Annotated in this window: 47 protein-coding genes, 2 tRNA genes, 1 other RNA gene and 3 pseudogenes (2 of these 53 cut by a window edge); 20 read left to right on the forward strand and 33 right to left on the reverse strand. The window is 40.1% G+C overall.

The features are described 5' to 3' along the window. On the forward strand, positions 1-149 hold the 3' portion of the coding sequence (locus PU02_RS01170) for an antitoxin VbhA family protein (protein WP_053943721.1). It extends 49 nt beyond the left edge of the window; the window shows 149 of its 198 coding nt (coding positions 50-198); its start codon lies beyond the left edge, outside the window; its stop codon occupies positions 147-149. Positions 150-173: 24 nt separating this feature from the next. Further along, positions 174-1,694 carry a BID domain-containing T4SS effector gene (locus PU02_RS01175; protein WP_053943722.1) on the forward strand — a complete coding sequence of 507 codons (1,521 nt, stop codon included), beginning with the start codon at positions 174-176 and terminating at the stop codon, positions 1,692-1,694. A 980-nt stretch (positions 1,695-2,674) separates the two neighbouring features. Here the strand turns inward: PU02_RS01175 and PU02_RS01180 are convergent. Then, positions 2,675-4,075 carry a histidine kinase dimerization/phosphoacceptor domain -containing protein gene (locus PU02_RS01180; RefSeq protein WP_071628376.1) on the reverse strand — a complete coding sequence of 467 codons (1,401 nt, stop codon included), beginning with the start codon at positions 4,073-4,075 and terminating at the stop codon, positions 2,675-2,677. Positions 4,076-5,734: 1,659 nt separating this feature from the next. On the opposite strand from PU02_RS01180, the gene PU02_RS01195 reads away from it, so the two are divergent. Then, entirely contained in the window at positions 5,735-6,241 is a 507-nt protein-coding gene (locus PU02_RS01195) for a hypothetical protein (RefSeq protein WP_053943726.1), read from the forward strand. Between the two features lie 340 nt (positions 6,242-6,581). Here the strand turns inward: PU02_RS01195 and PU02_RS01200 are convergent, their stop codons facing one another. From PU02_RS01200 to infA, 20 genes and pseudogenes are all read right to left on the reverse strand, one after another. Then, positions 6,582-7,346 (reverse strand): DUF4167 domain-containing protein, encoded by a 765-nt coding sequence (locus tag PU02_RS01200; RefSeq protein WP_053943727.1) that lies wholly within the window; start codon positions 7,344-7,346, stop codon positions 6,582-6,584. 960 nt (positions 7,347-8,306) lie between these two features. Beyond that, complete coding sequence (locus tag PU02_RS01205; protein ID WP_053943728.1) at positions 8,307-8,768, reverse strand: hypothetical protein; 462 nt, start codon at positions 8,766-8,768, stop codon at positions 8,307-8,309. A gap of 389 nt (positions 8,769-9,157) precedes the next feature. Further along, positions 9,158-9,412, reverse strand: coding sequence for a hypothetical protein (locus PU02_RS01210; protein WP_053943729.1), 255 nt, complete (start codon positions 9,410-9,412; stop codon positions 9,158-9,160). Continuing rightward, positions 9,412-10,071 carry a lysozyme gene (locus tag PU02_RS01215; RefSeq protein ID WP_053944599.1) on the reverse strand — a complete coding sequence of 220 codons (660 nt, stop codon included), beginning with the start codon at positions 10,069-10,071 and terminating at the stop codon, positions 9,412-9,414. Before PU02_RS01215 ends, PU02_RS01210 begins: the two co-directional genes overlap by 1 nt. A gap of 59 nt (positions 10,072-10,130) precedes the next feature. Then, positions 10,131-10,403 carry a hypothetical protein gene (locus PU02_RS01220; protein ID WP_053943730.1) on the reverse strand — a complete coding sequence of 91 codons (273 nt, stop codon included), beginning with the start codon at positions 10,401-10,403 and terminating at the stop codon, positions 10,131-10,133. Between the two features lie 413 nt (positions 10,404-10,816). Continuing rightward, a pseudogene (locus PU02_RS06495) lies at positions 10,817-10,968 on the reverse strand (phosphatidylcholine synthase); the annotation flags it as partial. 124 nt (positions 10,969-11,092) lie between these two features. Beyond that, positions 11,093-12,067: a phage tail protein gene (locus tag PU02_RS01225; protein WP_053943731.1), complete on the reverse strand. Its 975-nt coding sequence runs from the start codon at positions 12,065-12,067 to the stop codon at positions 11,093-11,095. After that, positions 12,064-13,215, reverse strand: a complete 1,152-nt coding sequence (locus PU02_RS01230) for a tail fiber domain-containing protein (protein ID WP_053943732.1) — start codon at positions 13,213-13,215, stop codon at positions 12,064-12,066. The genes PU02_RS01225 and PU02_RS01230 overlap by 4 nt, the downstream gene beginning before the upstream one ends. Beyond that, positions 13,216-13,668, reverse strand: a complete 453-nt coding sequence (locus tag PU02_RS01235; protein WP_082311421.1) for a hypothetical protein — start codon at positions 13,666-13,668, stop codon at positions 13,216-13,218. A 244-nt stretch (positions 13,669-13,912) separates the two neighbouring features. Beyond that, positions 13,913-15,376 carry a hypothetical protein gene (locus tag PU02_RS01240; protein WP_053943733.1) on the reverse strand — a complete coding sequence of 488 codons (1,464 nt, stop codon included), beginning with the start codon at positions 15,374-15,376 and terminating at the stop codon, positions 13,913-13,915. Then, positions 15,377-16,141 (reverse strand): hypothetical protein, encoded by a 765-nt coding sequence (locus PU02_RS01245; RefSeq protein WP_414947424.1) that lies wholly within the window; start codon positions 16,139-16,141, stop codon positions 15,377-15,379. A 759-nt stretch (positions 16,142-16,900) separates the two neighbouring features. Further along, positions 16,901-18,089 (reverse strand): annotated as a pseudogene (locus tag PU02_RS01250) (N4-gp56 family major capsid protein). A gap of 769 nt (positions 18,090-18,858) precedes the next feature. Continuing rightward, a complete protein-coding gene (locus PU02_RS01255; RefSeq protein WP_053943734.1) occupies positions 18,859-19,650 on the reverse strand; it encodes a hypothetical protein in 792 nt (263 codons plus the stop codon). Between the two features lie 386 nt (positions 19,651-20,036). Continuing rightward, positions 20,037-21,806: a portal protein gene (locus PU02_RS01260; protein WP_053943735.1), complete on the reverse strand. Its 1,770-nt coding sequence runs from the start codon at positions 21,804-21,806 to the stop codon at positions 20,037-20,039. 180 nt (positions 21,807-21,986) lie between these two features. Continuing rightward, positions 21,987-23,312: a PBSX family phage terminase large subunit gene (locus PU02_RS01265; RefSeq protein ID WP_053944602.1), complete on the reverse strand. Its 1,326-nt coding sequence runs from the start codon at positions 23,310-23,312 to the stop codon at positions 21,987-21,989. Positions 23,313-23,413: 101 nt separating this feature from the next. Beyond that, positions 23,414-23,800 carry a hypothetical protein gene (locus PU02_RS01270; protein WP_414947431.1) on the reverse strand — a complete coding sequence of 129 codons (387 nt, stop codon included), beginning with the start codon at positions 23,798-23,800 and terminating at the stop codon, positions 23,414-23,416. A 2,423-nt stretch (positions 23,801-26,223) separates the two neighbouring features. Continuing rightward, positions 26,224-28,833 carry an ATP-dependent chaperone ClpB gene (clpB, locus tag PU02_RS01280; RefSeq protein ID WP_053943737.1) on the reverse strand — a complete coding sequence of 870 codons (2,610 nt, stop codon included), beginning with the start codon at positions 28,831-28,833 and terminating at the stop codon, positions 26,224-26,226. A 513-nt stretch (positions 28,834-29,346) separates the two neighbouring features. Next, positions 29,347-29,529 (reverse strand): DNA gyrase inhibitor YacG, encoded by a 183-nt coding sequence (gene yacG, locus PU02_RS01285; RefSeq protein ID WP_053943738.1) that lies wholly within the window; start codon positions 29,527-29,529, stop codon positions 29,347-29,349. A gap of 71 nt (positions 29,530-29,600) precedes the next feature. After that, complete coding sequence (locus tag PU02_RS01290) at positions 29,601-30,269, reverse strand: Maf family protein (protein ID WP_053943739.1); 669 nt, start codon at positions 30,267-30,269, stop codon at positions 29,601-29,603. Between the two features lie 425 nt (positions 30,270-30,694). After that, the gene (infA, locus tag PU02_RS01295) at positions 30,695-30,913 is read right to left on the reverse strand and encodes a translation initiation factor IF-1 (RefSeq protein WP_004856585.1); all 219 of its coding nucleotides are present in this window, start codon (positions 30,911-30,913) and stop codon (positions 30,695-30,697) included. Positions 30,914-31,359: 446 nt separating this feature from the next. Here infA and purE point away from each other — a divergent pair, with 446 nt between their 5' ends. From purE to PU02_RS01330, 7 genes are all read left to right on the forward strand, one after another. Next, entirely contained in the window at positions 31,360-31,863 is a 504-nt protein-coding gene (purE, locus tag PU02_RS01300; protein ID WP_053944604.1) for a 5-(carboxyamino)imidazole ribonucleotide mutase, read from the forward strand. Between the two features lie 2 nt (positions 31,864-31,865). Next, positions 31,866-32,969 carry a 5-(carboxyamino)imidazole ribonucleotide synthase gene (locus PU02_RS01305; protein WP_082311391.1) on the forward strand — a complete coding sequence of 368 codons (1,104 nt, stop codon included), beginning with the start codon at positions 31,866-31,868 and terminating at the stop codon, positions 32,967-32,969. A gap of 979 nt (positions 32,970-33,948) precedes the next feature. Continuing rightward, complete coding sequence (ykgO, locus tag PU02_RS01310; RefSeq protein ID WP_053943740.1) at positions 33,949-34,074, forward strand: type B 50S ribosomal protein L36; 126 nt, start codon at positions 33,949-33,951, stop codon at positions 34,072-34,074. 70 nt (positions 34,075-34,144) lie between these two features. Then, positions 34,145-35,032, forward strand: coding sequence for a tetratricopeptide repeat protein (locus tag PU02_RS01315; protein ID WP_053943741.1), 888 nt, complete (start codon positions 34,145-34,147; stop codon positions 35,030-35,032). A gap of 70 nt (positions 35,033-35,102) precedes the next feature. Continuing rightward, positions 35,103-35,263, forward strand: a non-coding RNA gene (gene ssrS / locus PU02_RS06500) — 6S RNA. A 718-nt stretch (positions 35,264-35,981) separates the two neighbouring features. Continuing rightward, on the forward strand, positions 35,982-36,590 hold the full coding sequence (locus tag PU02_RS01325) for a 5-formyltetrahydrofolate cyclo-ligase (protein ID WP_053944606.1): 609 nt from the start codon (positions 35,982-35,984) through the stop codon (positions 36,588-36,590). A 20-nt stretch (positions 36,591-36,610) separates the two neighbouring features. Then, a complete protein-coding gene (locus PU02_RS01330; protein ID WP_053943743.1) occupies positions 36,611-37,459 on the forward strand; it encodes a TIGR00282 family metallophosphoesterase in 849 nt (282 codons plus the stop codon). 400 nt (positions 37,460-37,859) lie between these two features. Here the strand turns inward: PU02_RS01330 and murA are convergent, their stop codons facing one another. Beyond that, positions 37,860-39,152 (reverse strand): UDP-N-acetylglucosamine 1-carboxyvinyltransferase, encoded by a 1,293-nt coding sequence (gene murA / locus PU02_RS01335; RefSeq protein WP_053943744.1) that lies wholly within the window; start codon positions 39,150-39,152, stop codon positions 37,860-37,862. A gap of 98 nt (positions 39,153-39,250) precedes the next feature. Continuing rightward, positions 39,251-39,451, reverse strand: a complete 201-nt coding sequence (locus PU02_RS01340) for a hypothetical protein (RefSeq protein ID WP_414947430.1) — start codon at positions 39,449-39,451, stop codon at positions 39,251-39,253. A 255-nt stretch (positions 39,452-39,706) separates the two neighbouring features. Here PU02_RS01340 and PU02_RS01345 point away from each other — a divergent pair. Together PU02_RS01345 and PU02_RS07000 are read left to right on the forward strand one after the other, a co-directional pair. Further along, positions 39,707-39,781: transfer RNA gene (locus PU02_RS01345), tRNA-Thr, on the forward strand. A 139-nt stretch (positions 39,782-39,920) separates the two neighbouring features. After that, complete coding sequence (locus PU02_RS07000; protein WP_414947429.1) at positions 39,921-40,139, forward strand: pentapeptide repeat-containing protein; 219 nt, start codon at positions 39,921-39,923, stop codon at positions 40,137-40,139. Here PU02_RS07000 and PU02_RS01355 read toward each other — a convergent pair. The 3 genes from PU02_RS01355 to PU02_RS01365 form a co-directional block, all read right to left on the reverse strand. Beyond that, entirely contained in the window at positions 40,037-40,654 is a 618-nt protein-coding gene (locus PU02_RS01355; RefSeq protein ID WP_053943747.1) for a lambda exonuclease family protein, read from the reverse strand. The two genes, PU02_RS07000 and PU02_RS01355, sit on opposite strands and share 103 nt — an antisense overlap. 280 nt (positions 40,655-40,934) lie before the next feature. Next, positions 40,935-41,354, reverse strand: coding sequence for a hypothetical protein (locus PU02_RS01360; protein WP_082311392.1), 420 nt, complete (start codon positions 41,352-41,354; stop codon positions 40,935-40,937). A 312-nt stretch (positions 41,355-41,666) separates the two neighbouring features. Further along, entirely contained in the window at positions 41,667-41,981 is a 315-nt protein-coding gene (locus PU02_RS01365) for an XRE family transcriptional regulator (RefSeq protein ID WP_053944608.1), read from the reverse strand. A 441-nt stretch (positions 41,982-42,422) separates the two neighbouring features. Here PU02_RS01365 and PU02_RS01370 point away from each other — a divergent pair, with 441 nt between their 5' ends. From PU02_RS01370 to PU02_RS01380, 4 genes and pseudogenes are all read left to right on the forward strand, one after another. Continuing rightward, entirely contained in the window at positions 42,423-43,565 is a 1,143-nt protein-coding gene (locus PU02_RS01370; RefSeq protein WP_082311393.1) for a YdaU family protein, read from the forward strand. 459 nt (positions 43,566-44,024) lie between these two features. Next, the gene (locus PU02_RS01375; protein ID WP_236824016.1) at positions 44,025-45,857 is read left to right on the forward strand and encodes a bifunctional DNA primase/helicase; all 1,833 of its coding nucleotides are present in this window, start codon (positions 44,025-44,027) and stop codon (positions 45,855-45,857) included. 155 nt (positions 45,858-46,012) lie between these two features. Further along, a pseudogene (locus PU02_RS07005) lies at positions 46,013-46,207 on the forward strand (hypothetical protein); the annotation flags it as partial. After that, positions 46,204-46,824 (forward strand): hypothetical protein, encoded by a 621-nt coding sequence (locus tag PU02_RS01380; RefSeq protein WP_236824018.1) that lies wholly within the window; start codon positions 46,204-46,206, stop codon positions 46,822-46,824. The pseudogene PU02_RS07005 and the gene PU02_RS01380, both read left to right, overlap by 4 nt. Positions 46,825-47,091: 267 nt before the next feature. Here the strand turns inward: PU02_RS01380 and PU02_RS01385 are convergent. Beyond that, positions 47,092-47,176, reverse strand: a tRNA-Leu gene (locus PU02_RS01385). Positions 47,177-47,397: 221 nt separating this feature from the next. Between PU02_RS01385 and PU02_RS01390 the strand changes: the two genes are divergently transcribed. The 4 genes from PU02_RS01390 (at position 47,398) to dut (ending at position 50,530) form a co-directional block, all read left to right on the forward strand. Beyond that, positions 47,398-48,012, forward strand: coding sequence for a YqaA family protein (locus tag PU02_RS01390; protein ID WP_053943749.1), 615 nt, complete (start codon positions 47,398-47,400; stop codon positions 48,010-48,012). Between the two features lie 11 nt (positions 48,013-48,023). Further along, the gene (locus PU02_RS01395) at positions 48,024-48,587 is read left to right on the forward strand and encodes a disulfide bond formation protein B (protein ID WP_053943750.1); all 564 of its coding nucleotides are present in this window, start codon (positions 48,024-48,026) and stop codon (positions 48,585-48,587) included. Positions 48,588-48,780: 193 nt separating this feature from the next. Beyond that, positions 48,781-49,578 (forward strand): VIT1/CCC1 transporter family protein, encoded by a 798-nt coding sequence (locus tag PU02_RS01400; RefSeq protein WP_053943751.1) that lies wholly within the window; start codon positions 48,781-48,783, stop codon positions 49,576-49,578. A 400-nt stretch (positions 49,579-49,978) separates the two neighbouring features. Beyond that, on the forward strand, positions 49,979-50,530 hold the full coding sequence (dut, locus tag PU02_RS01405; protein WP_082311394.1) for a dUTP diphosphatase: 552 nt from the start codon (positions 49,979-49,981) through the stop codon (positions 50,528-50,530). Positions 50,531-51,177: 647 nt separating this feature from the next. Here dut and PU02_RS01410 read toward each other — a convergent pair. The 6 genes from PU02_RS01410 to tilS all read right to left on the reverse strand — a co-directional run. Then, positions 51,178-51,636, reverse strand: coding sequence for a biopolymer transporter ExbD (locus PU02_RS01410; protein ID WP_053943752.1), 459 nt, complete (start codon positions 51,634-51,636; stop codon positions 51,178-51,180). Then, positions 51,633-52,424, reverse strand: coding sequence for a tonB-system energizer ExbB (exbB, locus tag PU02_RS01415; protein WP_053943753.1), 792 nt, complete (start codon positions 52,422-52,424; stop codon positions 51,633-51,635). The genes PU02_RS01410 and exbB overlap by 4 nt, the downstream gene beginning before the upstream one ends. Before the next feature lie 437 nt (positions 52,425-52,861). Next, a complete protein-coding gene (locus PU02_RS01420) occupies positions 52,862-53,128 on the reverse strand; it encodes a hypothetical protein (RefSeq protein WP_053943754.1) in 267 nt (88 codons plus the stop codon). A gap of 149 nt (positions 53,129-53,277) precedes the next feature. Continuing rightward, positions 53,278-54,627 (reverse strand): phosphoglucosamine mutase, encoded by a 1,350-nt coding sequence (glmM, locus tag PU02_RS01425; protein WP_053943755.1) that lies wholly within the window; start codon positions 54,625-54,627, stop codon positions 53,278-53,280. 614 nt (positions 54,628-55,241) lie between these two features. After that, a complete protein-coding gene (ftsH, locus tag PU02_RS01430) occupies positions 55,242-57,371 on the reverse strand; it encodes an ATP-dependent zinc metalloprotease FtsH (RefSeq protein WP_053943756.1) in 2,130 nt (709 codons plus the stop codon). Between the two features lie 101 nt (positions 57,372-57,472). Beyond that, positions 57,473-57,671, reverse strand: the end of a protein-coding gene (tilS, locus tag PU02_RS01435) for a tRNA lysidine(34) synthetase TilS (protein ID WP_053943757.1). 1,385 nt of this gene lie beyond the right edge of the window; the window shows 199 of its 1,584 coding nt (coding positions 1,386-1,584); its start codon lies beyond the right edge, outside the window; it ends in the stop codon at positions 57,473-57,475.

Genomic DNA, 57,671 nt, shown 5'->3' on the forward strand with positions numbered 1-57,671 from the left:
GCCGTGAAGCTGTTGATTTTGCTATCAGCACTCACGAACTCGAGGGAATAAAACTCCATCCCAAAACGCTTGAAATCCTAGAAGGATATGCGAAGGGGGACTATTCGCTCGAAGAATTTAACACTCTCATGGATCAAGCTCAATTATGACAAAATAACCTGTGAGAAACTGACATGTCAGCACAAAATTACACCTATCCAGACAGCCGAACACTCAAAAATAAATATGGTATTAAAAATTTAAAGAAATTTGAGAAAAAATGTGCTCACGATTCAGCAAGGGCAGCCGTCAATTTGCTTCGTGAGTCCGCACCTGAACGCTTTGACGTTAATTATTTGCAACATATCCATAAATCCCTATTTAATAGTACATTTGAATGGGCTGGACAGACGCGCGAAAAGTCTTTCCAATTTTCAGATGGAAGCGTCGCTTCTATGCCAGGGATGCAAAAAGTTAACGTAAGAATTCCTTTTGCTATTGATGGTGAGATAAGAAAAACACTGGATGAGGTAGATAAGAACATTCTTGCGAATAATTATTTCAAGGGCTCATCACGGGAAGAGTTCGTTGACCAGATGGCTAATGTGCTGACTAAGTTGAATCATGCACATCCTTTTAGAGAAGGAAATGGTCGTACACAACGTATATTTTGTACAAAGCTCGCTGAAGCCTCAGGACACACATTAGATTTTTCTCTTGTAACAAAATTCCGAATGGATTATGCCAGTATCATGGCTGCTAAAGGCGAGCCAGGAGTTATGAAATATATGCTGGATGATATTTCTAACCCAGAAAAAATGGCCATGTTGAAGGACTTTTTTAATGACGCATCTGGTATAAAAGAGCTTAAGCGTCGTCTTGTCATGACCGCTTACCCAGAAAAAACCTATCATGGTACCTATCTAGGTGGAAGCAATGGAAGTTTCGCGATCGAAACTCAGGGTATATACATCGTGGCACATAAGAGCAATCTTCCACCAGAGCAACTGCGCAATTTAAAAGTAGGTGACTTCATCTCTTACACAGAGCCTGCAGCTAAAAGCCTTGAGGAAAAAAGACGCTTAGAAAAGGAATTATCTCCTCATGAACGCAATGAATTCGCAGCAAAAATTGAAACTGATCCGTTAGCTAAAGAAATCATTAAAGAAATTCAAAAATTATCAAAGGCTGTTTATGGTAAACTTGATATTTTAGGAGATAAACTGGAGGAAATTAAAGAAAATCCATCCCTGGGAGAAGAGCTTTCATGGAAAGTTGCGGAAAAACCTCAATTTATCAATAAGCTTGCCGGTAGAAAAATCCTTGGCGTCATCAAAAGTGATCTGCGCAAACAGGCTGAAGACAATATTATCCCTCTATGTCATGCTCTTGAAAAATATTCAGGTTACATGGGGAAGGTGAAAGTGGGTATTATTCAAAATCGTCAAATGAAGCGAAGTCACCGCGGCATTGGCGTAGATCTTTCTACAAAACAAACACAGAGTCCCCCTGCTAAAGTAAGAAGATATGATAAAGAATTTCTCTCGTCAGAGATGCGCTTGAAAGAGCAGATCAATAAAGAATTACAATCTCAAAAAATGCGTGCAATGGGTAGAAATCATTCAGAGGGAGTATCAAGAGATGTTAAAAAAATACATCACCATGCTCGGCAGAATAAAGCTCAATCTCCAAAAGCGGTAGCAATGTTTCGATAGTAACAATATAAAATTTTAGCTCTTCCTTAGGCGAGATCTCACATATAACCGATCTCGCCTATTATATTTTTCTCCCCTCCATATTTACAAAATTGATATAAGAAAATTTTTAAAAACATGCATTATCAATTAACTGATTGAAAAATTTATATTTATTATGCTCCATTAAAAACATCAAAAAACATTATCTGCTCTTATTCCCTTTATGAAATTATGTTTTCAATAGATATGAATTGCTCATGCAATATTAGGCTTTTCCGGCTACTACCAGACTACTACATGTGAACAAATATCATCATATTTCTTTCCCTATTTACCAGCGTCATTATTATCATTCTTGTTATGATTTTTCACAATTATAGTCACATCACTTTGTATTTTTACAAAACAGAGCTTTTCAACAACATAAAAGAATGTAAAATTCCTTAAAAATAGGTACTAACCTGCTTTTAAAATCCTAAAAGCTAACCTTATAAGTACTTGGAAAACTGCTGTGATCATAATAACCATATTTTTTGAAAAAAAATTGCAGATCTTAAATGCCCCATACATCAAATAAAGAAATTACATCTGTCTTCACAAAAATTTACAAAACCCTTTGTTAAACTCTTAATCTATGATCTTATCGCGATTAAAATATTTTGCTCAAAACCCGCTCATAACCGAAACTACGTGGATTATATTTTCTCATAAATAAATATTTTGATGATGCTGCAGCTATTTTCTTCAGTTAAGAAAAAGAAGCTTTTCTCCTTTGCAATCTTTCAATCCAAATATAGTTGCGCAATTGTGCTAAACTATCCCCTTATCTTATTTTAAAATAATATCCACGAAAAACGAACTTATAAAGCATTAAAACACTCTTTGCTGAATGAGAAAATCTCATGAAAGAACCTCATGAACTTCATAAAAACAAGATAAAGTCCCACATGTAATTGGTAATTGGGATTATTTCAATATTGGTTATGATCTCATCAAGATCACGGAATAGTTTGCAAAGGAATAATCACTTTTATATTTCTGGATGCAGAATCTTCAAAAAGAGGCTTTTTATCAAATCTTGCACAGAGACTCTCAATAAATAAGCGACTCCTGTTTTCCCTTTGCTCATAATTTTGACCAGACATCCCCGCCCAATTATCGGCAAAAATCAAAGCCACACGACTATCATGCTGAGCCTCTAATGCAACATGAATATGTGTAGAATGCTGATCCAAATAAACATTTTTAAAAGAATGCTTTAACAACGCCACAACAATAATTCCAACTACTGTGGCATCCTTTTCAGGCAATGAACATTCTGCAAAAACCGTTTTTATAGCAACCTTATCGTACAATTCAACAGGCATTGACAATTTGATGTCATGCACAACTGAACCCAAAAAATCAGCCAATGGTATCATCCCTGTATCATAGGTTAATGGCAAATAATGATACACTGTTGAAATAGTCTGAATAAAATCATGTGCTGTATCAATGACAGAACATTCATCATCTTCATGGTGATTGTTACATTGAAGAGGAAACAAAGACGCAACTATATTGAGAAAATTATCTATGTGACATTTTATATTTTGTAGCAATTTTTCAACATATTGGTGATCCTCTTTTCTACGCTTCCGTATATTTAGCAATTTCTTAGTTTGTTTTTTTACACGCGCTTTAAGAGAGCTATTTACACTTTGAAGCGTTTGCTGATGCATCTTTGAAAGATGTATATCACGGCTTAAACAACGTATCACCCAACAAAAAAACGTAACAGAACCCACCACAGCTATCAATGAAACCAGAGTCAAAATGATATCTTGTTTTACAATAGCTTCACGTTTTTCCTCCCTAAAAGGATCATCTCCATCAAGAAATTGTATAATCAGCTGAGACAAGTGCCCTACATGAAATTGAGTCATTTCAATTGGTAAGGGAGGATGAACAGAAGGATCTGGAAAAGAGTCTAAAGCAACCATATGAGCATTTATAATGCTTTTACGTACTTCTATTTCTTTTTTAAAATCTATAAACCATTCTAACCAACGCGGATGAGAATGTACAATAATGCCCGCATATTCAAGGAGATCATCAAGCTCCCCTACAGACTTTGTAAAATGCAACTTATCATTGATATCGCGACTGTTTTCATAACGGCGATCCGCCACAGCCATATTCGTTAAATTGAGCAATATCAAATCGACTTGTTCATGCAATTTTGAGCGCGCATCGAGCTGTGCAAGTTCTCTATCAACATTATAGGATGAAAGAATAATACAACATAGTGCTAAAAAAGCCATCAAAAGGGAAATAACAATCCCTCCTCGAAGCCAACATATTTGCACCAATTTCAAAAAAGAAGATATCACTGAAAACGAATTTGTCTTTTTTACCATCTTATTGTCATCGATCAACTGAATAGAAATTCCTGTTTAATGCCTAAAAAAGCAGCATCGTTAATCTTCATGTAAAATACCCCCCCAAATTTACTCACAAACCTTTCCCTTTTTTTCCTGAAACCTCTTCTTCAATTTCTTAATAGAAATCTCTGTGTTACCCCGACATGGCTGCAAGCCCTTCAAACAAGATAATTCCTCATCCTCATGACCCACGGTTCTCTCAAATAGATATGGGAGAACCCAACTAGTATCGAAATGAGAATTTGAGCTTGTCTCAGCGCTATCCACTTTTTCTGAAGAGTTTTTGCAAACAACAAAGCTATTTGACAAAACTCTTCATAACAGCAAAATCACAATTACAAATCACAGAAGTATTTTCATGAAAAAATCTAGAAACATTCACAAAAACAATAACTTCCCTTTTATGCGCAAACAAACAATTGATAGAAGAATCTTTTTGAACCTTGTAACTTAATTAATCTACGCAAAATAAAATGAGAAGAAACCACTTGTTATATCGTTATCACCTTCATAAACCTCTCACCCCGTTTGTATTTTTAATCACGAAATTCACTCTGCAAAACAGCAGAAATCCAAATTCTTGATTCAGTATTTTTAAAAATTACTTTACCCCGCATCACGTTTTTACAATCATTTTTTGAAGAAGATCTTCAGCTCCCCGCCGCATTTGATCGTTCCATAAAGGAACAAAAAAGCGCAAAGATCATGCAATCAAAAGAAATTTTTGTTTCAAACATTTTCTTGTCTGTCATAAAGATCAGATTTTTTTATGGCTGAAACTTTACTTTTTTGCTCTAATATTTCCAAAAATTCGATAAAAAAGCAAAAATATTCTCTTTTTAAGAATACACACCATGAAATTCGTGCATTCATAGCTCTATTTATTCATCTCATAAAATTTTACAAACTTCTCATTCATCGAAATGATATGTTTATTTTCTATCTACCTCATATCTATTTAAAATATCCCTCTTTTCGGAAATAGAGCTCAGTCCTAAAATATCCAGATAACAAAAATAAATTTCTATAAAATAGCAAAATTTGTACGGTAAAGAATGACTTATAGAACGAATGCGCAACCATGCCACCATCAATGAGAAGATCTCATTAATTCATCTTGATTGATCTGGCATTCTATTTACGTTTGTAAAAAGAGGCTCAACCAGAATTTACTATACCAAAAATGTTGAATATTCATGATTTCATCTTTTTGCAAAATAAGCCACACTAAAATTTATCAGCTTTTTGTCATTCTTTAAATAAAATTCCCCATAATGATGGTTTGATCTTTTGACAACGGGAAACAAATAAAACAATCTATAATCAAATGGTCTTTTCCTGAAAACCCTCTCCATGGAACTTCAGCATTTTTACTAGAAATATAGATGATAACACAGGTAAAATCACCACGTCATAAAATTTATATGCCTTCATAGACAATCAGAATACATGAAAATTGCTTTTTTAGCGCATCTACCATAAACTGCAATTGTAACCTTAACAGCTCGAATAAAACAATACTCTTTACTATCAGCTTTATTACAAAGTGTTATTCATGAATAAATTGTTATGGCATGATGTTTAAACCATAGATTTACTCTATCCCCCATCACAAAAAGAAATAGAAAAGAAACTATGATCAACAACAAATCACCTCATTCCTCAAACTCTTCTCACAAAGAAATTGATGCGTTGCGGCAAAAAATCCATCCGAAAGATCCAGAACAAGAAGCAGCTCTTGACCCTGCCGTAGAGCGTGTAAGAAAAAAGCTCATGTATTTGATGATTTCCTTTGTTTCAATTACACTTATTCTCATTCTTGCTGTATTAGCTGCCATCATTTACAAAATTCTTGTTCCACAATCAGAAAAAATATTGAAAACCCCTGCCCATACAGATCCGCACTCTATACATAAAAAAATTCCACAAATCGCCCAATATACAATTCCTTTGCCTAAAGGGGCAAAAATCATATCACAAAGCCTTTCGGAAACAGCTCTTGTATTGAGAATTATTATGCCCGATGGACAAACAAAGCTGATTGTCTACAACTACTATACAGGTGAAATCTTAGCCACCTTCTCTACCACAACATCAAAATATTCGGAAGATTCTTCTTCAAAAATGCTCATATCCCCATAAGCATCTTTTTATTTTTTGCGGAATTATCACGCAGTATATCCACGCAGTATATCCACGCAGTATATCCACGCAGTATATCCACGCAGTATATCCACGCAGTATATCCACGCAGTATATCCACGCAGTATATCCACGCAGTATATCCACGCAGTATATCCACGCAGTATATCCACGCAGTATATCCAATGTATAACCAACATAAACATACTAAAGCAGGGCAGAGGTCTGCTTCCATAAAGCCAGAACGAAGACCCGCTTCCATGCAGCTTATAAACAAGCACAGACAAACGCATACAACATTTCTTCTCATAAAGAGAAGGCACTTTTTTCAATTTTTTACTTAAGCTTTCTCTTCTAAAGAAGAAGAAACACTCTGCCGCCGACGTGACCGTGTCTTAGCTTTTACCTCTTCCTTCAATGCAAGAACAGGCGCAGATTTTTCCACTAGCTCATCTTTTTTATGCACCATTTCTAACGCTGCTTCTTCTGCCCCAGCTTTAGATATTTCTTTAACGGATACTGAACGCCGACGTAAAGGACGATGAGCATTTTGAACCTGTTCACCATCACTTTCAATAAGTTTTTCTTTTGAACGAACAGCTTCATCTTCGTTCCCTTGCACAACTACTTTTTCTTCATTCTGCACGGAACCTTCTTGTATTAATTTTTCTTTTCCTTTTCTCCGGTCATTTCTTTTTCGCGGCTGCGCATTATTTGTTGCATTTGTAGTAGCAGGCGCAGGCTCATTGCTCACTTCTTCTTTCTGAAAATCATCAACACCTTCATCTGTGCATTCTTGATCAGATCTTTCGTCTCTATGCTTTGCTTGTTGCGACATCTGCCCATTAGCAGCTAAAATGATGCGGAGATAATGCTCTGCATGTTGTAAATAATTCTCAGCCATGATGCGATCACCCGCTCCCTGCGCATCATAAGCAAGATTTATGTATTTATCAGCGATCTGCTGTGCATTTCCACGCACTTTAACATCTGGACCATTGCTCTCATAATTGCGAGAAAGCGGATTAGTGTGTCGACGATTATTATTATTATTATTACTATTATTATTGCGACCGCGCACCCGTTTATTTTGCTGTGATCTCATATTTATCCCTTTTGGAGTGTGCCCATTACTACAGACTTAACTATTATCGGAGTTTCTCTTGACAACTTCAACCATGTCCAGAATACGACTCCTGAACCATCCCCGCTCATCGACTCTCAAATGACATCGATCATACCCTAACTCAAAAGCACATTTCTCGGAAAGCACTAAAACGGCAGAAAACACCTAATAACGAACCCCAATCTTTCTGCTCACGCCCAATCTTTCTGCTCACGACTGTGAAATGTAACGACCTTCACACAAAATGCCAAGTGTCTTTTTGGCCACATTAAACTATATTTTACTGAAAAATGACCTTTTTACGAAAAAACCAACCGACATCCCCCTTTATACACACTGCTCTGTGGTAAATTTCCCTTTTTCCTTTTATCACAATAAAGCCAAGCAGAATTGTGAATCACCAAAAGCACCACCATTGCACATCATGAGTAGATTCTCAAAAAATTACAAGCAATTCTTTTACCCAACATAGTTCCCTCAAATATAACGGAACGTTCTACTATACCCACCCCTCCCCTTTCCCTAATCAAAAAGAAAGAGTGAAGAAAAAGCATAAGATAGTTATCATCTCCCCTTCTTTCTGCTTAAAACACAGCCACAAAAAACCACACCCAACAGCAGTGTTAGTCGCTGCTGTTGGCCAACTTATGGAGTGTGCGGTAACCCAGGAGTTCACACATCACCCTGCCCTTAAGCAAAAACAACATGCACCCTCCTATTACCCTATCTGCTTCACTAAGAAAGACCAGATATGCACCTGTGTCTAACAAAAATGGTACAATTTTATGTTCAATGATGCCCTATATTAAAACAATTTGCATTTTCAAGTTTATATTTATCTTGGCACTGGTTAATCATAGCACAACCACGCCGATAAATCCTGTGGCCTGTTCAGAAGGTTATTCATGGCCCCTCAGGAGATTTATCATTGAGCAACCATCAAAAATAATTACGGTTCGTGCTCCTATTTCCACTTTTTGCATTGATCAAGCAGTCTTGCAAAAGAAAATAATTACCGTCTCCTGGTCGTATCATTTTTATGCATTTTTTCTTAGATTCCTCAGAAATTTTGTCCCACATTGCGCGAATAACAAAATAGGCTTCACCTTCTAAATAGAAGCAACGTTGATAGACCTCATACCTCATATCAGGAACAACTGAGGCAGCCACTTCCTTACAATAAACAGGGAAATCAAATGTTGGGATATCTAATGGGATTTGTTCCTGTTGAACAACTTCTTCGGTAGAAAAAAAATGAGGTCCTTTTTTCATGAAAAAACAGTACACAAAAAACAAACATAAAAAAGAGGCCACCACCACAAAGAAGATTTTTCTGTATATCTTTTTGCAGTAAACATAATAATGGCATATTTTATGCTTTGGACGTACTTCTTTATCCATACATCTCACATCCTTATATTGATCATGAAAAATCATTAATAATTAGGAACGTTACAACCACGTTCATGAAAAAATTAAAAGACCGATCGCATTATGAATTGTCCTACCTCAAAAAGCAATCATATCTCCTGGAAAAGATCTTTACAAAAAGGTCGCACCAATATTTTTACAACATTCCCCAGTGCGGCATTTAAAGAAAAGATTTATTACAATATTTGAATATTTTATCTTAACACATGTTTTGCCAGAGAAATTCTAAAAGAGAACTATAATGAATGTATTATGGCATACGCAATCGCGCCCCCCAACATTTTTGTGCTTGACCAAAACGGTCTGTCGCGACAATCCACCGCGATAACAACGGCTCTGTTGTGACAAGATAAGCAGGTTTATTGATGATCGGTGGTTGTGTCCACCCGACGCAAGACATCGGCACATTCTTCTGGCATCCCGCCAAGAGCACGACACAAGCTAAAAGGGGAAAGAGCAAAAGTTTCATTATTAATTTTCTCACGATTTTGAAAAGTCGAAATCGCTTGGACAAGAGTTTGAGTACGCTCGAAAGAGCGTCCATATAAAAAGCTCCCAATGACAGTGGAAATAATGAAGATAACCACCAAGCTCCAGCGCGAAATCATAAACATTAATCTTCTTCCATGGTTCGTGAAATATAGAGCCAGATGCCTGTGATCATAGCCATCACCATAGCAACAGCAAAAGCCCATTGCACAGGACCATCCCCTGTTACAAAACCGGTTAATCCTGAAAAAGCACCTATAACTGGAGCCAAAATTTCTACACTCCGCAAAGATACCTTCTCAGCTGTTTCTGCTTTCTGATAATTGGAAGAAACATAAGCCCCTTTCGCCCATAAACCAGCTTCTGCAGCACGTCGATGAACAAGCCCCTGCAAACGTTTCCCCCCAGCATTAATCCATTTTTGTAACTCAGCAGGAACAGCGCTATAATCGCCTTTATTGAGTTTTTTTAATAATGTAGACGCAAAAAAAGCTTCCGTTCCAATATTATAGCAAAAAGAAACGAGAGCGGCGAATTGCTCATTACTTAAAGGCTGAGAAACCGCTTTGTCTACCGCCTGCTCAAATTGCACCAAATCATGTCGCAATATGGTGTTAGCCTGAGCTTTTGTGATTTTCATACCGCTATAGACTGTGGGTTCTCCTGCTTTTGCTGTATGACCATAACCAATTGTCCAAATTCCTGTAGAATCTCTATAAGCATCTAAACGCAAACCCTCCCATTGTTGGATTAGCGCAAATCCTTCTTTTGATATTTTTCGCATTATTCTTGATCCCTCCCAAAAACCTCCATCAAAAATTGCTACGATTCCCAAATCATATTTTACGTTTCATCATTTTTTTCACCGCAAGCATGATTATCGATTTCTTTTTCGCTGTTTATCACTGTTTTTACACGTTCTTCTAAAGAAGAAATCCGCTGTAACATTTGGGCATTATCCTTGGCATTTCTCTCATTTGTAAGCTGCACCTCACTCCTTAGATATTTTAAAATAGCATTCAATGGAGCATGCCCCATTCTTCCATTAGAATAAAAAACAATGCGAATATGATCAGGATCATCAATATCAGCGATAGAAAATGGAAATAATGTCATAATATTCTTCCCCCCTTTATAGTGCACTGCAGTGCAATGCCATGTGTCTGTGGCTTGTGAAGTTTATGGGGGAACAATCACAAGCCACAGACGCCCCCAAAGTCTCTCAAAGCGCTTTTAAATCCTTCAAAGTGCTCCTAAAATCTCTCGAAAACTACTCCCGGTCATGTACTCCAGGTCATGTACTCCCGATTATGCACTCCCGATCATGCACTCTCGATCATGCACTCTCGATCATGCACTCTCGATCATGCACTCTCGATCATGCACTCTCGATCATGAAAAACTTTTTACGTTATGGAAAAAGTCTTTTCTTTCAGCATCACACCAAGGCTCTGCAATATCAGAAAACGAAAACTCCATATTTCATATGATTAACCTTGCTTCACACAAATCAAATATCAACCATGTGTCGGACCATCAATTCCATCAACAAGAAGAGCAAGCCCAAGCCAACAAAACATAATAGTCCACTTTTTTCAGATGCAGACACCAAAGAAAGAAATGCCAAAAATGATCCAGATGCTGTCAATAAATGGACAGAAAAAGCCTTCACTTTTGGCATTGTTACTGTTTTAGGCAGCAACCGAAAAGCAGCAACGTTAATCGAGCAGAGGGTCAGCCTTACTCTCTGTTAACTTAAGTTGCTAGATTCTAGCTTATGTAATTATTATAGAAACAATCAAACTTCATATCTTGATAGCATATATGATAGCAACATTGACTGGACGTGTTTCATCACCCCCTGTGGAGTCTATCATGACATTATGTTCATGCGCACCAGCACTGCTTGATATAATATTACGGAAACTCGACGAACCTCTAGCCCATGCATATTTTCCATTATCAGCTGTTGAAATGACTTGTTGGTATATATGCTGGTGATCCCCATTCATGCTTGTTTTTCCACTATGGGTATGCTCTTGCAAAGAGCATTTTTGTTCACTTGCAAAAACGCGGTCTGTATCAACTCTTCTTCTACTATCAAGCCCACGTAAAAACATCCCTCTAAAATCAGGTATATTAAATGTGGTTTTTCCATCACCCTTTCCCCAAACTTCACCAATCGCCGCAAAAAGGTCAGGATAATCTTCTCTATTATATTCTTTACCATTACACATAAGCCACCCTTCAGGGATTGATTGCATAGCAAAAGTTGCAATAAACCCTGGTGGGAAAACGTCTATTTTTGGTAAAATAACGGTTGGATTCGTTAAACACCAACCATCCAATTTTTCTCCAGCAATTTCTCCATGATAAATGATCTCATAAATTCCTCCTCTTTGTATTTCCCCACCAACTAAAGGCTCCATGCCATTTTTTGTTACTTTATACACAGGTTGAGCAGATAATTTATTTAAGATAATATTTGTTGCACCTATATTGCTTTCTTGCGCCTTAAAGCGCAACATAATACCATCATGATAAAGCGTTAATGGCGATTTTGTTTCCAGTGTAATAACGGTCTCATTATCGGTTTCATCCGTTTTAAAACTTGTCTTAACAACCCCGCCTTGATCAGAGAGATACTCTCTAATTCTTTGCATCATTGCACGCGCACTATCATTTACAGAACTTGGTGGTTGCCCTTCTGCCCAGTTGATGATTTCATCTATATGAGCATTGTCGATAGCTTGTAGCGACCAATCATAAATTGAGCTCATAAGGCTTCTCCTTTTCCCCTCAATCCGACATAAAATAAAATGCTTGATAAAAAAGAAGAAAATTTACCTTTAAGAAAAAGAACTGCTTTATTTCCCTGCCTCGTGAAAACGGGCTCTATCTCAAAACCAAGTTCGCTATAATCAACGTAAAATAAGCGTGTTTTCTTGCAAAGACGCACAGCCTGTGGGTTCAGATGCAACAATTCTTGTGCTATCACACCGCGGTAGCGCTGAGAATATCCTTTATAGTTAAATTCATATATTGGGTAGCCGTTTTTCTGCCCCACAGGCACAATATTTTCCTTTACACGTGCATCAGAAAGGCCAAAAAGTCCTTTAAGTAGCCCTAGCAAACCAGTTGCTTCACCAAATGGATTTTGTGAATTTGAACCTGTTGTTGTTGAATTCCCTGTTTGGGTTCCATATTTTCCGGCAGCAAGGTTTCCTGCATTAAGTAATTTTTCTAACTGGTTCCAAGCTTGATTTTCTTTTTCAGTCCATTTTTCGCGTTCTGCATCTAATGCACTTTGTCGGTTTGCATCTTGTAATGCATTTCCTTTTAAAGCATTATTTTGCGCATTACTTTGTCCTTGATAAAAATTATTTGCCGCATTTGCCTGATCATATTTTGATTTATCAATAAGATTATTTGCATCGATCATATTTTTGAGATCTTGATTATATTGTTGTGCAGCTGCTTTTGTAGCAAGCTCCCCCAATTCATTAGCCAAAACCCCTGTATGAGCCCCAGACCCATATCGCCCCGCTCCTGCCATTGCTTGGTTAACAGAGTCTGATGTTTTATCGAGTGCATTATTGAGTGCTTCACTCAGTTTATTGTTTTTTCCTATCCAATCTCCTGCAGCCATTCCAGCAAGATTCTTTGCACTTTGTGTGGGCCCTTTAAACCAATCATTCAGAGGTGAATCATTGTATTTTTGTGCCGTATCATTTAACCCATTGATGGCATTTTTAGAAGCATCGCCCAACCCAGCATAGCGTTCACCCTGATATACATGACCACCACTCCCCTTATTGTAGAGATTAAGTGCATCAGCAGCTGCTTTTTTAAAGAGATCTTCTGCCCATTTAGGTGGAGAATTTTGTTGAGTTGTTGTTTGAGTTTGAGGTGTTTTCCGTCTACTCATTTAAGTCAGAACCTTTCTATAATGAATGAAATCTGGAGTGTATCCATGATATTTCAGCATTTTAGCCCACCCCATTCGTCCCATTGTTAGTATTTCATCCGCTTTAATTGTTCGCGCCCACTCTTCCAATTTATCAATCAAATGGGCTAATTTCGGCCCTCCCTCTCCGGCAAGATCCAAAAGAACGACGCGTTTTTTTCCTGTATATGTTCTGTCGATTTTTGTTACTGCAAAGGCACTAAAATCGATTTCATTTTTCAAAATGAGCCATAATTGCGTCTGCCCATTGATAATTTCCTGAGCCATTGTTTTTAAACATAAATCATCAGAAAATCTCTTTGTATATTTGTTAATGGCTTTATTAATATCATTTTTATAGGGCTTCATTTCCTCCCATGACCATTGATTGGTTAGGTGTAATGAATAACGCTCTTGATAATTCTTGCAGTCCATTTTTACTGCCGCTCTTTTAACTTTTTTGATCATGTATAATAGACATTTAAAAGCAAAGGAAAACATGGCATCTCCCTACTGAGGAAGAAAGATCACCGCCCCCATGCAAATGTTCAAAGATAACAGAAATGATAGGGGAAGCTCCCTGTAGAGGAGAGCACGTCATCGCCTTCTTTGGAAAGAAACATCGCCGCCTTTCTTCGCAGAGGCACATCACCACTTTCCTTTCCCTGGAAGGGCTGCATTATCGCTTTCCTGCAGACGTTGATATTATGTCAAATCCTGTCATATGAGACCATTGCACCCCTGCGGGAATGCGCAACCGAAAGCGGTAAAACCTCCCTCTGGCACGATAATGAACTTGTCCTGTGTTGTATGATGGCTGTCGTTCTGGCAACCAACATATTTTTTCCTCTATATCCTGGCGCGAACGCAAACCCACAGCAACAGAACATTTCCCACTATTAATCTGGGGCATTATGGTATTTATGCGTGTCATAAATCCATTTGTCTGCCCCATTTCTTGAGATGTTACCATACAAGCCATTGGATCCCCTGAAAAGGAACCAAGCCTTCCTTTATAATCAAAAGCTCCCAACACCGGAGTTTCATTTTTCCAAACTTTGCTATCAAGAGAAAAAGGCAGCTCATCCAGACTCAGGGAAACACGATCAAGCCCTTCTAACGTGTATCCAGCAAGAAAAATTGGCAAAATCATACGAACATTAACAGTAGCAACAGTCCACTTTTGTAAGCCCCAATCATAAATGAGCAGAGTATGTTCCCTGGTTTCATCATTAACATCAATCATCCAATAAACACGGTTATAAACACCATCAATAGCCGCCCACATCATAGATAGATTGCTTTTATTAATTTTCGCTGTCATGGTTCGGTCTATTTTTTCAAATCCAATTGGCGTAATAGTTCCATCACTGGCAATTTGGTAAAATCCTCCTTCATCAGCAAAAAAAGCAAAATCTCCTCTACATACTATGGATTCAGCATTTTTTGCTCCTCGTTTATCGTGTATTTTTTGAAAACTGAAAATGATTTTAGACCCAGGAATAAACGAACCCGCATAAATAGCCGAGCGCATAAAAATAATAGGATTTGTTGTTTCCGTTGCTCCTTGCACATATCCTCCATCAGGAAAGTCTTGATAGTCGCAACTTTTCTTCCCAACAGTCCAAAATTCTGCATCATTTAATCCAGACCAATGCACACGACGTGGATGTTCTGATAATTTCATCAAACATACGAAATCGCCCCATACCCGAACAATCCCAGCTTGGGGAGGGTTTCCTCCTAAATTGCGAAATTTCTTGTCATTTTGAATGTCAATGACTTGTGGCTTGTCATTACCATTAACAGCAATAATATAGTCCCCAAATAAAGCAAAAGACCAAGGAGAATCTACATTCGCAAGATAATCTGTTTTATTTCGGCTTATATCATCCCACTGTAATGTTACATTATTCAATCGGTAAATTTTGTCTTTTGTTCCAACAATAACAGAGACACCATTTTTGGTTTTAACAGCAATAGCTCCTAGAATAGTCTCTGGACATGGCTCTGATATAGGACAAAAACTTGGCATTGGAATATAAGATCCGTCTGCAGGCAGTACATTAATAAGCTGATCTGTGAAAAAACTATTAATATCGGCAATATCAGGCCGGTATTCAGCAAGAGGAAAAAAAGCCATTTAGAACCCCGTTGAACGAACAATTTCACAGCCATTCCGGCGTGATGTTTCTATACGCAAAATCTGCAATTGTTCTTGAAAATCATTAAAAGAAACAGCCGCATATTCAGGATCTTTCAGAATATTTTTATAGAGTTCGTATTTTGCTCGTGCTTTAATAAGATCAAATGCATAAATAAACCAAGGGCTTACATTTTGCATTCCTTCTGCCTTGCCAAGGTAAAAAGGCACCCAATAAAGACGAACAGTTTCAACAGAATGCGGTGTCGGGAAAAGGCCTATCTTCTGTTTCCAAAATGTATAGAATATGGGTATTCCTTGTAACGGATTGGTGCAATTTTCACATTTTTTGTCCTCTCCATAGCGCCCATCATCTCCATAGGTTGCACATAATGTTTCAGCATTTTGATGAAAGAGTTGTACCTTTTTTGCAGACTTTTTTTCTAACAACACGGCCTCAAGGACCATTGTTTTCTCAATCAAAGGGCACTCTTCTGCTCCATACCATGTTTTTCCTGGTTGTGTTTTTAGTGTAATTTCTCTTTTTTCGTTAAAGAAAAGGATTTCCTGTTCACATAAACGTAAAGCAGCCAGAATAGAATCTTGAATTTGACTAGCATAATCAGCCATCGGATCGTCAATCTCATCTTGAATGAGCGTTATCATACGCTCCAATAATTGTGCATGATCCGTATTTATCCAGTGAAGAGAATGAGAAGGAGAGTTTGTCTCCATCTTATGAGATGTGGTAAAGCTCACAGTCATAGATATTAATAATCCTTTTTTTCATGTTGTGCTTTTTTACTCTCCCAATTTATGGAAAAGAGCTTTTTTCCAATATTGCAGAGAACATGGACGAAGTTCTTCAATTGTGCCTTCATAAAAAGCGCCATTTTCTGAGATCTTCCTGTATTTTCAGCTTTTCAGATTTCTCAATTTCTGGTGAAGAATGCCAAAAGTACTGTCACAATTGTGCATTTCTGTTAGGGGAGATTGTGTGCTTTTGTTAAAGGAGATTACACGCTCTGTTAGGGGAAGAAATATTTTTACCTGTAGCAAATTTGCATAGCCTGTTCTTTTTCAGAATTTTAGATACCAGCACCGTCATTATCTGGATACTGACATATCTGGATACTGACATATCTGGATACTGGCATATCTGGATACTAACATATCTGGATACTAACATATCTGGATACTAACATATCTGGATACTAACATATCTGGATACTGGCATATCTGGATACTGGCATATCTGGATGCTGGCATATCTGGATGCTGGCACCGTCATTTAGATGCATAAACATAGCTTTGCAAAATATTCCTCCCCCCTCATTTTTAAAACTTTCCACCCCGTATGAAACATAAGGAGAAAGTCCTTTCCATAAGAACCCACAAATACACTCTCTATGATACATACACTTTATGAGAAACCTAGAATAAGCTCACACCAGCCCTCACAAAGAGCTGATGACCGCTCCTATAATTTCTCATAAATGTTCATAAATGCACCAGCGCGATGCTTTATGCAGGAGCTGCATATGTTGGAATAACAATGGTCCCGAAATCTTGTGTGCCTTGAGAACTTCCTGGTAAATGGTAGCGTGTTTTTCATACCAATGATGGTTTTAGCAGCCACCCCAAACTCACGTTCATAATCAAAGAGCTCTTCTACTAATTTATAACGTGTTGCCCCACGATCTTTCCCAAAAGCAATTACCGCACTTTGTGCACCAAGCAAAACAGCCCGACGAACATTGGTAATAGGACCACCAACAGCTTCTTCATAAACAGCTCCTCCATTTACATTCTTAGCCTGTTCTTGAGTTTTGCTTGTATCCTGTTTAACAGCAGACATTGCTACACCCTCTGTAACATGCTCCGCTTCACGCAAGATAACCCCATTATACATCCCAAGAGATCCATTATAGATAGGATTTTTTGAGCGGTTCCCACTATAAATTGCTTTAGTAATATCCAACCACTGGCCTGCATCAGTATTCGTGCGTAATTGCGTTACTTGTGTGGGATGCAAATACAATACATAAACATTATCACCATCAACACGTACTGGTCTAATTTTAGGATTAGCCAATTTAGCCCGTTCAACAGCTCTATCAATTAATTTAAGATCAAAAACATCATTTTCCCGCAAGTCTTCGTCTTTTGTTTTACCATTAGGGCGAATCACTCGTTTATCGGTTGGCGCCATTGGAGCATTAAACCCGTAATGCACTGGTTTAAGTGTTAGGGTACGTCCTTCAAAATTCAGGGTTTGAGGGGTATAACCGCACACCTGAATAAAGAACATCATACTCAAGCGATCAGCATACCAATCAACCAAGCCATTTTTAGCTTCTGTTCGCAAATTATGTAAGATACGTTGCTGATCAATCGTGCCTTCATTTTTAACACGAACAGCGTGCACAAGTTCATTAATAGCCAAACGGTCATTGAGAAATTGTAAAGCTTCTTCATTGCCCTCTAATGTTTGTCCTTCACTAACACCATCTCCAAGCAACTGCACACGCAAACCGAAACTAATTGCATCACCACTAGCTTTATTAGTTTCGTCCTTTAATTGCACAATGCTATTGGAATCCCTCCCGATCAGAGAAGCAATAGGGATGGCTTTTGACACTTCCCGATTAAGTAATTTTGACCATGTACGTACAGCCATTGGGTCATTAAGTCCGATATGAGTTACGGTCATTTTGTCCTCTTTGTTAATTTTGAAATAAAAAATCCGGCAATATGCCGGTTTATGAGAGTGTTTTTCTTCTTTCCTCTTTTTCGGAGGATATTTCTAATTTCATGCTAGCAGGTGAGCTTCTACTCCCATATCAGCAGATGAGCTTCTGCTCCCATATCAACAGGTGAGTTTCCGCCCCCATGTCAGCAGGTGAGATTCCGCTCCCATGTCAACAGATGAGCTTCTGCCCCCATGTCAGCAGATGAGCTTCTGCCCCCATGTCAACAGATGAGCTTCCGCCCCCATGTCAGCAGATGAGATTCTGCTCCCATGTCGGCAGGTGAGTTTCTGCTCCCATGTCAACAGGTGAGCTTCTGCTCCCATGTCAGCAGGTGAGCTTCTGCTCCCATGTCAGTAGATGAGATTCCGCCCCCATGCCAGCAGGTGAACTTCTGCCCCCATGCCAGCAGGTGAACTTCCGCCCCCATGTCAGCAGGTGAGTTTCTGCTCCCATCTCAGCAGGTGAGCTTCCACTCTCATGTCAACAGGTGAGTTTCCGCCCCCATGTCAGCAGGTGAGTTTCTGCTCCCATGCCAGTAGATGAGCTTCCGCCCCCATGTCAGCAAGTGAGTTTCTGCTCCCATCTCAGCAGGTGAGTTTCTGCATGCAAACCATGGATAAGTCCGTATTTGATCAAACATTTCAACGGAATTCTTGATACATATTTGGCTAAAATATTATTAGCTCATGGAATGACTTTTTCTTCTCCTACAGCATTTTCCTCTCCCCATTATCTCTCTCCTCCTCCCATCAAACCATTAAAAGCTGCCTTATTTTTAGGATCATCAATCCAAACATTAAATTCTGCTTCAGACATTTTATCGAGCATTTCTAATGACAGAGATTCGCCTGGGCTTGCCCCATTATGAGCAGCCAGTGTGCGTGCAGAATTATGTCGTTCTTGTAACATATTAAGCGTATGGCTCTGTTGGTCTGTATAGCCAATTTTCTGAGCCATTTCGTAAATAACTTCCGCAGGATTTTGGTTTTTTTGAACGCAAGCGCGTATAATATGCTCTAACTCATTGCCAATAACAGCATCAACAGCTTTTGGATCAGTCATCTCTGGATAAATAGAAGCATAGGCAGCCAATTGTGCTGCTCTCATGTCGTAAATAAAATCAGCAGCTTGGTCAAAATCACGATGTTTTTGTTTTATCCCTTCCACAGAATTATGGAAGAGAGCATGCAGCTTTTCTGCCTCTTGGTGAGCTGCTGTGTCTTTTTCCCCATTGCATGTTTGAGCAGTCTTTTTTTCTGCCAAAACAGATGCCTCATGAGGATTCTCCATGAGCTTGTCTTGTTGTATTTTCAGTTCTTTTGCCAACCATTGAATATAAGCCATAAAGTTTTCTTGTGGATCTGGAGGTGCTTCACTGGCCTGAACCCCGTAAACCCCTTGCTCTTCTTGATAGCTATTTTCCCCAAAGGGGCTCTCTCCTCCCTCACTCTCTTCATCATTGTGAAAAGAACTTTGTGCTAATTGGGTCTGTTCTTCCAATGTTAGTACTTCTTCATCCATTATTTTAACCTTTTATTTTCCCAATGATATGCTCAAAAATACGATTGTTGAATTTGTGAAGATTTTATTTTTCTTTAAACAAAGGTTTGTTCAAACATGTAAACTCTTCCACCACACATCCCCCATACTGTCCCCTGACACGCATTCCATTACTGTGTGCTCAAAAAACTCCGTCAAAGCAAAGCTTGCATTACTTGTTCTGCTTCAAAACTTTGCGTATTAGCCACCGTCATTTGCGCCTTGAATATTGACACTGTCATTTATACTTTGAAGTGTCAGCCACCGTCTTTTGCGCCTTAAATATCGGCACTGTCATTTATACTTTAAAGTGTCAGCCACCGTCTTTTGCGCCTTGAATATTGACACTGTCATTTGCACCTTAAATCTTAAATATTGGTACCCTCATTTTGCATGGCTGCAGATTGCATATTCTGATGCTCTTGCATTTTGAGTGCAATTTTATGAATGAGTGATGCCGGTAGGGGCGAATAACGTAAAAAGTCGAGCATAATATCTGGTGTGATCGTACTTTGTAGCATTGGCATCATTTGCATAATCATTGCAAATGTTCGCTCCTTTTCATTAGGGCTTGTTGGAGCATCATCAACAACAATATCATATTCCAAACTCGTAAACATCTCACGCGTTAGCGGAATATACTGAGCCTTATCTTCACCAGCAATTCGCACCAACCTTCCATCAGAAAGATAATTTTGGATCAAATAGAGAATGATCTTTCCCTGTCTTTGTCGATAGCGCCGCAACCCGTCAAAGAAAGATGCTAACAAATTTAATGATGATTGACGTCGTTGTTCCTCTAACACACCGGACTGATTTACAGCACGTGTACCAACAAATTCAGGAGATAACCCCGTAACTTGAGAAATAGCACCTTTTGCCTCATTAAAAAGCTGAAAAAATCCAGCAGGAAACTGTGCAACCGGCTTTGATTGCACACGCCCTGCAGCAAGAGAACCACTTCTCAACCATGTAATACTTTCAGACCTTGCCCAACTTTCCATAGCTTGTCTGTCATCATCAAAAGCATCACGTTCAGCCATAATCCCACCTTTAGATTGGCTATTAAGCAAATGCATCACTTGACTAAAATATTTATTAGCCCAGCGTTGAGGATCTTTTGTGGGACGCACAATACCGTAAAATTGCCGGCTAAGTTTATCAAAATATCCGGTAATGCACTCCCACCCTAATTGATGAGGTGGCACAAGCGGTTTATCAGGGGACTCTAATAATTTTTTCCCTAAAAATGCACGTTTCACGACTTTTTTCATGAAGCGTGTTGCTTGGATATATGGTCTTTCTCGTTTAATATTTTGAAACTCTGCTTCAGAATAATCGAGCAATTTTCCAGTTTGTGGATCAGATATTTTGTAAACAACTTCACGCTCAAACCAACGACATTCAACCAATGTGACCATTTTGCTGTTCTCTTGTGATAAATCATCCCCTTTATCATTCTGATCACTCAACATGGCATCATCACACATATGGCCTAATATGGGGTGTTTTACCCAATCAGCATCCAAATCTCTCCAATCCACCCCAGGAAACATTTCTCGTGCAACAGAGAGAGGTTTTTCATCAATGTACCAAACACGTTGTGCATCAATAAGATTCGGTTTCACAGCACTTGCATCCCAAACCATTTTCATCGGATCCAGTCGAGAAATGACTGGTTTTCCTTTAGGATCATCATCATAATCCAAACGTGTATCTGTCCACCCCATTCCACAAATAATAGCATCTTGAAAAGCGTCAGAATCTTCATATTCACCATCAGCTTCATCACGGAACCATTCTGCAGCTCCGGTTAAAATTTGATTGGTAAGAGCTGCACCTTCTTGGCGTGGAATGAATTGAACATGGCGTTTATTATTGCGCTCAGCTCCAATAACAGCATTCACTAAAGGAGCAATGCGATTAAACGTCATAACAGGTCTGTTTTGTTCTTGTAATACAGCAAGATCCTGCTCATTCCATTGCCGTCCATTATAGAAATTGTAATCTTCCTGAGCATTTTTACGCCACTGTTCCACATGGGCAATGTCATCGTGATACCAACTGACAAGTTGTTTAAAGAGAGCCTGGTGTTCGATCATTTCGACCGACCCAAGATGAGAGATCTGTTGCTTCATTCAAAAGCCATCCATAAAATTTGAGAAAAAGAGAGTAAGGCCAATTTTTAAAAGGCAAAATAAGCCTTTACAGAGAATAAGATTGCAAAATCATATTCTGAAATTTGTTGTTGGTAAAATTTGTATAAAAATCATTCTGTTTAACTTAACAATGATATCCTCTTGCAAGAAATACCTTATTTAAAAAGCCATCCATGAAGTTTGGGAAGAAGAAGGCCGATCATAAATATTTTTCCGAGGTTGAAGCGCAGGCTGTTCATAAGCAAGACATAAAAGCCCGAAACTATCCGCACCATGACTTGCCCAATCATGTTCAGCACCCAATCCAATATTGCGCTGTTCATCTCTTTTTTCATGATACCAAGCAAGTGCTTTTCGCCCAGCCTTTGTTGTTTCACGATTAAACCATAAAGCAGGAAATAAACGCCTCACAGTTTCAATACGCATTTTAACTGCCCCAACCCCTTGGTTAGGAATGATCTTTGTCTGAAACCCAGCCTGTTGCAAAGCACTCTCAAAACTAACATTATATACCCGGTCTTTTGTTGCCCCATCATGAGGCAATATCATAAGGGCCTTATCATACCCCCGCTGGCAAACCCAGCCAATATGTTCAGCAAGAGGTTGCCCTTGCGCCTCATAATAGTCGAGTACACGGATTTCTCGTCCAATAAATTGGGCAACCCACAAAGCCGTTGCATCAGCCTTAGCCCCCGTACCACCAATATCCCAAAAAATTTTAACCTGAATAAGTGGATCTCGTGGAACATTGGTAACCCGCCCTTCTTGTTCAGCCTCAAGGAGCAATTTTTGATAATAAGCTCCCTCTATTGCTTGAAGATAATCCCCCTCCCAAATATGGTTATACTGCTCTGGTCTTTGCTGCAAATCTGCTCTCCGATCACGATCAAGCTTCTCAGGAAATTGTGGATTATCACGCCAATTGATCTCAGCAGTTTTAATATGAGGACTGTGCGTAAAACGAAAACGCTTTTCAACAGGGGCATTATCACGTAAGGGGTTCCAAGTTACCCATAATTCAGAATTCCAGTCCTTCCCTTCTTCACGCAATGTTGGGATCAAAGTTTGCCAAGCGCTCTCAGTCACAGGTTCTGCCTCATCAACCCAACATAACAAAATCCGCCCCATTGATTTAATGCTTGCAATATTGCGATCAAGACCTGCAAAAGCATAAGTGATGCGGCCATCTTTGGACTTGACATATTTATCACCCACCTCATAATAATCGCTCAAGAATGGGTAAGACTCTATAGCGCGCTTAATCTCTTCTAAGGAGCTTTCGTTTAGTGAGTTTTGGAATTGTCGTGCACATAAAATCACACCTCTTTCGCCAGCCTTTCCATGACGATACCCAATTACTGCAGACATCAAAGCAAAAGATCGTGTTTTTCCAGACCCACGCCCCCCCCAGGCAGCGCGAATATCTGCCTTTCCGGCAAAAACTGGAATGAGCTTTGGGATTAAAAAAATTTGTGTGGTTGTCATAGTTGAACCATGCATATCATACTGCTTTGATATCGTACTGCCACTGCCACAGCTTAAAACGGTGCCTAAATGTAGAAATCTACACAAAATTCAAATCAAAATTACACCTCAGCAGCAGAGCAGTTATCATCATCACATTTTGCAGAAATAAGTGTCTCTTGTGATGATAAATTTGAAAGTACGGGAACAATTTCAACACGCGAAATTTTTTTCATATCATTTCCCTCTTCCCCAGTTACCTGTAAAGGGAGAACTTTTGCCAAAAGAGAAAAAAAAGGTACCGGATTATTCAATGCATGATATTGAAGATAAGAAACCAAACCATCATGTCCATAATGGTATCCTGCTTGCTCAGCGGCAATTAAGATAGCATCTTTAAGCAATTTTGTCGTTTGATTACATGCAGCTCTTGGCCGCCCCCTTTTGCGAGAGAGAAGGGATACTGCATCTCCTTCTTGCAAGGGACGACACTGTACATTCGTCACAATAATATTCCTTCCTAAAAATTAGATATGCCCCTCATGCCATTTTGTAGATCCCCCTACAAAATATGTAGACATCCCACAAAACCCCAGCAGCAACGTTTAAAAAAGCTGCCCTAAACAGAAAATGGTAATATTCGATAATGCTCTTTAAAGATGCACAAAACTCCACCCCACTTCTCAACAAGGATTTTAACTTAATCCTTCCCAAAAGTGTAGCACCGTGCAGTACAGCACTGTCTTGGCGGAAACCCCAACATAGTAACTGGCACATATAGACAGTAGTGAAATAAATGACCCCCCGCACCCAGAAATTTTCAGAGCTGAGGTAGGAACGCCAACACTGACAAGAACTGGATTCCCCACACCTACCCAACAACGGGGGGACCCTACACTAAAAATTTGACATAAATATGTGATTTACGCCCATTTTTGGAAATTGTTCATTAAAGTCAAAACTTTTTCTCTTTTAAATCTTTCTTTCCAATTTCTCTTTTCTCTTTCGAAAATGCGTAGACATCTCCTTAGAACAAAATAACCTCAATTTTGAAGAGCAGATCATTTAAAAATCTTTCTATAGGTAATTCTCAAGAACCCATATAATGGTCATTTTGTAACGATCATTTTTGCAATTGAAAGATAATCACCGCACAAAAACAAATTATCCAGGGGCGAAAGAGATTTCCATTTTCAATGAGAGCATAATTATCACGGCACAAAGCACTCTAGTGATAATACCCATGACATAAAGAGAAAAAGCCACAAAGGCCGCTATAGCTCTTGTGTACCACACCCCCCAAAGGGATCTCGCACCCATAACAGCCCAATTAATATAACGGCCTAATTAATAAGAACCCGAGCCTAATAAGGACCTAATCGCTTCCTATTCCATGGTTCCCTAAAATATCTGAAATACACCCAAACCCCACTTCTTTCAGCAATACAGCTCCCAAAGAGCTACCCCTCAAAAGCTGCCCAAAGTGGAAAAACCTAAAAATCCGAGCATATATTAATTGTATATGTTGAGATAAACTTTGTCAATAAAGTATTTTTCTTATAAGAAGAAGTATTTATACTTTAAATAAATAATTTATAAAATATTATACTTGTTTATCTTTTAAAAGAACAGTTATTGATAAATTAAATAAATTTAAAATAAAATTATTAGATAAACTATATTTTTATAGAAAAAGATATTTTATGGATATTACGTTATAACGGGTAAAATTTTGGCATTTGATCATGCATCAAGTTTCATTAAGCTTCTGAATAATTGGCCCTAATAACCTTAGAAAAATCTAAAATTTGCATATTTCAGTGCCCAAAAGATCCTCATTGCAATATCCTTACTGAAGGGAGCCTTGAAGATTTTGCACATGACAATCGCTTAGCAATAATTCCCCATCAACAACAATTCTCCATAGAGTTCACTCTCTGTCTTTGGCGCATTTGAGTGAATATTCCTGCACTCTTTTCAGCACCCGACTCAACAATTATCGTTATCATATTATGCCATACACTTCATGCCACCTGCTTCATGCCACCTGCTTCATGCCACCTGCTTCATGCCACCTGCTTTTTATTATGCTACCCAGCTTTATTGATGATGCATCCATATGGTGGATCTATTTTCATAATGGGTCGATTTTCAACGGCATATCTGTTTTCAACAGCAGCTTTATTTGCACGGTAGCTTTATTTGCAACGGCGCATTCTGCACAAAAATGCACTGCAGTATGGATATGTCTATTTACTCCTGCATAACTACATATGCTGGTTATGATCATAGATTTAAAAGAAACAGAAAAGCCAACAAAAATTGAATTTTGCTGGCTTATTTGAAATCTAAAACATGCAAAGTGGCATATTAAAACAAACGCCCCTACAATGCTTTAAGGAATTATGGTACATTTCATACAGAAACTGTCATAATAAGACTGGATAGCTTCAAAAGCCTCATCGACCTCAAAGTTCAAAAAGAAATCAAAAGCAAAAACTACGTTGTCTTGTGTGACAATCCCTGTAGTTTTTTAAAACCATCCACTAAAAAGAAAGTTTAACCAATAAAATACAGATAAAAAGCTCATAAGAACCCCTCCTTTAAAAAAATAATCTAAAGGAACCCCCATATACTTTGCGCTCATTTTTAGACAAAAAGAAAGACGTCCATCCTTGGACAAAAGAAAGAGAAAGAAACCGAAGTTTCCTTTCTCCAACTTCTCCCCTTGCGCCTTAAAAATGGGGCGCTTGCACAAAGAATTCCGGCGAATGTTATGACATAACAATTGCGAAACGGCTCGTCAAGCTTTAAATCCCATTACTTATCATTCATTTAAATCTTATCCCCTATCATTCATATGATAACCAAACTTACCATTCACATGACAACTAAGATACGGGGCAGTTGAGATACAGAATAACTAAGATTTTCACAGTCTTTTTTGTCGAATTTTAGTATCCTCTTGAGAATAAGAAAACACCAACTCATCCCCTTTCTTTGTGACATGCACGACAGTTCCATCCTGAATATTTTCGAGTAAAAGGCTTTCTGCCAATGAATCTTGAATTTCTCTTTGAATGACGCGTTTTAAAGGGCGTGCACCATAGAGAGGATCATAGCCTTTTTGGGCCAAGAATTTTTTTGCTTCCGGATCAAGCTCCAGGGTAATATTCCGCTCATCAAGTAATTTTTGCAGTCTCTTTATTTGGATATCAACGATTTCTTCCATGTCTTTCCATTGTAATCGTTGGAACAGGATAATATCATCCACCCGATTGAGAAATTCTGGTCTAAAAGAAGATCTAACAACTTTCATCACATCCCCCCTGGCCTGCTCAACAGTTTGTTCTTCTGAGAGATGCGTCAAATATTCAGCACCGAGATTTGAAGTCATAATGAGCAAACTATTTCGAAAGTCGACAGTTCTCCCCTGTGAATCAGTAAGCCTGCCTTCATCCAAAACTTGGAGCAAGAGATTGAAGATATCAGGATGTGCTTTTTCGATTTCATCAAAAAGGATAACTTGATAAGGCCTACGCCGAACTGCTTCAGTCAAAACTCCGCCTTCTTCATATCCAACATAGCCAGGAGGTGCTCCGATCAACCGCGCTGCAGCGTGTTTTTCCATATATTCTGACATATCGATACGCAAAAGTGCCTTATCATCTTGAAAGAGAAAAGCTGCCAGAGCTTTCGTTAATTCAGTCTTTCCAACACCTGTTGGTCCCAAGAACATGAAAGAACCGATAGGACGGTTAGGATCTTGTAATCCAGCGCGTGCTCTTCGCACAGCCCGGGAGATTACACGAATGGCCTCACTTTGTCCGATGACACGCTTGCTGATATCGTCTTCCATTTTCAAAAGACGATCGCGCTCAGCAACAAGCATACGGTCAATAGGGATCCCAGTCCAACGAGAAACGATCTGGGCAATATGATCAGCAGAGACAGTTTCTTCAACGAGATTGTTTGCGTGATCATCATTTTCAGCAATATTGAGTTGTTTTTCGAGTTCAGGGATAACACTATAGGCCAATTCCCCAGCTCTTTGAAACTGTCCGTTTCGTTGCGCAGTGGCAAGAGCGTTTCGTGCTTCTTCTAGTCGTTTTTTCAAGTCTGCAGCATATCCCAATTTTTGTTTTTCAGCCTGCCAAGCCATTGTCATTTCTGCTGACTCTTTTTCTAATGATTTAAGCTCTGCTTGCACTGTTTTTAAACGTTCCTTTGTTACAGAATCGGTTTCCGTTTTCAAAGCTTCACGTTCAATTTTTAATTGCAAGATCCGCCGATCAATAACATCGAGCTCTTCAGGTTTTGAATCGACCTGCATGCGCACCCGTGCGGCAGCTTCATCGATAAGATCGATAGCTTTATCAGGTAAAAACCGATCTGCGATATAGCGATCTGATAGACGTGTAGCAGAAACCAAGGCACTGTCGGCCAAACGCACTTTGTGATGTTGTTCGTATTTTGCCTTAATGCCCCGCAAGATAGAGATCGTATCCTCAACTGTTGGCTCTGGCACGAAGACAGGTTGAAAGCGGCGTGCAAGTGCTGGATCTTTTTCGACATATTTCCGATATTCTTCAAGAGTTGTAGCCCCAACACAATGGAGTTCCCCCCGGGCAAGAGCAGGTTTTAAGAGATTGGAAGCATCCATTGGCCCATCTGCTTTTCCTGCTCCAACCAAATTGTGCAATTCATCAATAAAGAGAACAACCTGCCCATTTTCAACCTGCACATCCGACAGCACAGCTTTTAAGCGTTCTTCAAATTCACCACGATATTTAGCACCAGCAATAAGAGCCCCCATATCGAGTGCATAGAGCTGTCTATCGCGCAAAGTTTCGGGCACATCTCCATTAACAATTCGTGTTGCCAAACCTTCAACGATCGCAGTTTTTCCGACACCGGGTTCACCGATAAGAACAGGATTATTTTTAGTCCGCCGCGACAGCACTTGAATAGCACGTCGAATTTCCTCTTCACGGCCAATCACAGGGTCAAGTTTTCCTTCACGTGCATCTTGTGTTAGATTGCGGGCGTATTTTTTCAAAGCATCATAAGAGCTTTCTGCATGAGGGCTTGAATTCACTTTTCCTTTACGCAATGTCTCAACAGCCTTGTTCAGCGCCTGGGGTGTTACCCCTGCATTTTTTAATATATCGGCTGTTTTAGCGGATTTTTCCATAATGAGCGCTTGCAACACCCTCTCCACAGTTACAAACTGATCTCCTGCTTTATGGGCGAGCTCTTCTGCCATGGTAAAGACTTTTGCCAAAGCTTGAGACATGTAAAGTTGGCCATTACCTCCTTGTATTTTAGGTAAAGCTTCCAAGGCTTTTTGCAAAGTTTTTTGAATTGTTGCTATCTCTCCCCCTGCTGTTTGAATGAGGGAGACTGTTAATCCTTGAGCATCTTCTAGCAGCACCTTTAAAAAATGTTCTGGCATCAATTGCTGATGATCTGAAGAAAGAGCGTTGCTTTGTGCCATTTGTAAAAAAATTTTCAGCTGTTCGCTATATTTTTCTAGATGCATTGTTTTTGTCCTTTAGAACTATCCTATCCCCTAATAATGGGGGATAACGCCAACCCCTCTCTTAAGCCACGCAATCAACTCTCATAATAACCTCAAAATGCTCTTCAACTTCAAAAGGTAATATGGTTAAGATACAACTGAGATATGGTGTGTTGTTTGACTAATGGCAAGGGGGAATAATGAATAGTGCAGAAAACTTCTAAAATTCTTCAAAAACATTAAAGAATGAGAAGGACACCCTTGTCTTAAAATTTCCTTAACTTGCATTAACTTGCATTTTTCTCTTTTCTTGCAGCTGGCTATTCCTCTGCAAATTCCCCGCAAGCTATCCCTCCGCAGGCAACTTTACGGATCATTATCCCCCCACAAGCTTGCCCCACAAGCTTGCCCCACAAGCTATCCCTCCGCAGGCAACTTTACGGATCATTATCCCCCCGCAAGCTTGCCCCACAAGCTATCCCTCGCAGGCAACATCATGGATCATTATCCCGCCACAAGCTTGCTCCACATAAATTATTCTTCTTCATCCACTTCATGAGCCGGCCCAGGCAAAACATATGCACCCGAAAGCCAACGATTCAGATCAAGTGTACGGCATCTTGATGAACAAAAAGGGTAAGTGTCATGGCGCGATTCTCGACCGCATTCTGGACAAGGACGTGGCACACGACGTGGATAATCTGGCTGCTTTTGCATCAAACTTCATACTCCTTATCCTCTTTTTCACTCTCTAAAAAGAGCTCTTCTCTTTGAAGCATCTTCACAATCTATTCGCTCCGCACGTCCCCTTCTTGAACCCAATTTGAAAAAACTGGATATCCATAAGCGCTCAAGAGAGCTACAGTTTCAGCCAAGGGTAACCCAACAACATTTGTGTAAGAACCAGAAATCTCCACAATAAAAGCTGCCGCCTTCCCCTGGATAGCATAACCACCTGCTTTTCCTTTCCATTCCCCAGAAGCCACATAATCCCTCATATTTGAAGGAGTTAAAGATTTGAAACGAACAGAAGTTTTAACCAACCTTGTTACTTTTTTGCCATACTCATTAAGAATAGAAACCGCAGTACAGACAGTATGGCTTTTCCCAGAAAGACAATGCAAATATTTATAAGCTTCTTCTTCTCCACTAGGTTTAGGTAAGATAAACGCCCCTACTGCAACGACCGTATCAGCTGCTACAATGAGATATTTCCCTAGCGGATATTTTTTGAGGAAAGGTAGTTCTGCATTTTTTTGACGAGATAAAATAAAATCATCCTGTGCTTTTAGTGCTTTCTCTTCTGCCAAACGCTTTGCCAGATGAGCTGGCTGTTCATCTGCATCATACGCTTCATTGATATCGGCTGGGTAAACATAATCCGGCTTTAAACCGACCTGAGCCAAAAGCTCTAAGCGACGCGGCGAAGCAGAAGCAAGCACCAAATCGATACCCATGTTAACCTCTTATTCCTTTGCGTTTTCAAACCAACAAGCCCTTGTATTTTAAAATTAACAAAGCTGTTCGTTATTATTCAGGATTGAAAACCCCCTCACAGAATCTTTTTATCTATTTTGCAAGGTCTTATTCAGACATTTCACAATATACCACCGAAAAACAACAAGTTTTCTCTCTCTGTTCTTTTTTGCATATTACCCAATTCTGTTTTCTCAACCGAAATTTACTTACAGCCCTCCTGCTCACTCCTTTGATATTTCTGTTTCTGAGATTCTCTCAAAAATGCAAAATGCTAAAAATACAACCCAACATCATCGCCCCTCTCTCCCAGGTACGCATAAATGTACAAGAGTATATAGTCCGTGAAATGCATAAGAAAAAAGTACGAGAAACGCGTAGGAGCGCAGCAATGAGCGCGCCTCCATCATTTATAACGATATATAATGCGTCCCTTTGTCAAATCATATGGTGTCATCTCAACCATGATTTTATCACCAGCTAATACACGAATACGATTTTTGCGCATTCTTCCTGCTGTATGAGCGATAATTTCATGATCATTTTCTAATTTTACGCGAAACATTGCATTAGGCAACAACTCGGTTACAATACCGGAAAATTCCAAAACTTCTTCTTTGGACATAAATGAGGACTTCCTTTATGGTTAGCACAATTAACTTCTACCGTATGAAATACGTAAGGAGCACACCCATATCCTATTTTCATACTTTTGTGAACACATGCCAAACATAGAGGATAAGGATTTTCTTCTTTTAGTTATTTGCCAATAACCCAAAACGTTTCAAAACCGTACAGATCTTCATCATATCTCATTTTTTTATCCCTATCTCAACAAAAAAATGACGTGATCAAGACATAGAGATCCCTTAGCGTATATTTTTATTTTTTAGTGTATATTTTGTTTCCTTGATCTCTGATGAGAGAGTATTGCGTAGCGTTTTTTGTTTAAAGTAATGATAGTGGTGATTTTAGTACATTTTCTGAACTGTGCTAAACTTATTTCGTTGACTTTGTGACAAGAGTATAAGAGACAGGAATTTTCTTTTAATTATGAAGAAGGATGGTGTCATGGCTCAGCAATGCTATGATGTGGCGCTTTTAATGGGGAGTCAATCAGATTGGAAAACGATGCACTATAGTGCTTCTGTTTTAGCAGATCTTGGGATTTCTCATATCGCACATATTGTTTCCGCACATCGTACTCCTGATAGGCTCTATAATTTTGCAAAAGAAGCAAAATCGGCAGGTTTTAAAGTTTTAATTGCTGGTGCTGGTGGAGCAGCTCATCTCCCTGGCATGTTAGCGGCACTCACACCTCTTCCTGTTTTTGGTGTTCCTATTGAATCTTCATATTTTTCTGGACAAGATTCTTTATTGTCCATTGTGCAGATGCCTGCGGGTGTCCCTGTTGGTACGCTAGCAATAGGGAAATCAGGGGCCATCAATGCGGCCCTTTTATCAGCATCAGTATTGGCCCTTTCTGACGATGCTCTCGCACAGCGTTTGGAGGAATGGCGTCATGAGCAAACGGTGAGCGTTGCTGAGCAACCTTTAAATGATCCAGGACTTTGATCATGGTTTCTATAGCGCATGATTTACAACCAGGCAGCACAATTGGTTTGATAGGAGGGGGGCAGTTGGCGCGTATGCTTGCCATAGCAGCGGCAGAGCTTGGTTTTAAGACCATTGTTTTATGCCCCGAAGTACATTGCCCAGCAGCGCAAACAGCAAATGACCATCTTTTAGCAAATTATGACGATGATGCAGCCCTATGTCAGTTGATTGATCGTTGTCATGTTGTTACTTATGAATTTGAAAATCTTCCGCTGATAACAGTTCAGTGGATAGAAAAAGCACGGCCTCTTTATCCGCCATCAAGAGCCCTTGAAATTACGCAAGATCGTGTTTTTGAGAAGCAATTTCTGAATGAAAATAATGTTGCCACGGCATTGTGGCATGATGTTCAAGATCATAGCTCTTTAGTTTCAGCCTTATCAGCATTAGGTGGAAGTGGTCTTTTGAAAACACGGCGTTTTGGCTATGATGGTAAGATGCAGTGGGTTCTTCGCAATCCTAATGTTCAAAGACTTTATACTCTTGCAGAAAAGCTTGAACAACATCCTTCAATTTTAGAAGAAATTGTTCCTTTTTCTTCAGAGATATCTGTTATCGCGGCGAGAAATATTCGAGGCAGTATTGTATTTTATGACTGTCCTGATAATCAGCATAAAGACGGTATTCTTCATATAAGCCGCCTTCCTTCAGCCATTTCCAGCTCTGTGCAAAAAGCAGCACAAGAGATAAGTGCACATATTTTGCAAGTGCTTGACTATGTTGGTGTCTTATGTATTGAATTTTTTGTTTTAGCAGATGGCTGCCTTCTCGTTAACGAGCTTGCGCCACGTGTTCATAATTCTGGTCATTGGACACAAAAGGCGTGTGTAACTTCCCAATTTGAGCAGCATATTCGGGCTATTTGCGGCCTTCCCTTAGGGAGCACGCAGCGCCATAGCAATTGCGAAATGATTAATCTTCTTGGCTGTAACCTGAATGATTACAAAACATTTTTGGCACAAGAAAACACTTCTGTCCATTTATATGGCAAACACACGGTGCAACCGGAACGTAAAATGGGACATGTCATCCGACTCACTGGGCCAGCAACCACTAATTCGTAAATCTGGTAACATTGATGAACTTAGCAACATCGGCTAACGGAGCTGTTCCCAACGATTGACCAGAGTTTCCGCCGGTAATTGGCCATGGCCCGCCACGGGCAATGCGCAAGTGCTGCTACCAATAATTAACAAAGGCTCCCACCAGTGATTAACCGCAACTGTTACCAGTGATTAACCAGGCTTGCCACCGGTAATTGGCCATGGCCACAACGGGTAATGCGTAAGTGCTGCTACCAATAATTAACGAAGGCCCCCACCAGTGATTAACCATAGCTGTTACCAACGATTGACCAGGGTTTCGACCAATTTTTTTGGTTACCAAGAATTTTTACAGCCTCTTTTCAACATAATCTTACAACTTTTTCTCAATCACGAAAGGGCAAGAAGGTTCGAATAGATCAATTTTGCACCTAACAATAACGGTCCTTCCTAATCATTTTTTGAAATTTTCATATCTCTTTTTGATTCTGACGTTTATTTTCAACTGGTTGATTCTGGTATTTATTTTCAATTAACCATAGTCAAACATAACACCGCCTCTATTTTGACCCCAACCATTCCCCTTTTATAAATATTTTTCTTTTCAATATCCTATGCAGCATCCTTCGTTCATGCAGGACTGATTAAGTTGACAAGACAAAAACTTCTTGTTAGGAAGATCGTGGATTTTTGCTAATCCTCGCCTAACTTATTGTCTTGGTGGATATCTGCTTGGCGAGTTTTTCATATACCTTGATCTGTATCATTCATCTTGAGGGAAATTTTTTCTTCAAAGGTTTGATATTTTCGGGTATAAAGCTTTTCTCTGAGCAAGCCTTCATTATATCAAGGTTCTCATGTAGCAGAAGTTGCAAATGTGGGTAAGTGAGCAATAGATTGTAAAGATTTAGAAAATATCTTCTTCAGGTTTGTATCCTGTATTGGAGTTATAATTTTGAAATCTGTTGTATCTTCGAGTTTATTATAAACGGTGGTAGTTATGAAAATAAAAAATTCACTTAAAGCACTTATGGTACGTCACCGTGATAATCGGTTGGTGCGACGGAAGGGTCGTATTTATATTTTAAACAAGACGAACCCACGCTTTAAAGCACGTCAGGGTTGAAGCTTATCTCGCCTTGCACAACATGCGCAATTGATGGTGGTGTTTTTACTAGGCAGTATATTTGAAGAAAATGGGATCTTTGGGTAGAAAAGCGCTTTTTTTTGCCTGCATGGGTGGTTTTCTTTGCTTTTTCTTTAATCCTACAAGGGGTTTTCCTCTCTTTGGCTCTGTGTCTTTACGGTTTTACCATGCTCATGCGCATACCCATGCCCTGGGCATTATTTTTGTTGGCCAAAATCTCGAACTTTCTGACCAGCATCTCCTAACGTCTTCTTTCCTTCTTGAAAGACCAGCATCCCCCGAAGGGTCGGCTTTCCCTGGAAAACCAACATCTCCTGAAGGGACGACATCCCTCGAAAAACCGGAATCTCCTGAAAGATCTACATTGCACGGAAAGTTGGCATCTTCTTCTCTAAGTCAAAGAGCCTCCTCCTCATACGCTCAAATACCGAGATCTTCTTCCTATGAGCAACAAAAAGAAGCTGAAATTGCGCGTTTATTGAATGAATTGCAATTTTGTGCAGATTCTAATGAAGCAAAATCCCTCAGCAAAAAGATCCAACGCTTATGGAGTCAATCAGGTAATAAAACCATTGACCTTTTGATGCTTTGGGCTGAGCGCAGCATTGATGACCATGCCTATAGTGCAGCTCTTGACTATTTAGACAATGTTGTCGCGCTTTCTCCGAATTACCCAGAGGTTTGGACAAGACGTGCATGGGTTCATATTCAGTTAAATAACTTTAAGCATGCTCTTCTTGATCTCAAGCGAGCACTTCTTCTTGAACCCCGTAATTACATAGCTTATTTTCAGCTTGGCCTTGTCATGGAAGCGACAGAACGTCCACATCTTGCTATCAAGGCCTACGAGACAGCCTTATCTTATTACCCCAAGATGGAAGAGGTGCAAAAGCGTGTTGGCATCCTTCTTGATGAACAATATTTCCGGTCCACTTAAGTCCTATATCATTTCAGTTTTGTAGATTTTATCTCTAGTAAAACAAGTTAGATTCTTCTATAATTGCCTTGGTGTTCTGCTCTTCTCGACAGGAAATAACAGACGTCCCGGGGCCTTATTGATTCCTAAGGGAGCTGTCCCTGAGAAGGCTCGTGGGCTTTTTCATACGGCGCCCACCTACTGTGTAGGTCCCCGGAATCAACCTTTTCCATCGGTCGCTGCGGTTCACCATTTGTATTTTTCCATCATTTTCTATTCTTATTGCGTTAGTTTTTCTTTTTAAACTGCTGTAATCGGCTTTTTTAGCCTCTGTGATAATCCACCATTTTCATGTTCTGGTAATTTTCACGATACCATATTCTCTCTTTTTTCCACCATGCGTCATCCTGCCTATTTTCAATTTATATGGCATCACATCTTCTTTTCACTTGCATTCTATTATAATTAAGGGACGATACGAATTTTCTTCCATAAAAACACCATCTCAGAAAGTGCTAGAGAGAAATATTGTGATAGTTTTTTCTACACCCCACAGCATCTCTGCAACCCCACAGCATCTCTACCATCCCACAGCATCTCTACCATCCCACAGCATCTCTACCACCTCGCAGTATCTCTACCACCCCACAGCATCTCTGCAACCCCGCAGCATCTCTGCAACCCCACAGCATCTCTGCAACCCCACAGCATCTCTGCAACCCCACAGCATCTCTGCAACCCCGCAGCATCTCTGCCACCCCACAGCATCTCTGTAACCCTTACCATGGGATAAAATGATAGTTGAAGAAATTTTATATAACATCATCTCCTCTTCCCACTTGAGTGCTAATATAATAGGATGGTACAAATTTACATTCATGAATAAACCTTTTGGGAAGTGATGAAAAGAAGAATCACTGAAATTCTAAATTCTGTGTCTTCGTAACGTGATAGAATAATGGATGAGATAATGTTTGAAGACGCTGAAGATTTATCTTCCATTTTATCGGTTCGATCTCGTCTTCGCCATGTTGGATTTTCGCAACGTGAACAACTCTCTGAACATGATCGTCATATTTTTTCATATCACGCATGTTTTCATATGATCCATGCTCTTGAACAAAGGATTGATAATTTTTCCCAATTGATTGTTTCTGGTTATTGGCCCATAAAATCAGAACTCACACCTCTTCCCTTTTTAGAGTATGTGCTATCACAAGGTGGGCGTTTAGCACTACCTGCTGTGATTGATAAAACTACAATGGTTTTTCGTTCTTATTCACTGAACGATCCTTTAGAGCGCATGGCTTTTAACACATTTGGCCCTGAAGAAAAGCAGGCTATTCTCGTACCAAATATTGTGATTGTTCCTCTTTTGGCTTTTGACCGTCAAGGCCACCGCTTAGGCTATGGCAAAGGCTATTATGACCGTGCTCTTTTTGCATTGAAAGCCCAGGGACATTCTGTACAATTATGGGGATTAGGTTTTTCATGCCAAGAAGTTCCATCAATTCCTGCAATAGAGCATGATCTTGTTTTGCATGGTATTTTTACAGAAAAAGATTTTTTTGAATGTTAAATTGTGATTAAACTAAGGTTATGCGTTTTTTATTTTTAGGTGATATTGTAGGAGCAACGGGGTGTGCTGCTGTATTTTATGGGCTTCCTCGCCTTGTCGAATATTGGAATCTTGATTTTGTTGTTGTGAATGGTGAAAATGCATCACACGGCTTTGGCCTTACTCAAGAAACTTATCATGCCCTCTTAGCAGCAGGTGCTGATGTTGTTACCACAGGCAATCATGCTTTTCATTGTAAAGAAACACTACAATACGCAAATTATAGTGATCGCTTTCTACGTCCCGCCAATTTTATTTCTGGAACCCCGGGGAAAGGTTTTGGCCTCTTTACGGCAAGAAATGAAGCACGTGTCCTTGTGAGCAATATTTTAGGCAGCGTCTTTATGCCTTGTACAGTAGATAACCCTTTTACGACGGCGGATAAAATTATTTCAGAATTCCCTTTAAAAGAGAAGGCTGATGCAATTATCATCGACTTTCATGCAGAAGTAACAAGTGAAAAACAATGTTTTGGCCATTTTTGTGATGGCCGTGTTAGTGTTGTTGTGGGCACGCATACACATATTCCTACAGCTGATGCACAAATTTTAACAAATGGCAGTGCTTATCTATCCGATGCAGGCATGTGTGGTGATTATGATTCATCTCTTGGAATGGATAAAAAGGAGCCTATGCATCGTTTTGTTTATCAAACGAAGCAAGAATCTTACCGACCAGCTCAAGGTCCTGCTACATTGTGTGGCTTAGCGGTTGAGATCTCTGACCATACAGGTCTTGCAGAAAAAATTTCGCCTATTCGCCTTGGCCCCCATTTAGCATCTGCCTCTCCTGACTTTTGGGAACCCTTACCCCCCCATTTTATATTTTAAAACTATTCATTTTTTATCATAAAGCAGAGAGAAACCTAAAAACTCCCCAATTGGCCACAGGCCTCTCGGTTAGCCACAGGCTTCCTAATTGGCCACAATCCTCTCAGTTGGCACAAACCTCCCAGTTGACCACAGACCTCTCAGTTGGCCACAATCCTCTCAGTTGCCACAAACCTCTCAGTTAGCACAGACCTCTCAGTTAGCCACGATCCTCTCAGTTGGCACAAACCTCCCAATTGGCCACAGACCTCTCAGTTAGCACAGGCCTCTCAGTTGGCACAAACCTCCCAGTTGACCACAGGCCTCTCAGTTGGCCACAGACTTCCCAGTTAGCACAAGCTTCCCAGTTGGCCACAGGCTTCCCAGTTGGCCGTCATCTCCCAACGCGCTGATGGTAAATTTAGACGGTTACGCGTTGAATACACGCACCACATTGAGCCAATTTTTCCTCTAACCGTTCAAAACCACGATCCAGATGATATACACGATTAATCATTGTTGTTCCCGTTGCAGCAAGTGCAGCAATAACAAGAGAAACAGATGCACGCAGATCTGTTGCCATTACTTGAGCACCTTGTAAATGATCCCTTCCATGCACAATTGCTGTTTTTCCCTCGAGTGTAATATGTGCTCCCAAACGTGCTAATTCCTGTACATGCATGAAGCGATTTTCAAAAATGGTCTCTGTGATGCGCGCTTCTCCCTGAGCACGTATCATTAACGCCATAAATTGAGCTTGCAAATCTGTTGGAAAAGCAGGGAACGGAGCTGTTTCAATATCAACAGGTTTAATTTTGTCCATACTATCACAGCTAACACGGATACCATCAGCCTTTTCTTCAATGGAAATCCCAACCTGTCTCAGAACATCAAGCACTACGGTAAGATGTTCTGGAACGGCATTTTTCAACAAAACATCCCCTCCAGTCATTGCAACGGCCATAGCATAAGTTCCAGCCTCAATTCGATCAGGAATAACACTAACACGTGCCCCATGAAGTTTCTCAACACCTTTAATAACAAGGGTATCTGTCCCTTCTCCAGAGATATTTGCTCCCATTGCTCTTAGCGTTTGGACAAGATTGGTAACCTCTGGCTCACAAGCAGCATTTTGCAGAGTTGTTTCCCCTTCTGCCAAAACAGCTGCCATCAGCATGATATGTGTTCCTCCAACAGTCACTTTGGGGAAACGGTAGCATGCAGCTTTTAAACCTTTTGCTGCTGTGGCATGAACATATCCATTTTTAATAGCTATATCAGCTCCCAAAGCTTTAAGACCTTCAAGAATGAAATCGACAGGACGCGTTCCAATAGCACATCCACCCGGTAGCGAAACACATGCTTCCCGACAACGGGCTAATAATGGCCCAATCACCCAAAAACTAGCGCGCATTTTCCGTACAAGTTCATAAGGAGCACACGTTGTTGTGATCGATTTTCCAGTAAAATGAATTGTTCTTGAATAGGCAGAATCATTGTGCACTTTCCGTCCTTCAACGGCATAGCCAATTCCATGGTTATTTAAGATACGGATAAGGCATTCAACATCAACTAAATGAGGAACATTATCAATAGTAAGCGCTTCATCTGTAAGCAATGCAGCAATCATCAAAGGCAGTGCAGCATTTTTTGCACCTGAAATAGGAATAACGCCTTTGAGTGTTTTTCCCCCAAGAATTTTAATTGAATCCATAATTTTATTTTGTCCTTCTACTCCTTCCTTTTGTTGAATTTTTTTCTAGATTCCACAAAAGGAAACTCCCAAGAGCATTTGTCATCAATCACTTTTAATTAATCGAAAGAGTTTTCTAAAAGCACACTATTCATAGCAGGTTTTTTTATGGGCTCTCCTCCCCTGGCTCTCTGCCGACTTTGTTCTTTACGACGTTTTAAATTCTCACGTAACTGTTTAGCAAGCCGTTGTTCTCGTTGCTTTGCTTTTTCGTTTTTTATTTTATCATGATCACACTTACTATTTTCTTTTTCTAACATCATGGCATCTTCCAACATCATGGCATCTTCACGCTATTATTTTAAAATCTTTTAGATTTTGGTCTTGTTATTTCAGTGAGTTCCACTTTGTAAAAGCGAATAACTAACAAAGTAACTACGGAAAATTATGAATCACTCACTCTTTTCCTGACAGCCATCGTGACATAAGAAATATTTTCTTGCAAGAAGAGACAGAGACTCTCTTGCCTATTTTACAACAATATGGCACAAGGCGGCGCAGTGTATGAATGAGATGCTGCGGTAGCTCAGTGGCAGAGCACTCCCTTGGTAAGGGAGAGGTCGAGAGTTCAATCCTCTCTCGCAGCACCATGAGGGGAGCTTCTCGTAAAAATGAGGCTTTCATTTCTACACGCCCCCCATCTTTAGCAGTTCCACTCTCAGTAGTTCCACTCTCAGCAGTTCCATCTTCAGCAGTTCCATCTTCAGCAGTTCCATCTTCAGCAGTTCCATCTTCAGCAGTTCCATCTTCAGCAGTTCCATCTTCAGCAGTTCCATCTTCAGCGGTTCCATCTTCAGCGGTTCCATCTTCAGCGGTTCCATCTTCAGCGGTTCCATCCTCCTTCTTCACTTACCGAAATTTTTGAGAAGATATACCATCCTTTCCAAGGCCTCATTAAAACGTCTAATTTCACTATCAAGCTTACGAATATATACCTCATCACGATAAGCTCGTTTGATCAAAGGTGGCATTCCAGGCCAATACAGCATGAGATCAATCCATTCCCGTTGCGCAATCCATAACCCTCCCTGACATTGGGCTTTGTGCTCGATTGGAAAAGAGTTTTGATAAAAATGTGGAATTAAAATTTCAGGTTTTTTTGGTTTTATTTCCAATATTCCATCTGCCCCAATCAAAGCATCTGGTGAAAATCCTTTCATACGATCATCTGCCAAAAGGAAACCAACGCATTCAGGTTTTGTTTGTGTTAATGTTCCATAAAGTTGCCGTGCTGTTGGCTCCAATTCTGTGCCACGCCGCATTGGAGCTGTTGTTCCCTCTTCAACAACTTTTCCGGTAATTCTTTCACCGGCAAGTTTCATCATCAAAGCTTGATATTTTTGTGTTTTTTGTCCATCTTTTTTACGTGCCAAAACCATCTCAAATACCGAGGCGGTTACTAGACCATGACGCACCTGATGCCATTCCGCTGTTCCTTGAACACAATCAATGGTAACCGGCATATCTTCTTTTTCCTTATTTTATTTGCTCTCTATTTGCGCATAATTCTACTCTTCACTTGTGCGTAGTTTTGTTGTGCAATTGCACATCTCTTCTCCCTCATTGCGCAAGCATCCCCCCATTCTTTATTTTCTATAATCACAGAAGAGGGAATATTTTCTTTATAGTCGCAGAAGAACGGATTATATCTCTCCTTACAATTTTAGAAAAATAGCCTCCTTTTCTGCTATACAACCATAGAGAAAAATTCTCAGGCTTAGTGTGATAGAGTCATGCCGTTTCTTATCCCCTTTCATCTTCCGTAGTATCATAACGAGATAAGACATCATGCAAACGTAAGCGATGTTGTTGTTCATAAGAACCATAAAGGCTACGCTCATAATCATTGGCAATGTTTTGTTCTAAATAGTCACGATAAACTTCACTATTGAGAATGAAAGGTTGTACACAATCCATCATATCATGTTGGACCATCATATCGCTTTGGGAGATATAAATATCAGCAATATCTTCACTAATATCATCAGCATGCAGCGTTATGAGATCAAGTCTCAGCAGCCTTTGAATGGCTTCTCTATTATCTACAAGCTCAAGAATTTCTTCCGAGCTCTCTATAGGTCCTACATAGATATCTCCATTTTCATCATCACATAGAATGATAAGAATTTCATCCTCTTTAATGAATAATCTTTTTTTGATCATTTTTTCCCCCTGGATAGTTGATAACGCTAAGCTTTATCTTGACATGGTCAAATATAGCGTTAGTCTTATATCCTCTATGGGAGAGATGTCAATCATTTTTTATCCTTCAAAAAGGATATTTTAAAACTATGAGACATCCAAACGACCTTATAAGGATAAAGCTCCTTTTTATTATTCTCTATCATGTCGCTTTGCTATTCCCAATTTGTTCTCACTTTAAAGCAACCCAAACGGGGGGGGTAGCTGAAATGCACAACTTAGATTTACTAGATTACTGGAATAACTTTGACTCCAAAAAACGTAAAGCGCTGATTATTTTACTTCGTCAATTGGTTTTCGCAAAAGAGTCAAGATTGCCTTACGTTCCTCAGAAGAAATCTTCGAAATCAGATCAATAAATTCCTGATCTTCAAGACTTGCACCCTGTCCGTACAAAATATAACTCATGCTCACATTGAGTGTATGGCACACATCAGAAAGGGATTCAATTGTTGGGTCCTTTCCTTCAGAAAGGATAGAGTGAAGGTATCCAGCTCCTTTTCCTGCGGCAAGAGAAACAGACCGTTTTGACCGCCCACTTTTTTGGAGCGCTTCACTCAATCTTTGACGCCAACCCTTAATATTCATTATTTCACCCATCGCCTGTCTTTTTTAAACATAGTCCTCTAAAAATTGACTTGTAATGTCCTCTAAAAAGGATATATACTAACGCAACATATTATTTTTTTGGGAGGGCTGCACTTTCTTGACTAATACAACCATTCATCACCCGAAAGGATCAGACAGGCACACCCCAAAAACCCATGTATATTACTTTTATATTCTTCATTTTGCTGTTCATGCAACCTCACAGTGTATAATGATAGGATTCTAAACTTAGAAAGCTGGCCTACACCATTTAAAAATAGGGTCATCAAGTGGAATAAATAGGAGCACCACTGAATAAAGCTTTTACATCTTTTACAAAAACCCTGCTGTTTTTGTAAATTTTTTCGTAAGCTTGGAAACATTATTTTATGTTTTTTTCTGAACAATCATGAACAAAATACAAAGAAATTTGGCCAAACCATGCACACGACTTTTTCCTCTTTTTCTCATTCTCCATCACCCACATCTTCTTCACTATCAACAAAAAGTTGTAAAGATGGAAGCTCTTCTTCAAATCAACATTCCTCCACGAATGAAGAACCCCATATAGATGAGTGCATCGTTTCCTCCAACCCAATCCCTTTGGAAGAAACATCATCCCCTGAGACATCAGAAACACCGCACTACCAATCATCTATCCTCCCTTATGTATGTTGGTACCAAAATGATTTTTTAGGTGGCGTGCGTGGAATGCGCGCCCATGAAATTGGTATTTATACAATTTTACTGAATGAAATGTACGCACGAGGGCATCCTCTTGATTTATCAACAGAACGTTTAGCACGACTTTGTGGTTGTGATAAGCGAACATTAACGAGCACTTTAAACATGCTCATTGAGGAAGGTAAGATCATTCATTTAGCGAATGGCTTATGGAACAAGCGCTGTGATAGTGTTTTTCATGAGCGCACAAAATTGCTTGAGAAAAAATCATTTGCTGGCCGTTCTTCTGCCCAAAAACGTAAAAAAATCAATGCTAAAATTCAACATCTCCTCAACAAGCATACAACAAACGATACACGTAACTCAGAAGCTCAGAAGATAGAAGAAAAAGAAACACCTTATGGTGTTTCACAAAAGAAGCAATTATGCCCGGAAAGAAACACCTTTTCCTTTTCTTCTCAAGATCGCCCCACTACCGAAGATCTCCTCCCTAACGATCCCATTTTTCCTCACAGTCGAATTGTTTCTACAGCTTCTCCGCAATTTTCTCAGCAACAATCTTCCTCACTTTACACAAAAGGCACACGTCTTCCCTCTGATTGGATAGCGGATATCAGCATGGCCATATCAGAAGGCTTAAGCGAAGAGCAAGCCCGTTGGCAAGAAAAAAAATTCCGTGACTACTGGAAAGCCAAAGGTGGTAAAGATGCTGTTAAGATAGACTGGTCAGCAACATGGCGCAATTGGTGTCGTCGTGAAATTGAGCGGTTAAGGGAACATCGCGAGAAGCCTTATCCTGTGTCTTCCCAGCTTCATAAAACCCATTTGAATTTTCGTGAAGAAAATCTGTATCAAAACCTCATCAATTACCATCATGAAAATTACGATCCTCTCTCTTAAGTCAAAGCCTTCACCAATATCTTAAGGTCCAATCATGCCCTCGTTGCTCTAACCACGCCCCCCATTGCTCTAACCACACCCCCATTGCTCTAACCACACCTCCATCACTCTAACCACACCTCCATCACTCTAACCACGCCCCCATTGCTCTAACCATGCCTCCATTGCTCTGACCACGCCTCCATCACTCTAACCACGCCCCCATTGCTCTCATTTAGAATTATTTTCTACTATCTTCTCCAAAAGCATCATTTCATAAAAATATCTACCAACATTCCGATAAATAATAACCCTATTACTTAAGTTTAAATTCATGAGCACAGTTGTTGAAATCAAACAAAAACTATTACCCCACACATTATCGATTGCAGAAATGCTCCTTCCACAAGGCAAAAAAAAGGCAATGATTGGCTCGTAGGTAACGTCCATGGAGATGCTGGGCGCAGTCTATCACTCTGTTTGAGTGGTGATAAAGCAGGCCTTTGGTATGATTTTGCAGAAGGAAATGGAGGTGATCTCCTAGATCTTTGGTGTCATGTAAAAGGGATCAACTTTGCACAAGCACTGGATGAAGCACGTTCATATCTTCATCTTTCACGCCCAAAACCTTTTATGGCACCGCGCCATCATTATCGTCCTCCACCTTTACCCACAGGCAAAGATCCAAATGGTATTGTCAAAACTTACCTGCAAGATGAGCGTCATATTCCATTTGATATTTTAAAGCGTTACCGCATTCAAGAAGAAGGCAACACAATAATTTTTCCATTTTATAAGCCAGATGGCAGCCTTGCCATGGTGAAATCACGCCTTGCAGAAGCAGGTGCAAAAACAAAACCGACAAGTTCTCAATGTGAGCCCATCTTATTTGGCTGGCAGGCGCTTTCCTCCAATCATAACCTCTCCAATCATAACCTCTCCAATCATAACCTCTCCAATCATAACCTCTCCAATCATAACCTCTCCAATCATAACCTCTCCAATCATAACCTCTCCAATCATAACCTCTCCAATCATAACCTCTCCAATCATAATCTCTCCAATCATAACCCCTCTCATCATCATAGCTTCTCTGGCAACCGCCACCTTGTCATAACAGAGGGGGAAATTGATGCCCTCTCTTTGGCGGCTTATGGATATCCTGCATTATCCGTCCCATTTGGTGGTGGGAAAGGAGGAAAACAGGCCTGGATTGAGCAAGAATTTGACAATTTAGAACAATTTGAAAAAATTTTCTTAGCAACCGACATGGACCAACCAGGAGAAGAAGCGGCATTAACTATTGCCAATCGCCTTGGCCGCCATCGTTGTTATCGTGTACGTCTTCCTCATAAAGATGCCAATGAATGCCTAACATCTGGCCTTGATAAAGCGGTGATAGCAGAATGTTTTTCCCAAGCACAAAATTTTGCTCCAGAAGGGTTGCAACATGCCTCTGACTATAAAGAAAAAGTTCTTCGCTTATTTTGGCCAACCCCAGAACAGCATATTGGCTATACGCTCCCACATTCTCAGCTTAATGGAAAACTTTCCTTTAGACCAGCAGAGCTAACATTGTGGAGTGGTGCAAGTGGAGCTGGAAAAAGCCAGCTTTTATCAGACTGCATCCCTCACTGGATCTCGCAAAAGAGCCGTCTTTGTCTAGCTTCATTGGAAATGAAAGGTGAACAATCTTTGCGTCGTTTGATCAAACAAACAGAAGGGGTAGAAAACCCTTCAAAAGAAATGATTGAGCGAACTCTTCATTTTTTAGATCGTGGTCTTATTCTTTACGAACATGTTGGTAAATCAGATGTTGATACCCTGCTCGATGTTTTTGACTATTGCCGTGCTAAATATGGCTGTGATCAATTTATTATTGACAGTTTAATGCGTCTTGGCATTGCATCAGATGACTATACAGGACAAGAAAAAGCTGTTTACAAAATGGTTGATTGGGCCATTCTTAATGCCGTGCATATTCACCTTGTAGCACATGCTCGCAAAAGTGGTTTAGAGAAAGAAATCCCAACCACGGAAGACATAAAAGGAGCTTCAGAAATTGGTGCAAATGCTTTTAACATCATCACAATTTGGCGTAATCGCTCTTTAGAGGACAAGATTTTTGCCGCACAAGACCAAGCAGAAAAGGCAGAATTATCCAAACGTCCTGGTGTAATCATGAATATAGCGAAACAACGCTCTGGTGATTTTGAAGGGAAAATAGGCCTTTGGTTTGATGAAAAAACATATCGTTACAGATGTTCATCGCAGCAAGATTTTTGTTCTCGTCACTATCTCAGTCACCCATAATCTTAGCCCCATAATCTTAGCCCCATAATCTTAGCCCCATAATCTTAGCCCCATAATCTTAGCCCCATAATCTTAGCCCCATAATCTTAGCCCCATAATCTTAGCCCCATAATCTTGGCACCCATAATCTTGGCACCCATAATCTTGGCACCCATAATCTTGGCACCCATAATCTTGGCACCCATAATCTTGGCACCCATAATCTTGGCACCCATAATCTTGGCACCCATAATCTTGGCACCCATAATCTTGGCACCCATAATCTTAGTTCCCCACAAATTCTTATAGAGATATTTCTAAAACAAAACACAGCAAAACCCTATATTTCTCATTTAAAGGCATATTCATGAAACAATATACACGCCATCTCACCCACAACACCGCACATCAACAGCACGAAACGTCGCTAAACCTCTCTCATATGGAAAGTTCCTCTCGCAAAAAATCTTCAAATCATCATAGCTATTCAAAAACACAAGCCTCCCCCACAAAAACCCATGATCATCATTTCCAATCTAGCAACCAAGGAAATTCTAGAAATTCACATATCACGACCACTCTTGCTAATGCTCACAGCCGTCCCATCGCGCTTTTGTATGCTAAGGGCCACATCAGCAAAGCACAATATAAAGCTGCAGAACATTTTTATGGCTATTGGTACAAGACACAAGGAGAAACACATATGGGTTTTGATTATACCCGCCCCAGAGTTGAATGCACACATGATAACAGCCATAATATTGAACGCCAAATAGATGCCGACAAACAATTGCAGATGGTAAAAATTCAACTCGGTGTTCTTGGTTACCGTCTTATTGAGCAAGTAGTGGGCTATGGTCAAGCGATCAAAGATTTAAGCTCTGTAAAACGCAAACAAAATTCCCTCGCTGATCATTTACGAGACTGTTTGGATCTTATGGCCATTCACTGGGGATATTCAACAAAAACACCCCCTAATGCACCCTAGAATCCTCCTCACACACACAGGAACACACCCTGGCATATAATCACAGAAATTTTCTTCATATTGGGAGACTGAGAAAAATCTCTTCCTAACCTTTAAGTTCAAGAAAACCCCGCAACTACCAACCCGCAACTACCAACCCGCAAATGCCAACTCGCAAATGCCAACTCGCAAATGCCAACCCGCAAATGCCAACCCGCAAACGGCAAACAACAACATGGTACAATTTTTAAAGAAAAACAGCCCCCAACAAAGAATGAAAAGCTCCTGTGGTGCGGGTGGTCGGACTCGAACCGACACTCCTCTCGGAACCAGATTTTGAGTCTGGCGCGTCTACCAGTTCCACCACACCCGCATACGCTCCACAGAGAACAAACTTGCACTCTTATTCTTTGCACTATATGAAGAATGGTAGATTCGTCAACCATTGCGTTCTATTTTTTACAGGATGCGCAGTATTTTTTGTTTCACCATGTATATCTGACTTCAACTTTGTTAGTCCTCTTGTCTCAGTAACACTGACTTTTTGGATCTATATGATCAATATTTTTTGTTTCAATTATAAAATTTGCCCTTATGAAAAATAGCATAAAACAATTAAAAGCTTGGACAATTTCCTTAGGAAAACGGCAAACAGCTCCTTACTGGCTTGGCCTTATTACTTTTGCTGAAAGTTTTGTTTTTCCAATCCCAGGAGATGTTCTTTACATCCCCATGTCTTTGCTTCACCCTCAGCGGGCATATCGTTACGCATTTATAGCAACAATCTGTTCCGTTTTTGGAGGTATCGTTGGGTGGTATATTGGTGCTTATGCTTATGAGACTATTGCTAAACCTATTTTGGAATTTTACGGGAAATATGACGATATCCAGTCGCTTAAAAATCATGTAACATTGGAATTTATGACAATTTTATTGCTGATTTCTGGGTTATCTCACATCCCTCCTATTAAAATTGTCACACTTCTTTCAGGTATGATGTTTTTCCCCCTTTGGCTTTTTGTTCTTATATGTATTCTCTCACGCGGGGCCCGTTTTTACTGTTTTGCGTGGCTTATCCAACGTTTTGGCCATAAGATGCTCTCTTTTTTAAGCAAGAAGTGGAAAATGAGTATCTTTATTGGTATTATTCTTTTTGGCGTAGCTTGTGTACTTTATTTCATTTTTTTCAAATCTTATCTTCTGTCTTAACGATGAAACTCATGCTTCCTTTTCGCACTTATATCATCCAACATTTTTATCAAAAGCAAAGCTCTGAGGAGCAAAGCTTATGGGCTCTTTTACTGGCTTTATGCCTGCTCACAACAGTTGGTATTGCTATTGCTTTTGAAAATATTGGGGGATATCTCCCTTGCCATTTATGCCTCATTGAACGCGTTCCCTATTATAGTGCAGGCATTCTTTCCCTCATAACAAGCATAATAGCACGCTTTACCCGTTGGTTCTTATTGGTGCGCTTTTTTTTGCTGTGCATTTGTATAATTATGATTTTTAGCTTTATATTAGCAATCTACCATGTTGGCATTGAATATAATCTTTGGCCAGCGCCTCCAAGTTGCGATTCAGGCTCAACTAAATTGATTGTAGATGCGCAACGACTTTTAAAGCAACTCAACCATATCCACCCCCCATCTTGCTCTCAAGCAGCGGGATATTTTTCTTTTTTGTCATTTGCAGGTTGGAATGCTCTTGCAAGTTTAGTATATACAGTTTTAAGCTTTTTTGTTGCATCAAGAGACCTCTTATCAAACCATAACTCCTCATAAAACTATAGCTTTCCATAAAATTATGGCTCCCCACAAAACCATAATTCCCCATATTTAAGAGTTCTGTGCATTTTTAAGAGTTCTGTACATTCAAAACTCCGGAGAATTCTGTATATCCGCAATTCCAAGATTGACTTTCATGATAGAGTCCTTATTATTTAGAATAATTCTAAATTGTAGAGACTATTATATTATGTTGAAGGCTTTTTTTTCGTTTTTTAAGAACAAGACTTTTGTTGCTTCTGAGGTTTCACACAATCTTGCAATGAAAGAAAATTATGCAGGATTTTGTGGTTATGGGAGTAAAATGCTTCCTCTGCCCTGTCCCCTTCAAACAATACTCTCTACAGAACCTTCCAGCACAGCTTTTCCTAAGAACTCCCATAAAAAGGAATGTCCGTGCCATTCCTGCAATAATTACGTTAAGATTACAAACCCAACATTTCAGGAAGCTTCTTCTTTTTCTGCATCGCAAGCTTCAACCATAACAGCAAACAAGCCGCTTCAGGGGATTTCCTTTGAAGCTTATAGGCAAAAGATCTTAACATGGATCCAACCTGGCCTTGCAGGCCTTATGGATGGCTCTGTTTCGACTCTTGCACCGATTTTTGCTGCCGCATTTGCAACGGGTGATACTTATAAAACTTTTTTGATAGGTCTTTCTGCTTCAATTGGTGCTGGCCTTTCCATGGGTTTTACAGAAGCTGTTCATGATGACGGTAAATTATCAGGGCGAGGTTCTCCCTTAAAAAGGGGCCTAGCTTGTGGTATCATGACAACCATTGGAGGATTGGGTCATACATTGCCCTATTTACTTCATTCTTTTTATGCCGCAACAATTCTTGCAATAGCAATTGTGTTTTTTGAATTATGGGCCATTGTTTGGATCCAAAATAAATTCATGGCAACCCCCCTTTGGCGCGCTTCTCTGCAGGTGATTGTTGGTGGTGTTCTGGTTTTTATGACGGGTATTTTGATCGGCAGTATATGATAAATATGTAAATAAAAGCTGTCACTTTAATAAAATTGCCATAAATTCCAATACAGAAAATATCTGTGATTTTAAAGGACTTCTGGTAAATCTCTTTCTCCTTCTTCTCCCATATTTTGCTCTATAATCAAAACATAATGATGTGCGAAGAGAGCAATTTTTTTAGAAAACACAAACAACATTCTTTCCAAGCACTCTATGCGGCATAAACAGGCTTACACCCTGCTGAGGGGATAAACACGCTTACACACACTGCTTTAGTTTTAAAACACGGCATGAATGCCTTAAATACACACAACTTCAATAACAGACATAAATAATAAACATATAGTGACTTGTTTTGTCAGTATGTTTTTATTAGAATCTGCTGGTTTCGTTCCCTCTTAAGAGATCTCACGCCATGTCTGATGCCCATTCCAATAGATTTCTCGATGATATTTCTCATCACTCTTCTTCTGCCCATGAACATGTCCTATGGGTTCAACAGCTTTCTCACGGGCAAGGACTGGAGCTTCCACATTATGCGACAATTGGCTCTGCAGGTCTTGACTTGCGCGCAGCCCTGCCTGAGGGAGAAGACCTCATCCTTTTTCCTGGAAAACGCATTCTTATCCCCACAGGCCTTATCTTGCACCTCACAGCAGGCTATGAAGCACAAATACGCCCACGTTCTGGCCTAGCCTTAAAACATGGCATCACATGCCTCAATACACCTGGCACGATTGACAGTGATTACCGTGGTGAGGTTAAAGTTCTTTTGATCAACTTAGGTGAAGAAGACTTCCCTATCCAACGTGGAATGCGTATTGCACAAATGGTCATTTCTCCTATCACCCAAGTTGAAGTTCGCACTCTTGAAGAAAACTCTGAAGAAAATGTTCCTGCCTCTTCTCAATCTGCTTGCACAAATAACCGTGGTACAGGTGGTTTTGGATCAACAGGACAAAGCTGATTTCTTAAATAAAAGCTAATTTTTTAAAAATGGGCAGATTGAAATAGATGGCAGGTTATACTGTTATGCTGTTAGGTTGCACTTCTGTTAGGTTAAACGTCATTATACCGTTATACTGCCAGGTCATGCTTTAGCGATATTGTGATGAGGAAAACAGGCCTATTTCCTCACAATTAAGGGGGAAGGATATCCCCTTCCCTGCTTTTACAAGTCCCTTAGTTTTTTAAAGGCTTATATCCATAGGCTTATATCCATAGGCTTATATCCATAGGCTTATATCCATAGGCTTATATCCATAGGCTTATATCCATAGGCTTATATCCATAGGCTTATATCCATAGGCTTATATCCATAGGCTTATATCCATAGGCTTATATCCATAGGCTTATATCCATAGGCTTATATCCGTAGGCTTATATCCATGGGCCTATATCCGTGGGCTCATATCTGTGGGCTTATCTGTGGGCTTATCTGTGGGCTTATCTGTGGGCTTATCTGTGGGCTTATCTGTGGGCTTATCTGTGGGCTTATCTGTGGGCTTATCTGTGGGCTTATCTGTGGGCTCATATCCGCAGGCTTATATCCGCAGGCTTATATATCATGGCTTTTATTGTGATATTCTTTTTTGTGGCATTAATGATCCAAGATCACTCAACTACATCACTTATCTCTGCCACATTAGCTTTGGCCTTTAGCAGGCCCACAAGGCCAATCTTATGGTATCCAGTACTACGCAATTTATCAATAATCCCCACCACATATCCATAATCAATCTCGGCATCTGCTCTAATGAGAATCATCTTATCTAAATTTTGCTGTGTTTCCCGAAACAAAACCTCAATAAAATCACCCTCATCTACGAGACTATCTCCTACATACCAAGACTGATCTTTTTGCAAAGTAATATAAAGGGGTTCATCAGGTTGCGCAGCGGGCTGCTGTGCCACCGCTGGTAATTGAACAGGAATGACAGATGTTGCGAGAGGAGCAGAAACCATAAAAACGATGAGCAAAACCAAAACAACATCAATGAATGGTGTTACATTGATCGTGTTATGTAGCTCAAATTCTTCTGCTCTCTCCCAATCATCATAGAAATTCGTCATTTTTGGAAACTTTTTTGCTGTTTTTGAAAATCAATATCACGGCTCAAGAGCCTTTCAATAGCAGCGGCAACATCTGCTAAATCACTGCGATAATTTTTAAATGCACAAGAAAGGAAATTGTACATAATAACAGCAGGGATAGCAACAAAGAGCCCTAACGCAGTTGCTAATAAGGCTTCAGCAATCCCCGGTGCAACGACATCTAACTGTGTTGTTTTCTCCTTAGCAATCCCGATGAAGGAATTCATAATCCCCCATACGGTTGCAAAAAGACCAACAAATGGAGCAATAGCCCCAATAGTTGCAAGGATTGTGTGCCCTCTGACAATACGCTGATTTGCTGTAAGTAAACAACGCAACAAGAGTGAATGAACCCGCTCTTTTATTCCATCATTTAGAAAACCTAAAGTGAGTTTTTCTCCTTTTTCCTCTTTCATAACTTGAGCTATGACCAAAACATCACAATGCGTAGATAGAGCAATTTCTTTTAATGCTTCTTCGAAAAACAGCACACCAACGCCTGTTTGTCCTTTCAAACAAGAAGCCAAACAGGCAAAAGTCCGAGCATTTAGAACAGATTGTAGAGCACGACGTGCTTTACGCCTTGCTACTGTAATTTCAAAGATTTTTGCAAAAGCAATAGTCCAAGAAATGATAGAAGCAACGATAAGTGCAACCATCACCATCCTCACAACCCAATCAGCTTCCATAAACATCGAGAGAGGAGAAAAATCATGCACCGGCAAAGGAGCCAAACCATTTCCTAAAAGTTCTATCTCAGAGTCCATCTTTTTACAACCCGCTCCTTGCCCCCTATAACTTTGATCTTCCTTTTGAATACAGCAAAAGAAGAGATTTGAGTGTAGGAAAGAAAATCTTATAAATCAAGTATCGTTTAACGACATATTCTTTTTTAAACTCTTTGCGAAGATGCGAACTCTTTGCTTACCTTAATAATTAATGAGGTGATATTTAACACCAACAACAAGATGCCCCCCGCAATGCGGCAAAGCGCCCAACAGTGCAAGTGGGACAGCGCCCTTCACGATGCAGCAAAACGCCCAACAACACAAGCTAAAGTGGCCCCCTGCCAATGCAGCAAAGCGCCCAACAGTGCAAGTGGGACAGCGCCCTTCACGATGCAGCAAAACGCCCAACAACACAAGCTAAAGTGGCCCCCTGCAATGCAGCAAAACGCCCAACAGTGCAAGTGGGGCAGCGCCCTTCACGATGTAGCAAAACACCCAACAACACAAGCTAAAGTGGCCCCCTGCAATGCAGCAAAGCGCCCAACAGTGCAAGTGGGGCAGCGCCCTTCACGATGTAGCAAAACGCCCAACAACACAAGCAAAATTGCCCCCCGCAATGCAGCAAAGCGCCCAACAACACAAGCTAAAGGTGTGCCCCCCCGCAATGCAGCAAAGTGCCCAACAGTGCAAGTGGGGCAGCGCCCTTCACGATGCAGCAAAATATCCCACAAGCCCGGGTCCACAGCATCTCTACAGCGTGATGTGGCATCTTTAACTTGTTCTTAAAATCTCTTTTGCAAGACCTCTCTCTTGCAATTTTTATGAAAAATCAATGTGAAATTTTATCCCAAAACGCTATAAATTCCTAAAAATCATTCAGGATCTTCTGACTTTAATCTCCATCATAGCGTGCAACAACAGCTATAAGCTCGTCAACCGCAGCCTCAATCATTGCACGGTCATCACCTTCAGCCATAACACGGATTAAAGGTTCTGTACCAGATGCACGAACCAATAACCGTGCTTCCTTTCCAAAATGTTTAATGGTTTTGTCAATCGCAGCCTGAACTTCAGTCTTTTGCAATAAATTTTTATTGCTCACTTTTTTATTTTTTAAGATTTGTGGAACAGGCTTAAAACACTGACACAAATGGCTCATAGAGCTCTGGCTTTCCCGCATACATGCCAAAATCTGCAACGCTGCGACCAAACCATCACCAGTTGTTCCAAAATCACTTAACACAATATGCCCAGAGGATTCACCACCAATATTATATCCCTTTTTACGCATCTTATCGACAACATGGCGATCACCAACGTCTGTGCGAATGAGCTCCAACCCCTTTGTCTTTAAAAAGCGCTCCAACCCCAAATTAGACATAACCGTTGTCACTACTCCCCCACCGCTCAAACGTCCAGTTTTATGCCAATGGTCAGCAATCACAGCAATTAATTGATCCCCATCAATTATCTGTGCCTTTTCATCCACCATCAAAACGCGGTCTCCATCTCCATCAAGAGCAATGCCAACATCCGCACGCAATTCGTGAACTTTTTCCTTTAAGGATGTAAGATCTGTTGAACCACATTTTTGATTAATATTAAGACCATCTGGCTCATTATTAATTGCAAAAACCTCAGCTCCCAATTCCCATAAAGCACGTGGAGCCGCTTTGTAAGCTGCCCCGTTAGCGCAATCAACCACAATACGCAATGAATCTAAGCGCACATCACGAGGCACAGTTCTTTTTGCATATTCAATATAGCGATAAATATCCCCTTCAACCCGTTTTGCACGCCCGATCTCTGCACTCCCTGCTAAAGAGGAAGAAAGATCTGTTTCAAGCAAACGTTCAATGGCTTTTTCCTTTTCATCTGATAATTTAAATCCATCCGGTCCAAAAAGCTTAAGACCATTATCGTAAAAAGGATTATGAGAAGCAGAAATCATCACACCAATATCAGCACGAAGCGAGCGACAAAGCATTGCAACAGCAGGTGTGGGTACAGGACCTAATAAAAATGCATCCATCCCAGCAGAAGTAAAGCCAGCAACCAAAGCATTTTCCAACATATAACCAGATAATCGCGTATCCTTCCCAATCACAACACGACGCGAAGTCCCCTTTGATCGATACAAAACACCTACAGACATTCCCACTTTCATAGCAAAATCTGGTGTCATAGGAAAAAGATTAGCCCGTCCCCGAATACCATCTGTACCGAAATATTTTTGTGCCATTTTTTACTCTTTTATCGTCTTTTAGAAATTTTTACCAATGATCTTCTCATCACCGTTTACCAATGATTTTCTCATCACTGCATGATATTTTAGCGTGCCCTGTTGTTTCCGAAGATGTATCAATCCTCCACTTCACAAATGCTTCCCCCTCAAAACCATCAAAGAGTCTTCCTTATACCCTCTTACCCTCTAAAATCCGCGCAAATGACAGCATAATAGCTTCCTCGGATAACATAATGTCTCTCTCTTTGCGTTTCTTTATCCACCCCTTCTAGTGCATTTTTAAAACCAGCCTTAGTGTATCTTAATATGCCCTCACTATATGCCCTCACTGCATTTTTTGACTAACCCCTCTAATGGACCTCTCAACCCATATTCTTCATCCAAACGCGTATTCTTAATTTCTACCTATCTTCAGCAAAAATCTACATCTATCATTTATTTTACTTGTAATTTACTTTGCTTTTTTACGCGTAACTTAGCCGATTTTATAGAAAACCCCCGCTAACCTTCTCTCTTGGAAAGGTCTCATCACAACGCCCTTTTTCATCACAAAGCTCAACACCACGCCTCTTCGTTAAATGAGATACATTCTCCCATTTCATGACAGTTCGTCATTTGTCATCTTTTGCTTTACGGACGGAATTTTTATCTGATGATCTTTTTTTGCTAGATTGCGCTGGATCGCTCTCAGATCCGTTTTTCGTCTCATCTGTTTCATCAACTTTATCAGCTTCCATTCTTTTTTTAGATGCACGAAAAGCCGCCGTAGATTTAGACGCCCCATTGGCAGAGCCAACCTTTTTATCGGCCTTAGACGCGCTCTCTGTTTCCTTTCCAGAATTATCCAGCTTCGTGTCCTTCTTTTCGCTTTTCAACGCAACCCTAGGCACAGAAGAACTCCGCACTACCGTCTGATCACTTTCTTGCATGCGAGAGGGAACTTTGCCTTCAATAACTTCACGAATTTCTGCTCCTGTTAAAGTTTCATACTCCAACAATCCTTGTGCAAGAGCAAACCATTGCTTTTCTTTTGTTTTCAGAATTTTTGTAGCAGTTTTATAAGCGTCATCTATAAGCCTTCTCACTTCCGCATCAATCATCTTGGCTGTTTCTTCAGATACATTTTGTGTTCTTGCAACAGAATGCCCTAAGAAGACTTCATCTTGATTATCACCATAAGCGACATTTCCCAAGATATCCGAAAACCCCCATCGCGTAATCATTGCACGCGCCAATTTTGTGGCCTGTTCAATGTCAGATGCAGCCCCTGAAGTGATATTTTCTTTTCCAAATTTCAATTCTTCAGCAACTCTTCCTCCCATCATAATTGCCAAACGTGAAATCATCCAAAGATAGCTCATAGAGTAGCGATCCCCTTCTGGCAATTGCATAACCATACCCAAAGCTCTTCCTCTTGGAACAATTGTTGCTTTATGCACGGGGTCACTAACAGGAACATTCAAAGCCACGATAGCATGACCCGCTTCATGATAAGCCGTGAGTTCTTTTTCTTCCTGTGTCATAGCTGTCGAGCGACGCTCAGCACCCATCATTACCTTGTCTTTTGCATCTTCAAACTCTTGCATGGTCACGATTCGTTTATTGCGGCTTGCAGCCATCAGAGCAGCTTCATTAACAAGGTTCATAAGATCTGCCCCTGAAAAACCCGGAGTCCCCCTTGCCAAAATCTTCAAATCAACATTTGGTGCCAAGGGCACATTGCGCACATGAACTTTTAAGATTTTTTCACGTCCTGCGACATCAGGATTTGGCACCACAACCTGGCGGTCAAAACGCCCTGGCCTTAACAAAGCAGGGTCAAGCACATCTGGCCGGTTTGTCGCAGCAATTAAAATGATGCTTTCATTTGATTCGAACCCGTCCATTTCAACAAGTAACTGGTTTAAAGTTTGTTCACGCTCATCATTTCCACCGCCAAGTCCTGCTCCACGGTGGCGTCCCACAGCGTCAATTTCATCAATGAATATGATGCAGGGCGAATTTTTTTTAGCTTGTTCAAACATATCCCGCACACGGCTCGCTCCAACACCGACGAACATTTCAACAAAATCAGAACCGGAAATGGTAAAAAAAGGAACATTGGCTTCCCCTGCGACAGAACGGGCCAACAATGTTTTCCCTGTTCCTGGTGGGCCCACCAATAGAACACCCCGGGGAATACGCCCCCCTAAACGCTGAAATTTTTGTGGTTCACGCAAGAATTCAACAATTTCCTCTAAATCCTGCTTTGCTTCTTCCACCCCAGCAACATCATCAAAGGTAACACGCCCTTGAGATTCGGTCAGTAATTTTGCTTTTGATTTTCCAAATCCCATTGCCCCACGTGAGCCATTTTGCATTTGTCGCATAAAGAAAACCCACGCCCCAACGATAATCATTACAGGTAATAATGATAAAAACAAATTCAGAAGAATACCATTGCCTGAACTTTCAGGAATTGCTCTAATATTCACTTTCTGACTATTTAATTTCTTAACTAAATCAGGATCTCTCGGCGCATAAGTTGAAATCACTTTGCGATCAGCAGTTTGTCCTGTTAACTTTTGCCCCTGGATTGTTACCGCTGTCAGTTCATTATTCTCGATTCTTTGCAAGAACTCAGAATAAGAAACGTCTCCGCCACTGCCACGCTGGCTATTGCTATTAAAAATAGAAAATAATGTAATTAAAACTAAAGCGATAGCTCCCCAAATCATCAGGGATCGTAAATTAGAATTCATATTAAGCCCATTTATAAGATACAGATTATCAAAAGTCGCTTAGTAACATATAATGTTGTCTCAGTCTTGCCAAGAGAGAGAAGGATGTTTACCTCTTTTTTTCATCTTTTCTCCTCAATTCTAAAAAAAGGTTCAATCGCACGAACAATCGGAATGTCTTCATGTGAGAGGAGCCAATCGAAGGGAGCCATCGCGCGTTTGATAATAATTTCATGCCAAATATAGGGAGAAGAGGCCAATTCTGGAATATCTACCCCTTTATGGTGTGAAAGCATGATGAGAGATTGTAGGGAAGGAAAA

The sequence above is a fragment of the Bartonella ancashensis genome, assembly GCF_001281405.1.
Lineage (GTDB): Bacteria > Pseudomonadota > Alphaproteobacteria > Rhizobiales > Rhizobiaceae > Bartonella > Bartonella ancashensis.

What these genes read in the sequence shown, in the direction of transcription:
- exbB (WP_053943753.1), bottom strand. Translation starts at nt 52,424, where the DNA reads ATGGACTCTGAGATAGAACTTTTAGGAAATGGTTTGGCTCCTTTGCCG.
- PU02_RS01355 (WP_053943747.1), bottom strand. Translation starts at nt 40,654, where the DNA reads ATGCCGGTTACCATTGATTGTGTTCAAGGAACAGCGGAATGGCATCAG.
- PU02_RS01245 (WP_414947424.1), bottom strand. Translation starts at nt 16,141, where the DNA reads ATGACTGTGAGCTTTACCACATCTCATAAGATGGAGACAAACTCTCCT.
- yacG (WP_053943738.1), bottom strand. Translation starts at nt 29,529, where the DNA reads ATGCAAAAGCAGCCAGATTATCCACGTCGTGTGCCACGTCCTTGTCCA.
- PU02_RS01200 (WP_053943727.1), bottom strand. Translation starts at nt 7,346, where the DNA reads ATGAGATCACAGCAAAATAAACGGGTGCGCGGTCGCAATAATAATAGT.
- PU02_RS01315 (WP_053943741.1), top strand. Translation starts at nt 34,145, where the DNA reads ATGGGATCTTTGGGTAGAAAAGCGCTTTTTTTTGCCTGCATGGGTGGT.
- ykgO (WP_053943740.1), top strand. Translation starts at nt 33,949, where the DNA reads ATGAAAATAAAAAATTCACTTAAAGCACTTATGGTACGTCACCGTGAT.
- PU02_RS01380 (WP_236824018.1), top strand. Translation starts at nt 46,204, where the DNA reads ATGAAACAATATACACGCCATCTCACCCACAACACCGCACATCAACAG.
- PU02_RS01330 (WP_053943743.1), top strand. Translation starts at nt 36,611, where the DNA reads ATGCGTTTTTTATTTTTAGGTGATATTGTAGGAGCAACGGGGTGTGCT.
- infA (WP_004856585.1), bottom strand. Translation starts at nt 30,913, where the DNA reads ATGTCCAAAGAAGAAGTTTTGGAATTTTCCGGTATTGTAACCGAGTTG.
- PU02_RS01400 (WP_053943751.1), top strand. Translation starts at nt 48,781, where the DNA reads ATGTTGAAGGCTTTTTTTTCGTTTTTTAAGAACAAGACTTTTGTTGCT.
- PU02_RS01410 (WP_053943752.1), bottom strand. Translation starts at nt 51,636, where the DNA reads ATGACGAATTTCTATGATGATTGGGAGAGAGCAGAAGAATTTGAGCTA.
- glmM (WP_053943755.1), bottom strand. Translation starts at nt 54,627, where the DNA reads ATGGCACAAAAATATTTCGGTACAGATGGTATTCGGGGACGGGCTAAT.
- clpB (WP_053943737.1), bottom strand. Translation starts at nt 28,833, where the DNA reads ATGCATCTAGAAAAATATAGCGAACAGCTGAAAATTTTTTTACAAATG.
- PU02_RS01230 (WP_053943732.1), bottom strand. Translation starts at nt 13,215, where the DNA reads ATGAGTAGACGGAAAACACCTCAAACTCAAACAACAACTCAACAAAAT.
- PU02_RS01360 (WP_082311392.1), bottom strand. Translation starts at nt 41,354, where the DNA reads ATGATCAAAAAAAGATTATTCATTAAAGAGGATGAAATTCTTATCATT.
- PU02_RS01225 (WP_053943731.1), bottom strand. Translation starts at nt 12,067, where the DNA reads ATGAGCTCAATTTATGATTGGTCGCTACAAGCTATCGACAATGCTCAT.
- PU02_RS01265 (WP_053944602.1), bottom strand. Translation starts at nt 23,312, where the DNA reads ATGACAACCACACAAATTTTTTTAATCCCAAAGCTCATTCCAGTTTTT.
- PU02_RS01290 (WP_053943739.1), bottom strand. Translation starts at nt 30,269, where the DNA reads ATGGGTATCGATTTGGTGCTTGCTTCTGCTTCGCCGCGTCGCTTAGAG.
- PU02_RS01260 (WP_053943735.1), bottom strand. Translation starts at nt 21,806, where the DNA reads ATGAAGCAACAGATCTCTCATCTTGGGTCGGTCGAAATGATCGAACAC.
- PU02_RS01325 (WP_053944606.1), top strand. Translation starts at nt 35,982, where the DNA reads ATGTTTGAAGACGCTGAAGATTTATCTTCCATTTTATCGGTTCGATCT.
- PU02_RS01205 (WP_053943728.1), bottom strand. Translation starts at nt 8,768, where the DNA reads ATGGATAAAGAAGTACGTCCAAAGCATAAAATATGCCATTATTATGTT.
- PU02_RS01395 (WP_053943750.1), top strand. Translation starts at nt 48,024, where the DNA reads ATGCTTCCTTTTCGCACTTATATCATCCAACATTTTTATCAAAAGCAA.
- ftsH (WP_053943756.1), bottom strand. Translation starts at nt 57,371, where the DNA reads ATGAATTCTAATTTACGATCCCTGATGATTTGGGGAGCTATCGCTTTA.
- PU02_RS01390 (WP_053943749.1), top strand. Translation starts at nt 47,398, where the DNA reads ATGAAAAATAGCATAAAACAATTAAAAGCTTGGACAATTTCCTTAGGA.
- PU02_RS01215 (WP_053944599.1), bottom strand. Translation starts at nt 10,071, where the DNA reads ATGCGAAAAATATCAAAAGAAGGATTTGCGCTAATCCAACAATGGGAG.
- PU02_RS01220 (WP_053943730.1), bottom strand. Translation starts at nt 10,403, where the DNA reads ATGACATTATTTCCATTTTCTATCGCTGATATTGATGATCCTGATCAT.
- PU02_RS01180 (WP_071628376.1), bottom strand. Translation starts at nt 4,075, where the DNA reads ATGGTAAAAAAGACAAATTCGTTTTCAGTGATATCTTCTTTTTTGAAA.
- murA (WP_053943744.1), bottom strand. Translation starts at nt 39,152, where the DNA reads ATGGATTCAATTAAAATTCTTGGGGGAAAAACACTCAAAGGCGTTATT.
- PU02_RS01255 (WP_053943734.1), bottom strand. Translation starts at nt 19,650, where the DNA reads ATGGATGAAGAAGTACTAACATTGGAAGAACAGACCCAATTAGCACAA.
- PU02_RS01370 (WP_082311393.1), top strand. Translation starts at nt 42,423, where the DNA reads ATGCACACGACTTTTTCCTCTTTTTCTCATTCTCCATCACCCACATCT.
- PU02_RS01175 (WP_053943722.1), top strand. Translation starts at nt 174, where the DNA reads ATGTCAGCACAAAATTACACCTATCCAGACAGCCGAACACTCAAAAAT.
- PU02_RS01195 (WP_053943726.1), top strand. Translation starts at nt 5,735, where the DNA reads ATGATCAACAACAAATCACCTCATTCCTCAAACTCTTCTCACAAAGAA.
- PU02_RS01365 (WP_053944608.1), bottom strand. Translation starts at nt 41,981, where the DNA reads ATGAATATTAAGGGTTGGCGTCAAAGATTGAGTGAAGCGCTCCAAAAA.
- purE (WP_053944604.1), top strand. Translation starts at nt 31,360, where the DNA reads ATGGCTCAGCAATGCTATGATGTGGCGCTTTTAATGGGGAGTCAATCA.
- PU02_RS01210 (WP_053943729.1), bottom strand. Translation starts at nt 9,412, where the DNA reads ATGTTTATGATTTCGCGCTGGAGCTTGGTGGTTATCTTCATTATTTCC.
- PU02_RS01240 (WP_053943733.1), bottom strand. Translation starts at nt 15,376, where the DNA reads ATGGCTTTTTTTCCTCTTGCTGAATACCGGCCTGATATTGCCGATATT.
- dut (WP_082311394.1), top strand. Translation starts at nt 49,979, where the DNA reads ATGTCTGATGCCCATTCCAATAGATTTCTCGATGATATTTCTCATCAC.
- PU02_RS01305 (WP_082311391.1), top strand. Translation starts at nt 31,866, where the DNA reads ATGGTTTCTATAGCGCATGATTTACAACCAGGCAGCACAATTGGTTTG.
- PU02_RS01235 (WP_082311421.1), bottom strand. Translation starts at nt 13,668, where the DNA reads ATGGACTGCAAGAATTATCAAGAGCGTTATTCATTACACCTAACCAAT.
- PU02_RS01340 (WP_414947430.1), bottom strand. Translation starts at nt 39,451, where the DNA reads ATGTTAGAAAAAGAAAATAGTAAGTGTGATCATGATAAAATAAAAAAC.